Annotated in this window: 41 protein-coding genes; 26 read left to right on the top strand and 15 right to left on the bottom strand. The window is 70.8% G+C overall.

What is annotated here, in order from left to right:
• The first annotated feature begins 252 nt into the window (after positions 1 to 252).
• Complete coding sequence (locus ACFW01_RS09105; RefSeq protein ID WP_234954900.1) at positions 253 to 540, top strand: hypothetical protein; 288 nt, start codon at positions 253 to 255, stop codon at positions 538 to 540.
• 35 nt (positions 541 to 575) lie between these two features.
• Entirely contained in the window at positions 576 to 2309 is a 1734-nt protein-coding gene (locus ACFW01_RS09110) for an ABC transporter ATP-binding protein (RefSeq protein ID WP_384502739.1), read from the top strand.
• A gap of 136 nt (positions 2310 to 2445) precedes the next feature.
• On the opposite strand, the gene ACFW01_RS09115 is transcribed toward ACFW01_RS09110, so the two are convergent.
• Positions 2446 to 5850, bottom strand: a complete 3405-nt coding sequence (locus ACFW01_RS09115) for a BTAD domain-containing putative transcriptional regulator (RefSeq protein WP_384502740.1) — start codon at positions 5848 to 5850, stop codon at positions 2446 to 2448.
• Positions 5851 to 6442: 592 nt separating this feature from the next.
• Between ACFW01_RS09115 and ACFW01_RS09120 the strand changes: the two genes are divergently transcribed.
• The gene (locus ACFW01_RS09120) at positions 6443 to 7300 is read left to right on the top strand and encodes a DUF692 domain-containing protein (protein ID WP_384502741.1); all 858 of its coding nucleotides are present in this window, start codon (positions 6443 to 6445) and stop codon (positions 7298 to 7300) included.
• On the top strand, positions 7297 to 8133 hold the full coding sequence (locus ACFW01_RS09125; protein WP_384502742.1) for a hypothetical protein: 837 nt from the start codon (positions 7297 to 7299) through the stop codon (positions 8131 to 8133). Before ACFW01_RS09120 ends, ACFW01_RS09125 begins: the two co-directional genes overlap by 4 nt.
• Positions 8134 to 8217: 84 nt before the next feature.
• Here the strand turns inward: ACFW01_RS09125 and ACFW01_RS09130 are convergent, their stop codons facing one another.
• Positions 8218 to 8985 (bottom strand): BTAD domain-containing putative transcriptional regulator, encoded by a 768-nt coding sequence (locus tag ACFW01_RS09130; RefSeq protein WP_384502743.1) that lies wholly within the window; start codon positions 8983 to 8985, stop codon positions 8218 to 8220.
• Between the two features lie 444 nt (positions 8986 to 9429).
• Between ACFW01_RS09130 and ACFW01_RS09135 the strand changes: the two genes are divergently transcribed.
• The 5 genes from ACFW01_RS09135 to ACFW01_RS09155 are packed head-to-tail and all read left to right on the top strand — an operon-like array spanning position 9430 to position 15017.
• Entirely contained in the window at positions 9430 to 11061 is a 1632-nt protein-coding gene (locus ACFW01_RS09135) for an ABC transporter substrate-binding protein (RefSeq protein ID WP_384502744.1), read from the top strand.
• 9 nt (positions 11062 to 11070) lie between these two features.
• A complete protein-coding gene (locus tag ACFW01_RS09140; protein WP_234954886.1) occupies positions 11071 to 11994 on the top strand; it encodes an ABC transporter permease in 924 nt (307 codons plus the stop codon).
• The gene (locus ACFW01_RS09145; protein ID WP_234954884.1) at positions 11987 to 12967 is read left to right on the top strand and encodes an ABC transporter permease; all 981 of its coding nucleotides are present in this window, start codon (positions 11987 to 11989) and stop codon (positions 12965 to 12967) included. The genes ACFW01_RS09140 and ACFW01_RS09145 overlap by 8 nt, the downstream gene beginning before the upstream one ends.
• A 9-nt stretch (positions 12968 to 12976) precedes the next feature.
• Positions 12977 to 13960, top strand: coding sequence for an ABC transporter ATP-binding protein (locus ACFW01_RS09150; RefSeq protein ID WP_234954882.1), 984 nt, complete (start codon positions 12977 to 12979; stop codon positions 13958 to 13960).
• The gene (locus ACFW01_RS09155) at positions 13953 to 15017 is read left to right on the top strand and encodes an ABC transporter ATP-binding protein (RefSeq protein ID WP_384502745.1); all 1065 of its coding nucleotides are present in this window, start codon (positions 13953 to 13955) and stop codon (positions 15015 to 15017) included. Before ACFW01_RS09150 ends, ACFW01_RS09155 begins: the two co-directional genes overlap by 8 nt.
• A gap of 130 nt (positions 15018 to 15147) precedes the next feature.
• On the opposite strand, the gene ACFW01_RS09160 is transcribed toward ACFW01_RS09155, so the two are convergent.
• Complete coding sequence (locus tag ACFW01_RS09160; protein ID WP_384502746.1) at positions 15148 to 17271, bottom strand: prolyl oligopeptidase family serine peptidase; 2124 nt, start codon at positions 17269 to 17271, stop codon at positions 15148 to 15150.
• 195 nt (positions 17272 to 17466) lie between these two features.
• Here ACFW01_RS09160 and ACFW01_RS09165 point away from each other — a divergent pair, with 195 nt between their 5' ends.
• Positions 17467 to 17661, top strand: a complete 195-nt coding sequence (locus ACFW01_RS09165; RefSeq protein WP_029393692.1) for a hypothetical protein — start codon at positions 17467 to 17469, stop codon at positions 17659 to 17661.
• Here the strand turns inward: ACFW01_RS09165 and ACFW01_RS09170 are convergent.
• Both ACFW01_RS09170 and ACFW01_RS09175 read right to left on the bottom strand, forming a co-directional pair.
• A complete protein-coding gene (locus ACFW01_RS09170) occupies positions 17651 to 17845 on the bottom strand; it encodes a DUF397 domain-containing protein (protein WP_307014968.1) in 195 nt (64 codons plus the stop codon). The genes ACFW01_RS09165 and ACFW01_RS09170 overlap by 11 nt on opposite strands.
• Positions 17842 to 18705: a helix-turn-helix domain-containing protein gene (locus ACFW01_RS09175; RefSeq protein ID WP_384502747.1), complete on the bottom strand. Its 864-nt coding sequence runs from the start codon at positions 18703 to 18705 to the stop codon at positions 17842 to 17844. Before ACFW01_RS09175 ends, ACFW01_RS09170 begins: the two co-directional genes overlap by 4 nt.
• A 131-nt stretch (positions 18706 to 18836) precedes the next feature.
• Here ACFW01_RS09175 and mshB point away from each other — a divergent pair, with 131 nt between their 5' ends.
• The 3 genes from mshB (at position 18837) to ACFW01_RS09190 (ending at position 22595) form a co-directional block, all read left to right on the top strand.
• Positions 18837 to 19730, top strand: a complete 894-nt coding sequence (gene mshB / locus ACFW01_RS09180; RefSeq protein WP_384502748.1) for an N-acetyl-1-D-myo-inositol-2-amino-2-deoxy-alpha-D-glucopyranoside deacetylase — start codon at positions 18837 to 18839, stop codon at positions 19728 to 19730.
• The gene (locus ACFW01_RS09185; protein ID WP_234954876.1) at positions 19727 to 20149 is read left to right on the top strand and encodes a DUF6113 family protein; all 423 of its coding nucleotides are present in this window, start codon (positions 19727 to 19729) and stop codon (positions 20147 to 20149) included. Before mshB ends, ACFW01_RS09185 begins: the two co-directional genes overlap by 4 nt.
• 157 nt (positions 20150 to 20306) lie before the next feature.
• Entirely contained in the window at positions 20307 to 22595 is a 2289-nt protein-coding gene (locus tag ACFW01_RS09190; protein ID WP_384502749.1) for a hypothetical protein, read from the top strand.
• Positions 22596 to 22715: 120 nt separating this feature from the next.
• Here ACFW01_RS09190 and ACFW01_RS09195 read toward each other — a convergent pair whose 3' ends face one another.
• Positions 22716 to 23582, bottom strand: a complete 867-nt coding sequence (locus ACFW01_RS09195; protein WP_384502750.1) for a transglutaminase-like domain-containing protein — start codon at positions 23580 to 23582, stop codon at positions 22716 to 22718.
• The gene (locus ACFW01_RS09200) at positions 23579 to 24589 is read right to left on the bottom strand and encodes a GNAT family N-acetyltransferase (protein WP_384502751.1); all 1011 of its coding nucleotides are present in this window, start codon (positions 24587 to 24589) and stop codon (positions 23579 to 23581) included. The genes ACFW01_RS09195 and ACFW01_RS09200 overlap by 4 nt, the downstream gene beginning before the upstream one ends.
• Before the next feature lie 140 nt (positions 24590 to 24729).
• On the opposite strand from ACFW01_RS09200, the gene fdxA reads away from it, so the two are divergent.
• Positions 24730 to 25050: a ferredoxin gene (gene fdxA / locus ACFW01_RS09205; RefSeq protein ID WP_003973842.1), complete on the top strand. Its 321-nt coding sequence runs from the start codon at positions 24730 to 24732 to the stop codon at positions 25048 to 25050.
• A gap of 111 nt (positions 25051 to 25161) precedes the next feature.
• A complete protein-coding gene (locus ACFW01_RS09210; protein WP_384502752.1) occupies positions 25162 to 26259 on the top strand; it encodes a bifunctional succinyldiaminopimelate transaminase/glutamate-prephenate aminotransferase in 1098 nt (365 codons plus the stop codon).
• Between the two features lie 211 nt (positions 26260 to 26470).
• On the opposite strand, the gene ACFW01_RS09215 is transcribed toward ACFW01_RS09210, so the two are convergent.
• A complete protein-coding gene (locus ACFW01_RS09215; protein WP_234954870.1) occupies positions 26471 to 26902 on the bottom strand; it encodes an ATP-binding protein in 432 nt (143 codons plus the stop codon).
• Between the two features lie 323 nt (positions 26903 to 27225).
• Positions 27226 to 28206, bottom strand: coding sequence for a heavy metal transporter (locus ACFW01_RS09220; RefSeq protein ID WP_384502753.1), 981 nt, complete (start codon positions 28204 to 28206; stop codon positions 27226 to 27228).
• An 84-nt stretch (positions 28207 to 28290) separates the two neighbouring features.
• Between ACFW01_RS09220 and dapE the strand changes: the two genes are divergently transcribed.
• Complete coding sequence (gene dapE, locus ACFW01_RS09225) at positions 28291 to 29370, top strand: succinyl-diaminopimelate desuccinylase (RefSeq protein ID WP_125494855.1); 1080 nt, start codon at positions 28291 to 28293, stop codon at positions 29368 to 29370.
• Positions 29371 to 29488: 118 nt separating this feature from the next.
• Positions 29489 to 30247 carry a TIGR00730 family Rossman fold protein gene (locus ACFW01_RS09230; RefSeq protein WP_234954867.1) on the top strand — a complete coding sequence of 253 codons (759 nt, stop codon included), beginning with the start codon at positions 29489 to 29491 and terminating at the stop codon, positions 30245 to 30247.
• A gap of 49 nt (positions 30248 to 30296) precedes the next feature.
• On the opposite strand, the gene folP is transcribed toward ACFW01_RS09230, so the two are convergent.
• Positions 30297 to 31157, bottom strand: a complete 861-nt coding sequence (gene folP / locus ACFW01_RS09235; protein ID WP_234955416.1) for a dihydropteroate synthase — start codon at positions 31155 to 31157, stop codon at positions 30297 to 30299.
• Between the two features lie 124 nt (positions 31158 to 31281).
• Between folP and ACFW01_RS09240 the strand changes: the two genes are divergently transcribed.
• On the top strand, positions 31282 to 31641 hold the full coding sequence (locus ACFW01_RS09240; RefSeq protein WP_384502754.1) for a DivIVA domain-containing protein: 360 nt from the start codon (positions 31282 to 31284) through the stop codon (positions 31639 to 31641).
• Positions 31638 to 32225, top strand: coding sequence for a DNA-3-methyladenine glycosylase I (locus ACFW01_RS09245; protein ID WP_234954864.1), 588 nt, complete (start codon positions 31638 to 31640; stop codon positions 32223 to 32225). The genes ACFW01_RS09240 and ACFW01_RS09245 overlap by 4 nt, the downstream gene beginning before the upstream one ends.
• Positions 32226 to 32294: 69 nt before the next feature.
• Here the strand turns inward: ACFW01_RS09245 and ACFW01_RS09250 are convergent, their stop codons facing one another.
• The gene (locus ACFW01_RS09250) at positions 32295 to 33098 is read right to left on the bottom strand and encodes an enoyl-CoA hydratase-related protein (protein WP_234954863.1); all 804 of its coding nucleotides are present in this window, start codon (positions 33096 to 33098) and stop codon (positions 32295 to 32297) included.
• A 349-nt stretch (positions 33099 to 33447) separates the two neighbouring features.
• Between ACFW01_RS09250 and ACFW01_RS09255 the strand changes: the two genes are divergently transcribed.
• Entirely contained in the window at positions 33448 to 33615 is a 168-nt protein-coding gene (locus tag ACFW01_RS09255) for a DUF3117 domain-containing protein (RefSeq protein WP_003966491.1), read from the top strand.
• A gap of 91 nt (positions 33616 to 33706) precedes the next feature.
• Here the strand turns inward: ACFW01_RS09255 and ACFW01_RS09260 are convergent, their stop codons facing one another.
• Complete coding sequence (locus tag ACFW01_RS09260; RefSeq protein ID WP_161331096.1) at positions 33707 to 34405, bottom strand: O-methyltransferase; 699 nt, start codon at positions 34403 to 34405, stop codon at positions 33707 to 33709.
• 289 nt (positions 34406 to 34694) lie between these two features.
• Here ACFW01_RS09260 and sigE point away from each other — a divergent pair, with 289 nt between their 5' ends.
• The 5 genes from sigE (at position 34695) to ACFW01_RS09285 (ending at position 39823) form a co-directional block, all read left to right on the top strand.
• Complete coding sequence (gene sigE, locus ACFW01_RS09265; protein ID WP_234954862.1) at positions 34695 to 35366, top strand: RNA polymerase sigma factor SigE; 672 nt, start codon at positions 34695 to 34697, stop codon at positions 35364 to 35366.
• On the top strand, positions 35363 to 36373 hold the full coding sequence (locus ACFW01_RS09270) for a zf-HC2 domain-containing protein (RefSeq protein WP_234954861.1): 1011 nt from the start codon (positions 35363 to 35365) through the stop codon (positions 36371 to 36373). The genes sigE and ACFW01_RS09270 overlap by 4 nt, the downstream gene beginning before the upstream one ends.
• Positions 36374 to 36467: 94 nt before the next feature.
• Positions 36468 to 38345: a trypsin-like peptidase domain-containing protein gene (locus tag ACFW01_RS09275; protein WP_234954860.1), complete on the top strand. Its 1878-nt coding sequence runs from the start codon at positions 36468 to 36470 to the stop codon at positions 38343 to 38345.
• A gap of 121 nt (positions 38346 to 38466) precedes the next feature.
• The gene (locus tag ACFW01_RS09280) at positions 38467 to 38934 is read left to right on the top strand and encodes a sec-independent translocase (protein WP_384502755.1); all 468 of its coding nucleotides are present in this window, start codon (positions 38467 to 38469) and stop codon (positions 38932 to 38934) included.
• A gap of 217 nt (positions 38935 to 39151) precedes the next feature.
• On the top strand, positions 39152 to 39823 hold the full coding sequence (locus ACFW01_RS09285; RefSeq protein ID WP_161331888.1) for a hypothetical protein: 672 nt from the start codon (positions 39152 to 39154) through the stop codon (positions 39821 to 39823).
• A 74-nt stretch (positions 39824 to 39897) separates the two neighbouring features.
• Here ACFW01_RS09285 and ACFW01_RS09290 read toward each other — a convergent pair whose 3' ends face one another.
• From ACFW01_RS09290 to ACFW01_RS09300, 3 genes are read right to left on the bottom strand one after another with little or no spacing between them, the layout of a single operon-like run.
• Positions 39898 to 41031, bottom strand: coding sequence for an Mrp/NBP35 family ATP-binding protein (locus tag ACFW01_RS09290; protein ID WP_234954858.1), 1134 nt, complete (start codon positions 41029 to 41031; stop codon positions 39898 to 39900).
• Positions 41032 to 41075: 44 nt separating this feature from the next.
• The gene (locus tag ACFW01_RS09295) at positions 41076 to 41672 is read right to left on the bottom strand and encodes a DUF1003 domain-containing protein (protein WP_234954857.1); all 597 of its coding nucleotides are present in this window, start codon (positions 41670 to 41672) and stop codon (positions 41076 to 41078) included.
• Positions 41656 to 42963 (bottom strand): magnesium transporter MgtE N-terminal domain-containing protein, encoded by a 1308-nt coding sequence (locus ACFW01_RS09300; RefSeq protein WP_384502756.1) that lies wholly within the window; start codon positions 42961 to 42963, stop codon positions 41656 to 41658. Before ACFW01_RS09300 ends, ACFW01_RS09295 begins: the two co-directional genes overlap by 17 nt.
• Before the next feature lie 287 nt (positions 42964 to 43250).
• Here ACFW01_RS09300 and ACFW01_RS09305 point away from each other — a divergent pair, with 287 nt between their 5' ends.
• A complete protein-coding gene (locus tag ACFW01_RS09305; RefSeq protein ID WP_234954854.1) occupies positions 43251 to 43991 on the top strand; it encodes a hypothetical protein in 741 nt (246 codons plus the stop codon).
• The last annotated feature ends 155 nt before the right edge of the window (positions 43992 to 44146 follow it).

Below are 44146 nucleotides of genomic sequence, written 5' to 3' on the forward strand. Positions count from 1 at the left end.
ACCGTCTCGCTGGAGACGGTCCTCGCCGGGCGCAGGTCCGTGCGCCACTTCTCGGCGGCCCCCATTGGTGCCGAGCTGCTTTCACGGGTGTGTGTCCGAGCCATGGCCGCCCAGCAACAACAGTGGCCCTACCCGGTCCACAGCGACCCGGGGTGGCGGATCCTGCTGGCAGTACGGGAGGCTGATGGGCTGTCCCATGGGCTGTACCGATGGACCCCGGACGGCGTATGCGAGGTTGAAGGACGGCCGATCTTGACCGGCCTCGTGGCCGACTACGTCGACGCGCCGGTGTTGGTCCTGCTCTGCGCCCCCACGCAGCATGTCGCATCGAAGGCGATCGGGGACCTGTTGGTGCGAGCCGGCTCGCTGGGGTATGCCCTCTGGCTTGCGGCACGTACTCACGGGCTGGAGGCCACGGTGTTCGGCGGTGCGCATACACCGCTGCGTCTCGTGCCTGGCATGGCCGAAGGGCACGGCCGCCATCTGTTCACGGTCGCGCTCGGATATCCGGAGCAACACCCGGCGTCGGGTCGGGAATAACGGTGCGCCGGCCACAAGAAGTCACTACGTGGACCGTGCTGCGGCGTATCGGCGTCCGCTTCAGGCCCTACCGATGGCAGATCGCATGCTCGGCCCTGATGGTCACGGTTACCGCTGTGCTCAACACATTGGCACCCCTGATGCTGCAACGCATCATTGATCACGCTCTACCGCGCCACGACGTCAGGTTGCTCGTTGTGCTCTGTGGACTGATGATGGGCGCAGGAGTGCTGGCCAGCGTCATCATGATCGGCCAGTCCGCGCTGATCTACCGGATCGCCCAAGGGGTCAGCGCACGCTTGCGTATCGATGTCTACGACAGAGTCCGTGCTCAGCCGCTTCACTTCTACAGCGAGCGTGGACAGGCCCAGATTCAAACTCGTCTGATCAGTGACATCGACGGAGTTGATCAGTTCCTCAGTGGGACCGTGCAACAGATCCTGGCAGCACTGACCACCCTTGCGGCAGTCGGGACCGCCATGGTGATCCTGAGCTGGCAGTTGGCGGTGGCGTGCCTGCTCATGGCCAGCATCCTCAGCCTGCTGAACAATCGGTTCGCGCGCCGTCGACGAGCCCTCGCGCGAGTAAGGCAGGGCCTGCTGACCAAGGTGCTCCGATACGTGGCTGAAGACCTGTCATGGTCCGGAGTGTTGCTTGGCCGCACCATGCGGCGAACGGGCAAGCAGCGCGAGCGTTTCGCGAAGACCGCCGAACACATCCGTGATGTGACGTTCCGGCAGCGGATGGCCGGCATCTCGGCCTACGCGTTGATCGGAACGTCGTTCGCCTGCGTACCGCCCTTGATCTTCTTGGCCAGCGGGACGATCGGATCAGGGATTTCGGTCGGTGCGGTGGTGGTACTGGTCATGCTTCAGACACGACTGGCACGGCCGATACAGGGCTTGCTGCGGCTGAGCGGCAGTATCCAGACTTCGGTCGCCATGTTCGAGAGGGTACTGGAGTACCTGGACCTGGATACCGATGACCATCTGTTGCTGCCGAACTCCGCACCCGTACCTACGGGTCCAGCGCACATTAGGCTCCGCGGTGTTTCCTACTGCTACCCAGAGGCCGCCGAACCCGCTCTCACACATGTGGACGCGGACTTCACTCCGGGGTCGGTCACCGTCGTCACCGGCCGCACCGGGTCGGGGAAGAGCACGCTCGCCCTGGTCCTCGCAGGACTCATCGCCCCCGATATCGGCAGCGTCCAGCTCAACGACGACAGCGGTCCGGCTGGGCTGCGTGCCGTAGTCACGCTTGTCGCACAGCACACGGCTCTGCAGCACGGAACAGTCCGTGACAACGTGGCATTCGCCTGCGACGACCTGACGCAGGACGACCTTGACCGAGTGCTGGCCGCGGCTCAGCTGGAGACGGTCGTTGCCAGGCTGCCCGAGGCCGCGGACACATCGATCGGTGCGGAGGGTTTTCGGTTGTCAGGAGGGGAACGCCAACGGCTGGGAGTTGCAAGAGCGCTGCTCACCCGCTGTCAGGTGATGATCGCAGACGAGGCGACCAGTTCCCTGGACCACGCTACGGCCGACCACATCCACGCTGTGCTGCGCCGGCACTGCCGTGACAAGACGTTGGTCATCATCGCGCACCGGCTTCCTCGCATGGAGCCGGACGATCGTGTGATCGTCCTCGACCATGGCCGAGTCGTGGAGGCAGGCACTCACGCCGTACTGCGCGACGCTGAGGGCCCCTACTCAGGCTTGCTCAAGGCGCAGTACCGCGAGATGCCAGGGGTCTCGGCGACTTCGTGAACGGCACTGACCACTCCTCACCCGGCTTGTCATGGAACTCGGCTTCGAGCCAGGGACAAGACGCAACCTGCACGAGCGGATGCTACGCAGAGGCGAGGCCGTTCACGTCGGTCGCCTGCTATGGAGGGCCAACCTGTCATTGAAGCCGGGAGGCTGTGCTGCCGGCCCTTGTGAGATCGTCGAAGTGATCGGTGAGGTAACGAGAGAAGCGAGCCACCGTACTGTCGGGTAGTGGGGCGCGCGCCCTGTGGACCCTGAGGCCGCCAGGCAGAGGGGCGGATCCCGGACAGCCGGCAGCCTTGCGCAGCGGAGGTGGTATGCCGATCCTGTTGAACAGGGACTCGGCCTCCTCCAGATGCTCCGCGACGGGCGCCGTGGCGTCGACGGACTCGGTGACAGTTGTGAGCACGCTCAGCGCGCGGGCCAGCACCAAGCGCTGCCCCGACTCGCGGGCCTGATCGACTGCTTGGTGCGCCGCCTCCAGCGCGTCGACGGCTTCGCCCGCCTCAAGGAGAGCCACAGCGCTGAGTGTGCGGATCCGAGGTACCGTCAGAGGGCTGCCGTTCACCGCGAGGCCGTCGGCCGTGCTCAGGATCGCTGCTGCCTCTCCGTATCGCGTCTGCGTGCAGTACAGGGCGCCGCGCACAAGCAGGATTTCGATCAGACCGGTCTGGTGCCCGGTCTCCTCGGCGATGCTGCGGGCGACCTTGAGATGCCCGTCGGCCTCCGTGGTCAGCCCTGCTGTCAGCTTGACGGAAGCCAGGCCCACCAGGGAGTCGACCTGGCAGTTGCGGTTCCCGACGCGCTCGGCGAGTCCGAGTGCGTCTTGATAGGCGATCAGGGCACGGGCGGTCTGACCGGCGTCGTAACGCACGCGCCCGAGGGTCTCCAGCATGACCGCCTCCGCGTAGAGAGACGCGGCTTCGCGGGAAACCTCCAGTCCCTTCCACAGCGTGGCGGCAGCTTCCTGCAACCTGGCCTGCTTCTGCTGTATCAGCGCGTGGTTCACCAGAGTCATGGAATGGATGTGTCCTTGGGGTCCGCTGCTGAGAGCGAGCGCCCCCGTCACGGCCTTCTCCGCCTCGGCGAGTTGCCCCAGCGCGAGATGCAGGGAAGCCGTGTTGGTCAACATGATCTTTTCGGCCTCCACCAAGCCGAGCGAGCGGTAGAGGGAGAGGGCGCGATCATAGGAAGGCAGTGCCTTGCGCGGCTCACCGAGTAGCTTCAGTGTCACCCCCTTCCCTTGCGCGCTACGGGCCTCCCCCGAGAGCCAGCCGACCTTGTGAGCCGCAGCCTGCGCGTGCTCGTAGGCGCTGAGTGCGCCTCGGAAATCCCCGCTTCTCCATCTGGCATGCCCTGATGACAGGTGCATGCTTGCCTGGCCCTGCTGGTCGCCGCGGCGTTCGGCCGCCCTGTGGGCGAGCGCCACCAGTCGAAGCCAGTCGGAGAGAGGGCGACGGTGGTGGAACAGGTCCTGCAACGCGTCGACTGTCTGCCACGCAAAGCGGTCCGGACCGTGTTCTGCTGCGTATCCGATCGCCGCGGCGATGTCCTCCCACTCCGTGTCGAACCAGGCGAAGGCATCGTCCACTGTGTGGAAGGTCCTCGGGGCCGACCCGTCGACCGGTTCGGGACGTGGCTGGGGGCAGTAGAGACCACACGTGGCGGCGACGTTGGAGACGCTCTGCAGGTAGTGATCGAGTAGACGGTGCACCGCCAGCTGGCGCTGCGCCTCTGTACTCTCCGCGGCCACCCTTTCCCCAGCGTATTCGTGCACGAGGTCGTGCCAGACCGTACGACTGGTCTGGTTGTCGCGGAGTAGATGCACCTGCTGCGCCAGCCTCAGCAGATCCCCCGTCAGGGTCTCGTCCAGTCCGGCACCGGCGGCGATGGCGGCCGTTGAGCGACCAGTGCCCGGAAGCAGCCCCAGGGTTCGAAAAACCCACTTCGCGTCGTCGGGCAGTGTTTCGTACGACAGATCGAGCGCGGCTCTCACCGCGACGCTTTCTTCACCCTCGACGTGCAGTCGGGCAAGACGACCGCGTTCGGCGAGGCTGGTGACATAGGCCCGGATGCTGCCTTCCCGCGTGCCGATCCAGGACCCGGCGACGCACAGCGCGAGAGGTAGATGATCACAGAGCTTGACGAGGTGGGCTGCCGCCTGCGGGTCGGCTGCGACAGCGTCGGCTCCGAGCGCCGCGCGGAAAAGCTCCAGTGCCTCCTCGTGGGACAGCACGTCGCAGTTGATCCGGCGGGCGCCGTCCAGGGTGGTGAGGCCGTTGAGCTCCCTCCGACTCGTCACCAGAGCAAGGGAACCGTCGGTGGCGGGAAGAAGCCGGCGGACGAACGAAGCCTCGGACACGTCATCGAGCAGGACCAGAACCCTCCGGCCCGCCAGAAGTGTGCGATAGAGAGCGGTCTGTGCCTCCAGGCCCAGGGGGATGTCGCGTGGTGGGCAACCGAGGCCCTGCAGAAGAAGGGGCAGTGCCTCATCCAAGGACATGGGTTCGGCGTTGTCGAAACCGCGCATGTCCAGGAAGAGCTGCCCGTCGGGATAGTCATCTGCTATCCGGTGCGCCCAGTGCAGCGCCAACGCGGTCTTCCCGGCGCCTGCGGGCCCTACGATCACAGCTGGAGTTCCCGTTTCACTCCGGCAGGCCTCGAGTTGAAGCAATTCATTGTGCCTACCGATGAAATGGTGCGGGGCACGCGGCAGTTGGCGGGGCACCAACCGGTGTTGAGAGGGACCGGGGGAACTGGGCTCAGCCGCTTGCGGGATGTCTCCCGAGAGCAGCTTCCGGTGAAGGGCTGTGAGTTCGTCAGAGGGATCGACACCAAGTTCCCTCACCATGCGATTGCGCAGGTCCGTATAGACGTTCAGGGCATCGGGAGAGCGGCCGTCCCGGGCCAGCGCGATCATCAGCAGAGCATGCGGGCGTTCCCGCAGCGGGTGTGTCGACGTGAGCCTGACGAGGTCAGCGACGGCTGAGCGCGGTCGTTCCAGCTCCAGTTCCGCCTCAGCCTTGTTCTCCTCGGCCGCGATCCGCAGTTCCGTCAGGCGCTGGCGCTCCGCTTCCATGGTCGGCAGATCGGGGAGCGGGTCGCCCCGCCACAGCGCCAGGGCCTCGTCGTTGTGGCGGTAGGCCTCAGTCCACTCCTGACGGCCAAGCGCCCTCATGCCGTCCCTGACCAGCGACTCGAAGAGGAAAGCGTCAATGTCAGCGGGCGCAGCACGCATGACATACCCGGGCTTGTGGGTTATCAGGAGATCGGCGCCGACGGGGCCGAAGGCATGTCGAATCTCGGAGACCAGCGCGCGGATCCGAGCTGCCGCTGCGGTAGGCATCCGGTCCTTCCACATGTCCTGCGCCAGCCGGTCCACGGACACCACGCGATCGGCGTGCAGCAGTAGCACCGAGCAGAGGGCTCGCTGGCGTCCGGTGAGGACAACCGCGCCTTCGTCGAGTCGAATCTCAAGGGGGCCGAGCAGACGGAATCGAGGTTCGCGACCATGCATCCAGGAACGGTATACCAACATCATCCGTGCAGGCTGTGATACGCCGCTCGGTTCCCTGCCGCTTGCTCGGCGACCGCCTCGTGTGCCGAATCCGTCTGCCATGTTGCCTTTTCACAGCTTTCCCACGGCCTCTGGTGTGTTCAGCCGGTCCGACAGCGTGTTTCCAATGAAGGGGTGGGTCGCCGGCGCAGAGAGAGGCTACCTGGGGTCAAGGAGCGCCCGACCGCGTTCGTGGACTTCCAACCAGCCGGAAAGGCAAACGCCGCGCTGGCATCGCAGTCGTGCCGGCCTCGACCGCCGTCCTCCGTCTGGATAGGCAAAGGAGAATCCCGCCAAACGCCGCTGCAGCGGAAATAGGCACTGCTGACGCGCGAGAAGAGAAGCATCAACTGCGATTACCGGCCTCGGCCCTGGTGACCGCTCCGGCCATGGCGGCAGCGGCGGTTTGATCCGCACCCACAAGTCGTCATCCACGATCCACGGCAGAGTCGTCCCACGACACGAGCGGCCAGGTCACACATCGGTCGCCTTCAGGTCGCCCGGCGACCGGAAGGCGACCGATGTGTGACCGTCGACTTGGTGAGGCTGTTGCCACCGGCCAGACAAGGAGAAGCGGATGTCGCTCGATCCTCTGAAATCGCTGCCCGAGCTGGGTGTTGGACTCGGATATCGTGATGAGCTTCACGATGACATCGTTACTCATCGGGACGAGATCGATTGGCTGGAAATCGTGACCGATCGATACCTTCTGGATCCAGAGCAGGAGGTGCTGCGTCGTCTGCGGGAGGACTTCGTCCTGGTGGCTCATGGGCTGGACATGTCCATCGGTTCTGATGCCCCACTCGACCTGGACTACCTTGAGGGGGTTGCTGCGGTCGCCGATTCGGTGGACGCGCCCTGGGTCAGCGATCATCTCTGCTTTACTCGTGAGCACGGTGTGGAACTTCATACTCTGGCGCCGGTGTTCCGGACCCCGGAGCGGGCGAGAACGATAGCGGCGCGCGCGCAGGCGGTGCAGGACAGGCTGGCACGACCGTTCCTGCTGGAGAACATCACTTACTACCTTGACCCGCCGGGAGCGATGTCGGAACCCGATTTCATCAGCGCCATCATGGACCGCTGTGATTGCGGCCTCTTGCTGGACTTGAACAACGTAGCCGTGAACTCCGCCAATCATGGATTCGATCCCTATGCATACGTTGATGCCCTGCCGTTGGATCGCGTCGTGCAGGTGCATCTGGCCGGTGCCGCACCCGTTGCACATGACGGGATGCCCGTGATCGACGGTCATGACTGGGCTGTGACGGACCAGGTGTTCAACCTGCTCGAACATGTCGCGCGTCGTCACCAGCTCAAGGGCGCGATGATCGAGAGAGATCAGAACTTCCCGTCCGACTTCGGTGAACTGTCGGATGAGCTGCGCAGGACTCGGACTGCGTTGGCGACAGGCGTTGAGGCTCGGTCGGTGTCATGACAGTGCAGCAGATGCTGGCCGAAATTCTGGCGTCGGAACCGCTGCTTGCGGAGGCACGAGCCGATCCGGAGGCTTTTGCGCGAGCACACGATGTTGACGCGGATACGGTGCGCCGACTGGTGGCCTCCCCCGGCCTGTACACGAGCGCCTCGATCGTCAGGGCAGCGCGGGCCGGGCGGATCCTGGCGGCCTACCCGGGCACCTTCGCCGTAGTCGGTTCTGCGGCGGGTCGCGCTGCTCTGATGTCAGCGGCGATCACAGCGGGTTGCGTAAGCACTCTGTCCGGGCTGGGCGAAGTTGGGGAGAGGCTGGCGCATTCGGTGAGTGCCGACGCCCCGCGGCAGGTTCCGGTTGCCGACCTCGGCCTGCTGCGAGAGATGATCCGGTACGAGACCGCCTGCCACCGGCTGCGTCTGTCAGCGCGGTCAACGGCCGATGTCCCTGAGATGCCGGCATTGGCCCCGGGTGTCCTGCTCACCTCCTTCGACCGCCCCATCGCTGCCATCCGGCGGCATGTGCTGGAGGGCGATCAGGGCTCGGAGGGCGCGGGTCCGGTGGGCCCCTCTCACTATCTGCTGCGGTCGGTGGGAGATCCGGTACGTGTACTTGCTCACCGGCTGGCTCCGCTGCTTGCTGCGTTGCTCAGTGCTTGCGACGGCCGGAGAGAGGCCGGCCTCGTCGCGGCCGAGGCGGGGGTTCCCGCGGAGACGGGCTTCCGCAGTCTCTGCAGGTTGGAGGAGCAAGGGGTCATCACCTGGCCGGGTGCCGCACACCAAACCGTGAAGCCTGCGTCGGCCTTGACGCGTGACCCCGGTGACCGGAAGGGGGCGTGATTGTGCCGAGCGACGGAACTTCTCCCTAGCCGCGGCTTTCTTGCCACCACGACCGCTCCGTGACGAGGCCATGGAGGATGCCGATCACGGCCGAGAAATGGCTCGCAGGGGCAGAGCAGCAGTACTTTCGATGAGGAGCTGCTGGTACACCGTTCGCAACGCAGGACCTGGCACGACGCCGAGCTGTTCGCTGAGACCTGCCTGGATTCGCTGGTAGATCGCCACTGTCTCGGCCGGTCGTCCGCTGCGGTACAGAGCTTGCATCAGCAGTGCGGCGACGGTCTCGTCCAATGGATGTCGGACCGACAGTTGTGCCAGCTCGGGAATCAGTTCTTCGTGGCGGCCGTTACTGAGCCACGCAGCGGCCGAGGCCAACTGGGCCGACAAGAGTTCCTGCTCCAGGGCGTGGCGGGTGCGTCGAGCCCAAGGCGAGTCGACGTCGGCAAGGGGGGGCCCGCTGGGAACGCGCAACGCCCGTTCGTAGAGGAAGGCGGCGGTCGGTTCGTCGTCACAGCGTCGAGCGTCCCGGATCAGCTGTCGAAAGCGGCAGATGTCGACTGATCCTGGTGCAGTTGCCAGGCGGTATCCACCCCGCTGGCGTATGAGCGAGCGTGAGTCGACGCCGTTGGCCGTCATTGCCCGGCGCAGTCTCTTGGCGCACGTGTACAGGGCGTCCCGCGGATCCTCCGGAAGGTCGTCGCCCCATATCCGGTCCACGACAGCGTCGTCAGGGATGAACTCGCCCGGTTGACAGGCCAGGCAGGCGAGCAGATGCCTGGCACGCGGCGACGAAGGCTGCCAATGCTTTCCGCCAGCGGTCACTGAAACGGTTCCCCACAGCCGGACTTCCACGACGCCTCCCCATGTCTACGTTCCTCGGCCGCTTGGAAGCCTTCCAACGGCGCGCACGTTTTCTGCATGGGCAGCGCATGGGCTGGTCGCAGTGCCGTCAGGATGGCCGCCCGGTCAGCGGGACCCTCGGTGATCGGATCCACCGGCCCGTCCTCCGGTCTTGAACCCGTGCGCGAGGTCGTCGAGGGGCTGTTGCAGAACTGATCTACATCGAGGCACCAGTGATCACGCCCTGCGCATCTGTCTCTCCGGCGTCGCGCTTCCCCGCCGCTCTGACTGCCTTCGATCGGATACTGACCTGCTGTTCACCCGAACAGCAGACGTGTCCGGCGTGCTGTGCCCCGTGGACATCCGGATGGAGGCGCTGAACATGCGCAATGTGCCTTGCCCCATGAGATTGGAGGCGGTGGCGCAAAGTGTAGTCAGGGCACGAGGAGGCACTCCATGCGCGGAGCGACGCACGCCAAATGGGCCGCATGCGCGGCGGCGGCAGCCCTCGCGGCGACGGCCTGCGGCGGCGGGGGCGGGGACAGCGGCGGGGACAGCGGCGCCGTGCTCAGCTCCTCGTGGGGCGACCCGCAGAACCCGCTGGAGCCGGCCAACACCAACGAGGTGCAGGGCGGCAAGGTCCTGGACATGATCTTCCGGAATCTGAAGAAGTACGACCCCAAGACCGGCGAGGCGAAGGACATGCTCGCCGAGAAGATCGAGACCTCCGACTCGCAGACCTACGACATCACGGTCAAGGACGGCTGGACCTTCAGCAACGGCGAGAAGGTCACCGCCCAGTCCTTCGTCGACGCCTGGAACTACGGCGCGAGCCTGAGGAACAACCAGCGCAACGCGTACTTCTTCGCCTACATCGACGGCTACGACGAGGTGCACCCCGAGGACGGCGGCGAGCAGAGCGCCGACACGCTCTCCGGGCTGGAGGTGACGGGAGAACGCACCTTCACCGTCAAGCTCAACCAGAAGTTCTCCAGCTTCCCCGACACCCTCGGCTACAACGCCTTCGCACCGCTGCCGAAGGCGTTCTTCGACGACCACGACGCCTGGCTCCAGAAGCCCGTCGGCAACGGCCCCTACCAGGTCGACAACTACACCCGCGGCTCCCAGATGTCCCTGCGCACCTGGGAGCAGTACCCGGGCCCCGACAAGGCCCAGAACGGCGGCGTCGACCTCAAGGTCTACACCGACAACAACACGGCCTACACCGACCTGATGGCCGGCAACCTCGACCTCGTCGACGACGTCCCGGCCGCCCAGCTCAGGAACGTCGAGAACGACCTCGGCGACCGGTACATCAACACCCCGGCCGGCATCATCCAGACCCTTGCCTTCCCGTACTACGACGACGACTGGAACAAGTCCGGGTCGGAGAAGGTGCGCAAGGGCCTGTCCATGGCGATCGACCGGAAGCAGATCACCGACACGATCTTCCAGCAGACCCGCACCCCGGCCACCGACTGGACCTCACCGGTCCTCGGCGAGGACGGCGGCTACCAGGCCGGCCTCTGCGGCGACGCCTGCGACTACAACCCCGAAGAGGCGAAGAAGCTGGTCAAGGACGGTGGCGGCCTCCCCGGCGGCCAGGTCAAGATCACCTACAACGCCGACACCGGCTCCCACAAGCAGTGGGTCGACGCGGTCTGCAACTCCATCAACAACGCCCTGGACAACGACCGCGCCTGCGTCGGCAACCCGGTCGGCACCTTCGCCGACTTCCGCAGCCAGATCACCGACCGGAAGATGAGCGGCCCCTTCCGCGCCGGCTGGCAGATGGACTACCCGCTCATCCAGAACTTCCTCCAGCCGCTCTACTACACCAACGCCTCCTCCAACGACGGCAAGTGGTCCAACCAGGAGTTCGACGACCTGGTCGACAAGGCCAACGGCCAGACGGACGAGGCCGAGGCCGTCAAGACCTTCCAGCAGGCCGAGGAGGTCGTCCGCGACAACATGGCCGCCATCCCGCTCTGGTACCAGAACGGCAGCGCCGGCTACTCGGACCGCCTCTCCGACGTGGAACTCAACCCGTTCAGCGTCCCGGTGTACAACGAGATCAAGGTGAGCTGAGGGGGCGCCATGGGACGCTACGTCGTCCGGCGGCTGCTCCAGATGATCCCGGTCTTCATCGGGGCCACGCTGCTGATCTTCCTGATGGTCAACGTGATGGGCGACCCCATCGCGGGGCTCTGCGGCGACCGGGAGTGCGACCCGGCCACCGCGGCCCAGCTGCGCAAGGAGTTCGGCCTCGACAAGCCCGTCTGGCAGCAGTACCTGACCTACATGGGCAACGTCTTCACCGGCGACTTCGGCACCGCCTTCAACGGTCAGCCGGTCACCGAGCTGATGGGGACGGCGTTCCCGGTCACCATCCGGCTCACGGTCATCGCGATCCTCTTCGAGATCGTCGTCGGCATCGTCCTCGGCGTCGTCACCGGCCTGCGCCGCGGCCGCCCCGTCGACACCGGGGTGCTGCTGCTCACCCTGGTCGTCATCTCCGTGCCCACCTTCGTCACCGGCCTGCTGCTCCAGCTCCTCCTCGGCGTCAAGTGGGGCTGGATCGACCCGGCTGTCTCCTCCGAGGCGCCCTTCGACGAGCTGATCGTCCCGGGCCTGGTCCTCGCCTCGGTGTCCCTGGCCTACGTCACCCGGCTGACCCGCACCTCCATCGCGGAGAACCGGCGCTCCGACTACGTCCGCACCGCCATCGCCAAGGGCCTGCCGCGCCACCGGGTCATCACCCGGCACCTGCTGCGCAACTCCCTCATCCCCGTCGTCACCTTCATCGGCACCGACATCGGCGCCCTGATGGGCGGCGCCATCGTCACCGAGCGGATCTTCAACATCCACGGCGTCGGCTACCAGCTCTACCAGGGCATCCTGCGCCAGAACACGCAGACCGTGGTCGGCTTCGTCACCGTCCTGGTCCTCGTCTTCCTCGTCGCCAACCTCGTCGTCGACCTCCTGTACGCCGTACTCGACCCGAGGATCCGCTATGCCTGACCAGGAGCCCTACGAGCCCGAGCGCGCCATCGCCGGCACCGGCATGGGCGGCACGATGGACCTCGGCGCCAGCGAGGCCGTGACCCTGGAGAAGACGCCGGGCCCCGACGGCGGCAGCCCGCAGGACAAGCCCCGCAGCCTCTGGTCCGACGCCTGGCACGACCTGCGCCGCAACCCCGTCTTCATCATCTCCGCGCTGGTGATCCTCTTCCTGATCGTCATCTCCCTCTGGCCGTCGCTGATCGCCTCCGGCAGCCCCCTCAAGTGCGACTTGGCCAAGGCCCAGGAGGGCTCCCAGTCCGGCCACCCCTTCGGTTTCAACGGCCAGGGCTGCGACGTCTACACCCGCACCGTCTACGGCGCCCGTACGTCGGTGGCGGTCGGCGTCCTCGCCACCCTCGGGGTCGCCGTCCTCGGCAGCGTGCTCGGCGGGCTCGCCGGGTTCTTCGGCGGCGGCGGGGACGCCGTGCTCTCCCGCATCACCGACATCTTCTTCGCGATCCCGGTCGTCCTCGGCGGCCTGGTGCTGCTCTCCGTGATCACCAGCAACACCGTCTGGCCCGTCATCGGCTTCATCGTGCTGCTCGGCTGGCCGCAGATCTCCCGCATCGCCCGCGGCTCCGTCATCACCGCCAAGCAGAACGACTACGTCCAGGCCGCCCGCGCCCTCGGCGCCTCCAACTCCCGGCTGCTGCTGCGGCACATCGCGCCGAACGCCGTCGCCCCCGTCATCGTCGTGGCGACCATCGCGCTCGGCACCTACATCTCCCTGGAGGCGACCCTGTCCTTCCTCGGCGTCGGCCTGAAGCCGCCCAGCGTCTCCTGGGGCATCGACATCTCCGCCGCCGCCCCCTACGTCCGCAACGCCCCGCACGCCCTGCTGTGGCCGTCGGGTGCACTGGCCATCACCGTCCTCGCGTTCATCATGCTCGGCGACGCGGTGCGCGACGCCCTCGACCCGAAGCTGAGGTGAGCCGGCGCCATGCTGCTCGAAGTGCGCGACCTGCACGTGGAGTTCCACACCCGGGACGGTGTCGCCAGGGCCGTCAACGGCGTCAGCTACGGCGTGGACGCGGGCGAGACGCTGGCCGTCCTCGGCGAGTCCGGCTCCGGCAAGTCCGTCACCGCCCAGACGATCATGGGCATCCTCGACATCCCGCCGGGCCGGATCACCTCGGGCGAGATCCTCTTCGAGGGCCGGGACCTGCTGAAGCTGAAGGAGGAGGAGCGCAGGAAGGTCCGCGGCGCCGAGATGGCGATGATCTTCCAGGACGCGCTGTCCTCGCTGAACCCGGTCCTGACCGTCGGCGACCAGCTCGGCGAGATGTTCACCGTGCACCGGGGCATGTCCCGCAAGGACGCCCGCGCCAAGGCCGTCGAACTGATGGACCGGGTCCGCATCCCGGCCGCCAAGGAGCGGGTGCGGCAGTACCCCCACCAGTTCTCCGGCGGCATGCGCCAGCGCATCATGATCGCCATGGCGATGGCCCTGGAGCCCAAGCTGATCATCGCCGACGAACCGACCACCGCCCTCGACGTCACCGTCCAGGCCCAGGTCATGGACCTGCTCGCGGAACTTCAGCGCGAACTGCACATGGGCCTCATCCTCATCACCCACGACCTGGGCGTGGTCGCCGACGTCGCCGACAAGATCGCCGTCATGTACGCGGGCCGCATCGTCGAGACCGCCCCGGTCCACGACATCTACAAGAACCCCGCCCACCCCTACACCCGCGGCCTGCTGGAGTCGATCCCGCGCCTGGACCAGAAGGGTCAGGAGCTGTACGCCATCAAGGGCCTGCCGCCCAACCTCACCCGCATCCCGCCCGGCTGCGCCTTCCACCCGCGCTGCCCGATGGCCCAGGACGTCTGCCGCACCGACGTACCGCCGCTCTACGACGTCACCGACTCCGACGCGGAGCGGGGCAGCGCCTGCCACTTCTGGAGGGAGTGCCTGCATGGCTGAGCCGATCCTTCAGGTCACCGGCCTCGTCAAGCACTACCCGCTGACGACCGGCATCCTCTTCAAGAAGCAGGTCGGCGCGGTGAAGGCGGTCGACGGCGTCGACTTCCACCTCGACCGCGGCGAGACCCTCGGCATCGTCGGCGAGTCCGGCTGCGGCAAGTCCACGGTCGCCAAGATGCTGGTCAACCTGGAGCGCCCGACGGCCGGCGAGATCCGCTACAAGGGCGAGGACATCACCAAGCTGTCCGGGAAGGCCCTCAAGGCGGTCCGCCGGAACATCCAGATGGTCTTCCAGGACCCCTACACCTCCCTCAACCCCCGCATGACGGTCGGCGACATCATCGGGGAGGCGTACGACATCCACCCGGAGGTGGCGCCGAAGGGCGACCGGCGGGCCCGGGTCCAGCACCTCCTTGACGTGGTCGGCCTCAACCCGGAGTACATCAACCGCTATCCCCACCAGTTCTCCGGCGGCCAGCGCCAGCGCATCGGCATCGCGCGCGGCCTCGCCCTGCGCCCGGAGATCATCGTCGCCGACGAACCCGTCTCGGCCCTCGACGTCTCCGTGCAGGCCCAGGTGATCAACCTGATGGGCCGCCTCCAGAACGAGTTCGACCTGTCCTACATCTTCATCGCGCACGACCTGTCGATCGTCCGGCACATCTCCGACCGGGTCGGCGTGATGTACCTCGGCCGCATCGTGGAGACCGGCCGGGACGCCGAGATCTACGACCACCCGACCCACCCCTACACCCAGGCCCTGCTGTCCGCCGTGCCGGTTCCCGACCCGGAGGCCCGGGAGCACCGGGAGCGGATCATCCTGGCCGGCGACGTCCCGTCCCCGACGAACATCCCCTCCGGCTGCCGCTTCCGCACCCGCTGCTGGAAGGCGAAGGAGCGCTGCGCGCTGGAGGTGCCGGCCCTCGCCGTCCCCGCGGAGTTCCGCTCGGTCTCCGGACCCGCGGCCCACGACTCGGCGTGTCACTTCGCGGAGGAGAAACAGGTGGTGCCGCCCGAGGCGGACGGCGACACCGGGCACGGCAGCGGGCCGGGGTGACATGGCGCTCCCCGGCCCGCTTACGGCACCCGCACGGCCGTACGCTGAACAGCCTCGCGCGTCCGTATATCGGAGCCGCTTCGGCGAAGTTGCCTGTGTGTTAAGCCGGTTGGCGTACGGGTGACGGGTTCTACGACGGTGCGGGCAGCGACCGCTTGAGGAAGTCGACCTGGAGCCGCAGCAGGTTCTCCGCGACCGACTCCTGCGGGGTCATGTGTGTGACGCCGGACAGCGGCAGCACCTCGTGCGGGCGGCCGGCGGCCAGCAGGGCCGAGGACAGCCGCAGGGAGTGCGCGACCACCACGTTGTCGTCCGCGAGCCCGTGGATGACCATCATCGGGCGGTGCGGTTCGGCCGCGTCCACCAGCCCGGCGTCGTCGATCACCGAGTTGCGCCGGTAGACCTCCGGCTGCTCGCGGGGGTCGCCGAGATACCGCTCCTCGTAGTGGGTGTCGTAGAGCCGCAGGTCGGTGACCGGCGCCCCGACCACCGCCGCGTGGAAGACGTCCGGCCGGCGCAGGGCCGCCAGCGCGGCGAGGTAGCCGCCGAAGGACCAGCCGCGCACGGCCACCCGGTTCAGGTCCAGCGGGAAGTCCGCGGCGAGCGCCTGCAGCGCGTCGACCTGGTCCTGGAGCACGACCGCGGCCACGTCGTCCTTGATGGACTTCTCCCAGGCGGGGGAGTGCCCGGGCGTGCCCCGCCCGTCGGCGACGATCACCGCGAACCCCTGGTCGGCGAACCACTGCGAGGTGAGGTGGGCGTTGTGCGCCGCGACCACCCGCTGGCCGTGCGGGCCACCGTACGGGTCCAGGAGCACCGGGAGGAGGGTGTCACCGTGGTAGTCCGTTGGCATAAGCACGGCGCACGGGACAGCGCGTGCGCCCCCTCGGGTGAGCGTCACGCGCGGGGACAAACCGGGGTCTTCGGCATACGAGGCGACGGTGGCCGCCGTCTTGCCGTCCCGCAGAACGGCCACCCGGGCCCCCGGCCGGTCGAGCGTCGCGGAGACGAGAACGGACACGTCCCCGGAGCGCACCGCGGTGTGCACGCCGGGCTCCTGCGAGACGCGCTCCACGCCGAGTTCGTTCACCCGGTAGACGTGCACCTCGCCCGTCTCCGGATCGGCCGCCTCCGCGCCCGCCGACGCCGAGACCAGCACGTCGTCGTCCCCGACGTCCAGCACCGCCCGTAGGTGCAACTGGCCTCCTGTCAGCAGCCGTTCACCGACCGCCAGCACGCGCGCACCGCCCTCGTCGGCGATCCGCACCAACTGCCCGGACGGGCTCCAGCAGGGCACACCGGGGGAGAGTTCAAGCCAAACTGGATCTTCGTCGGCGTGCACCATCCGGGTCGTCCCGGACACGGTGTCCACGGCCAGGAACAACTGGCTGCGCTGGTCGCGCGCCTGTACGAGAAGGAGCGGCGCACCCGACGCTGACCAGTGCACTCGCGCCAAATACGGGTACCGCGCCCGGTCCCACAGCACCTCCGTGCGCCCCCCGTCGAGGCCGAGGACGAACAGCCGTACGTCCGCGTTGGGGGTGCCGGCCGCCGGGTACGGCACGTGTTGTGGATCACGTTCGGGGCGGGCCGGGTCGGAGATCCACCAGCGCTGCACGGGCGTGTCGTCCACCCGTGCCACCAGCAGCCGGTCCGAGTCCGGGCCCCACCAGAAGCCCCGGCTGCGGCCCATCTCCTCGGCGGCGATGAACTCGGCGAGCCCGTACGTGACGCCCTCGCCGTCCGCCTCGGCCAGGGCCCTGTCCCCGTCCCCCTCGGCGCCCACGACCCGCAGGCCGCCCCGCGCGGCATACGCGATGTGCCGTCCGTCGGGGGAGGGGCGGGGGTCGACCACCGGCCCGGGCGTGGACAGTTCGCGGGCGGTGCCGGCCCGCAGTTCGGCCGCGAAGAGCCGCCCGGAGAGGGCGAAGGAGGCCACCTCGACCGCCGAGTCGGTGGCGTAGCCGACGATGCCCGCGCCTCCCTCACGGCTGCGCTCGCGCCGTGCCCGTTCCTCGGGCGACAGGGCCTCCTCGGCGCCGCCGAGCAGGGCTCGCGGGTCGGCGGCGACGCGCTCCGTGCCCTCGTCGACGTCGAGAACCCAGAGGGAGTTGGCCCGGTCCGTGCCGGTGCCGGAGCGCAGGAAGGCGACCCGTGAACCGTCGGGCGCCACGGTGAAAGAACGCGGCGCGCCGAGCGTGAACCGCTGGGTGCGGGCGTGCCGTTTGGGGAAGGAGTCGGACTCGGTCGTCATACCTCGACCATATTGGCCATGCGCCCCCTTGTGCGGCCGTGCGCCGAGAGATGCGCGCGCACGGATAGTTATGATCACTAGCGCATAGTGGGTATCAACCAGGTGCCCGCAGCGTGGATTTATCTGCGTGCACTGTCCCAAGCTCCGACTGCGACCGACCCCCCATGTCCCTGGGCCCATTGGAGGTGAGCCGCCGTGGCACTCTCGATTTCGGCGGTTGTGCTGCTGGCGATCATCGTCTTCCTGCTGGTCAAGAAGTCCGGTCTGAAGGCGGGGCACGCGGTGGTGTGCATGCTTCTCGGCTTCTACCTGGCTTCCTCGACCGTCGCACCCACGATCAGTGAGCTGACGACGAACATCGCGGGGATGATCGGCAGCATCAACTTCTGACGGCGGCCACGAAGTCGGCCCAGGCCCCCGGAGCCAGCGCGAGCCGGGGGCCGGCGTCCGGGCGGTTCTTGGAGTCGCGGACGTGGACGGCACGGGGTTCGAGGGCGACCTCCACGCAGGAGTCGCCCTCGCTGCCACTGCTGTAGCTGCTCTTGAACCATGCCAGACCGGTGTCGCGGTTCATGTCTCCCCCAGCAGTTGCTCGATGAAGGCTGTCGACTGACGCGGTGAGAGGGCCTGAGCCCGGATGATCCCGTACCGCAGTTCCAGGATACGGAGTTGCCTGGGGGCCGACACAGGCCGCCCACCGGCGACGGCAGGCGAGCGCCCGACCGCCGACCCGTCCGCGAACTTCAGTACCTCGATGCCGCCGTCCACCCCCGCGTGTTCTTCGCGGTCCGTCGGCATCACCTGAAGCTCGATGCTGGGCAAGCCGCTGACTTCCAGCAGATGCGCGAGCTGGTCGCGCAGCGTCTGCCTCCCGCCCAGTGGGCGCCTGAGCGTCCACTCCTCCAGAATGAACCCGAGTTCGGGCGCGGGCTCCCGATCGAAGATCGCCTTGCGTGCGACCCGCGCCGCGATGAAGCGCTCGATCTCGTCGGCCGCATAGGTGGGACGCCGCATCGACAGAAGGGCACGCGAGTACTCGGGGGTCTGCAGGAGGCCGTGGATGTGCAACGGGTCGTACAGCTGAAGCTCCACCGCCCGCGCCTCCATCTGCGCGAGATCCCGCACCTTCTTCGGATACCGGACCCTCCGTACGTCCTCCTTCATCGCGGCGATGAGCCCACCCGCGTCCAGCACGCGGTCCGCCGTGTCGAGGTACTCCAGCCGGGGGATCCGCTTCCCGCCCTCGACCTTGTAGACGAGGTCCTCTCCGTACCCGACCGCCACCGCGAAGTCCGCGGCCCGCATCCCCACCGCCTCGCGCCGCAGTTTCAGCTGCCGCCCCACCGTGGCGATCACGGCGAGCGCCCAGTCGTCGTTGGGGTCCACCTCCCACCCCGGCTCGTCCACCTGTTCCGTCTCGACGTCCACCGACATGTCGCGCCCCTCCGTACTCCCGTGCCGTACCGCCACGCCTTACCCGGGGCAACGCACCGGCAGCCCGGACGGCACTGGACAAGCCCTGGACAGTTACGAGAACGGGGGCGCGGCCTCATAGGGTGGCCCCCATGAAGGCACTCCCCGCCCGGCGTCTGCTGCTGGTGCACGCGCACCCGGACGACGAGTCGATCAACAACGGCGTCACCATGGCCAGGTACGCCGCCGAAGGCGCCCACGTGACGCTGGTGACCTGCACCCTCGGTGAGCGGGGGGAGGTCATCCCGCCCGAGCTGGCGCACCTGTCCGGTGCCGCTCTGGGCGGCCACCGCAGGGGTGAGCTGGCGGACGCCATGCGCGCGCTCGGCGTCGAGGACTTCCGGCTGCTCGGCGGGCCGGGCCGGTTCGCGGACTCCGGGATGATGGGCCTGCCCGACAACGACGACCCCGGCTGCCTGTGGCAGGCGGACCTGGACGAGGCCGCGGCGCTCCTCGTCGACGTGATCCGCGAGGTACGCCCCCAGGTGCTCGTCACCTACGACCCCGACGGCGGCTACGGCCACCCCGACCACATCCAGGCCCACCGCATCGCCATGCGGGCGGTGGAGCTGGCGGCCGAGGCGGGCTGCCCGGTGCGGAAGGTGTACTGGAACCGCGTCCCGCGCTCCCGCGTCGAGGACGACTTCGCACGCCTCCGTGCCGACCTGCCGGGCACGCCGTTCGACCGTGCGGCCGGCGTCGAGGACGTACCGGGCGTCGTCGACGACGGGAGGATCACCACCGAGATCCGCGGCGAGGGCACCGCGTACGCCGCCGCCAAGGCCGCCGCGATGCGCGCCCACGCCACCCAGATCACGGTCGCCGAACCGTACTTCGTCCTCTCCAACGACCTGGCCCAGCCGGTCTTCACCACCGAGTACTACGAACTCGTGCGGGGCGAGCGGGCCGGTGAGGGGCGCGAGAGCGACCTCTTCGCCGGGATCGGGACCGGAACCGCGACCCACGAGACAGAGGAGGCGTCGTGAGCGGACGCACCCCGCCGGCCACCTCCGCGTTGACCCAGCCCCTGCGCCCGCCCTCGCTCGGCCGCGCCGCCCTCTATGCCGGGCTCTTCGTACTCGGCGCCGTGATCGGCGTCGCCGGGGCGCTGCTCCAGCCGGCCTGGTTCCCCGGAGGGCTGCTGCTGGCCCTGGCCGCCGAGGCCGGGCTGTGTCTCGGGGCGGGCCGTGCCGTGGGACGCCGGGGCGGCGCCGTCGCGCCGGCCGCGGGCTGGGCGCTCGCCGTGGTCCTCCTCACCACCAGCCGACCCGAGGGCGACTTCGTGTTCGCCGCGGGGATCGGCTCCTACCTCTTCCTGCTGGGCGGAATCGCGGTTGCTGTGATGTGCGCCACCCTCGCGCCGGTGAGGCAACCGGACGGCGACGCCGCCCGACTTCGCAAGTGACGTACTACTTCGCCATACCGTGCTCGTGCGAGTCCCGTGTGGGTTTCCCCGGCGGTCACGGGATACGCGTGAGAAGTGGCCAGTATGGTGGTGCGCGCCGCCGAGCCGCCCGCTCCGAAGGGGTGACGGGCGGCGGAGCCAACCGGGAGAACCTGCCTTGAGTCGTGAAACTGACAGTTCGTCCTCCGGGCCCCACGGGCGCGGCGGAGCCGCGTACCCGTCGGGCACCCCGCCCTACGGGACACCCACGGCTTCCGACGCCGGTGCGGACGCGGGCCGTTCGGCCGCGCGACCGGAGGAGCGCAAGACCGAGACGACGCTGACGACCCGTATCCGGATCAACATCCCCGGGTCGCGGCCCATCCCGCCGGTCGTCGTGCGCAAGCCCGTCACGGAGGCGGAGAGCGGCGCGGGCGACGCGGAGACGACGGCCGAGCAGCCCGCGCCCGGCGCGGCCGCGCCCACGAGCGCGCCCGAGGCTCCCGCCGCGCCCGCCGGGCCTGCCGCGCCCGCCGGGCCTGCCGCGCCCACCGGGCCTGCCGAGGAGAAGCCGACCAGCGACTGGTTCGCGCCCCGCAAGTCCGGTCCCGGCAAGGGCGCTCAGGGCAGTGGCTCCACCAACGGCGCCGGTCAGCCCGGCGGTTCGGGCCCGGCACCCGGTGCCCCGGCCGGTACACCCGGCGCGGGCGCGTCCGGTGCCGGTGCGCGTCCGGGAGGCGGCAGCAGCGGGCGTCCCGGGGGCGTCGTCGGCTCCATGAACGTGCCCGGCGGTTCCCGGCCCGGCTCCACGAACGGCGCCGGTCTCCCCGGCGCGACCGGCGGTCCCGTCGCGCCCGGCCACGGCGGAGGCACCGGTTCCTTCGACGTGACCGAGGCGCTGGCGGCCGGACCGCTCGGCGGCAACGGCGCCCGCCCCGGGACCGGCCCCGGCGGCGAGCCGCGCCGCGACGACCTGCCGTACTTCTCCGGCGACGGGCCGGGCGCGCAGGGCGCCACCGGTCCCGACGGGCAGTCCCCCTTCGGTGGCGGCCCGGGCCCCGCGGGACCGACCGGCGGTCCGGTCACCGGAGAGGGCAGGCTCTCGCCGCCTCCGGTGGGCGACCTCGGCGACCTCGGCGACTTCAACGCCCCCGGGGCGGCCGCGGGGCCCGGAGCACCCCCGGCCCAGCGCGGGCCCGCGCCGACCGGCGTACGCGGCCCGGGAGGTCCCGCCGCCCCCGGCAGGACGCAGGGCCCCGGCACCGGCCCCGGCGGTGGGCTCAGCGACGACACCGCGATCCTCACCCCGCAGAAGCCGGCCCCCGAGCCGGGCACGCCGGGCTACGGCAACCCGGACAACATCTCCGGCAACACCGTCACCAGCGGCATCCCCGTCGTACCGGGCGAGCGCACCACGCCGTTCCAGGGCCAGGGCCCCGGCGGCGACGGACCCCTGCCGCACACGCCCCCCAAGCTGCCCGAACCGGTCTCCACGCCCCCGGCCGGCTCCGCCAAGCCCGCGAAGAAGAAGGGGCGCGGCAAGCTGCCGCTGCTCGTCGGCGGCCTGGTCGTGGTCGCCGGTGTCACCTACGGCGCCGGGCTGCTGATGAACCGCTCCGACGTGCCCAAGGGCACCACCGTGCTCGGCGTCGACATCGGCGGCGGCACCCGCGACGACGCCGTCGAGAAGCTGGACGACACGCTCGGCGCCCGCGCGGACAAGCCGCTGAAGCTCACGGTGGGCGGCGAGACCGTCTCCCTCAAGCCGGACCAGGCCGGGCTCCAGCTCGATTCGCAGGCCACCGCCAGCGCGGCGGCCACGAGCGACTACAACCCGGTCTCCGTGATCGGCTCGCTCTTCGGCCAGAAGCGGGTCGTCGAACCGGAGATGCCCGTCGACGAGGAGAAGCTGCACGCCGCCCTTCAGGACGCGGCGGGCGGCGCCGGATCCGTGACCGAGGGCACGATCAAGTTCGAGTCCGGCAGGGCCGTGCCGGTCTACGGCAAGGCGGGCAAGGGCATAGACGTCGCCAAGTCGACCGAGTCCGTGCAGGCGGCGTACCGCACCCAGATGGAGACCGGGAACGCCGCCGCGGTGAGCGTGCCGACGACCACCCAGCAGCCGACGGTCTCCAAGGCCGAGGTCGACCGGATGCTGAAGGAGTTCGCCGAGCCGGCCATGTCGGGCATAGTGACGGTCCGGGCGAGCGGCGCCGAGGTCAAGTTCAGCCCCGAGAAGTCGCTCTGGAAGTTCCTCGGTGTCACGGCTGTCGGCGGCAAGCTGGTGGACAAGCCCGACCTGAACGCTCTCGAGGGCCTCTACGGCCAGACGTTCGACGGCGTGCTCATCACCCGCGCCAACGGCAAGAAAACGCCCGTCACCCCCGAGGACGTCTACGGTGCCCTGCGCCAGGCCCTGAAGAGCAAGACCGACCGGGTGGCCGTCATCGAGACCAACCCGAGCTGACGCCGGGCGCCGGGCACGCGCCCGGCGCCCCGAAGGGGCGCGGGGAACTGCGCGACCAGCCACGTCGCACGCGGCAGTCGCACGACAACAGACGCTCCACGGCGCGTAGGCGAAGCGAACTCAGTTCAGCATCGCCCGCGCCGCCCGCGCCTCCCCCCGAACCTCCTCCGCGACCCCCTCGTCCACCGCCCCCACAACCTCCGCATACGCCTCCAGCTCCCTGGCCCCCGCCGAGAACTCCCCCCGCCCCACCAACAACCGCGCCCGCTCGTACCGCAACCGCGCCGCATGCGCCGGCAGCAGCAGCGCCAGCTCGATCGCCCACAGCCCGACCGCGGACTCCTCGGGCCGGCCCGCCGCCCACGCCCGGATGTTGTTGAGCACCCGCGCCACCACCTCCAACGGCGCCGCCGGCTCCAGCATCGACGGCCGCAGCCCCGCCCCCGTCGCCCCGGCGACCAGCACCTCCGCGTCCCCGCCGCCGAGCACCCGGCCGCCGTCGAACGGATCGGCGAGCACCCGCTCCTCCTCCGGCCCGTACTCCGGCCCGAACCCGACCACGAAGTGCCCCGGCAAGGCGACCCCGTACACCGGCGCCCCTGCCCGCCGGGCGACCTCCAGCCACACCACCGAGAGCATGATCGGCAGCCCGCGCCGCCGCCGCAGCACCTCGTGCAGCAGGGACGACTCCAGCCGCTGGTAGTCCGCGGCGGCTCCGTGGAACCCGTACCGCTCGCCGAGCAGATCCCGCAGCGCCACCGCCCAGGCCCGCGGCGAGCCCGGCCGGAAGGGCACCTCCCCGGCCAGCCGGTCCAGCTCCACCTGCGCGGCGTCGAGACCCGCCTCGTCCAGCGCCCCGTCCGCCTCCGCGCCCAGCAGCAGGCACAGCGTGGCCAGGTCGGGCCGCTCGGACCGCGCCTCCTCGGCGAACCGCCGGCGCACCTCGGCGGAGCGCTCCGGCGAGGGCGGCCGCACGTGCCCCGTCACGGCGTCGCCGTCCCGGCGCCCGCGGGCTCCCGGTAGTGGTGGTACGCGTGGTGCGCCGAGAAGCCCATCCCGGCGTACAGCGCCCGCGCCCCCGCGTTCTCGGTCTCCACCTGGAGCCACGCCGCCGACGCGCCCTCGTCCAGCGCCCGCCGGGCCAGCGCGGCCATCACGGCGGTCGCGAGCCCCCGGCGCCGCTGCGCGGGGTCGACCTCGACGGCCGCGAAGGAGGCCCACCGCCCGTCCACCACACACCGCCCGATGGCGGCCGGGGCGTCCGCGCCGGGCACCGTGGCGAACCACACCGAGGGACCGCCGCCCAGCACCCGCAGGGCCACCTCGCTGACACCCTTGCGCTGGTAGCGGGCCAGCCACGCGTCGTCCGCGTCCCGGGACAGGACCACGCCGGCGCCCTCGGCCAGGTCGGCCACCGGAGCCAGGGCGCCCGTCCACACCTCGGCCGACACCTCACGCACCCAGCCCCGCCGCTCCAGCTCCGCGCACAGCCGCTCCTGGGTGCCCTCCGCACCGGTGGCGGTCTGCACGAACGCGGGCAGCCCGCGAGCGCCGTACCAGCGTCGTACGGCGCTCAGCGCGTCGTCGAGCGGCAGCCCCGGATCGCCGAGCGGGAGCACGGAGTTGGCCCGCCGCGTGAACCCGGCGGCCGCCCGCAGCCGCCACTCGCCGAGCCACTCGCTCTCGACGGGCGGCCAGGCCCGCGCCGCGATCCGCGCCAGCTCCTCGTACGACGCGGCGGGACCGCGCCGGCGCGCGGGCGCCGACGGCACGACCTTCCCGGCGACCAGCGTCGACTCCGCGATCCGTACCGACTCGCCACTCTTCCGTGTGATCAGCAGCACACCGTCGGTCCACGATGTGAGAACACCAACCGTGTCGGTGAACTTCTCACCCGCGCCACCCGGTTCGCTCAAGCGCCGCACGCAGACTCGTTTGCCCACGTCAGCAGCGGTGATACGAACCTCAAGACGCCCGGCGGCAGAGATTTCCACGGGTCTGTCCACCCCTCCTGTTCGGATCATGCCCAAGAACGGAGATACTAGGGGCGGGCATCGACGACGCCGCGCTCCCGCGCGCCAGGCGGCGGAGCCTGAGGAGGCCCGCCAGCGCCCTATCGAGGAGGAACGACAGCGTGACCTACGTCATCGCGCAGCCTTGTGTCGACGTGAAGGACAAGGCGTGCATCGAGGAGTGCCCGGTCGACTGCATCTACGAGGGCCAGCGGTCCTTGTACATCCACCCGGACGAATGCGTCGACTGTGGTGCCTGTGAGCCGGTCTGCCCGGTCGAGGCGATCTTCTACGAAGACGACACTCCGGAGGAGTGGAAGGACTACTACAAGGCGAACGTCGAGTTCTTCGACGAGCTCGGTTCGCCGGGCGGCGCCAGCAAGCTGGGTCTGATCGAGCGCGATCACCCCTTCGTCGCCGCGCTGCCGCCGCAGAACCAGTAAGAGCGGCCTGCACCAGCGCCGCCTCGGTCCCGTACGGCCTGATCGTCCCGATCGGCGCGGTACGGGACCGAGGCGTTTGCCGCAGGACGAAGACGAAAGAGAGCCAGCATCGTGTCCGCAGTCTCCGACCGGCTTCCCACCTTCCCCTGGGACAAGCTGGAGCCGTACAAGAAGACGGCCGCGGCCCACCCCGACGGCATCGTCGACCTCTCCGTCGGCACGCCGGTCGACCCGGTCCCCGAGCTGATCCAGAAGGCCCTGACCGACGCGGCGGACTCTCCCGGCTACCCGACCGTCTGGGGCACCCCGGCGCTGCGCGACGCGATCACCGGCTGGGTGGAGCGCCGTCTCGGCGCCCGCGACGTCACCCACCGCCACGTGCTCCCCATCGTCGGCTCCAAGGAACTCGTCGCCTGGCTCCCGACCCAGCTGGGCCTCGGCCCCGGCGACCGGGTGGCCTTCCCCCGCCTGGCCTACCCGACCTACGAGGTCGGCGCGCGCCTGGCCCGCGCGGAGTACGAGGCCTACGACGACCCGACCGACCTGGAACCGGCGGGGCTCAGGCTGCTGTGGCTCAACTCGCCGTCGAACCCGACCGGCAGGGTCCTGCCGAAGGCGGAGCTGGCCCGGATCGTGGCCTGGGCCCGCGAGCACGGCGTCCTCGTCGTCTCCGACGAGTGCTACCTGGAACTGGGCTGGGAGGCCGACCCGGTCTCCGTCCTGCACCCGGACGTCAACGGCGGTTCGTACGACGGCCTGGTGGCCGTGCACTCGCTCTCCAAGCGCTCCAACCTCGCCGGCTACCGCGCGGCCTTCCTGGCCGGCGACCCGGCCGTCCTGGGCCCGCTGCTGGAGATCCGCAAGCACGGCGGCATGATGACGTCGGCGCCGACACAGGCGGCCGTGGCGGCGGCCCTCGGCGACGACGAGCACGTGCGCGTCCAGCGCGAGCGGTACGCGGCCCGCCGCACGGCGCTGCGCGAGGCACTGCTCGGCCACGGCTTCCGCATCGAGCACAGCGAGGCCAGCCTCTACCTCTGGGCCACCCGCGACGAGTCCTGCTGGGACACGGTCGCCCACCTGGCCGACCGCGGCATCCTGGTGGCCCCCGGCGACTTCTACGGCCCCGCGGGCGACCACTTCGTCCGGGTGGCCCTGACGGCCACGGACGAACGCGTCCAGGCAGCGACGGACCGCCTGAAGTCCTGACCATCCGGCCCGCCGGCCTGTCGGCCTGGCCGTGGGCAGTCGTTCCGCAGGGCGATGGGGGTACCTCCCATGCCCTTTAGCAATGGGGGAGGGTGGGCACAGCCATCAACGCCGGGCCACGGCCAACCAACGCCCACCGCACAGACGTAGGCAAGCAAAACGCCGGGGCCCAGGAAGAACACCCTGGGCCCCGGCGCCGTACAGCCCGGCGCTAGCCGATCGGCAGGCCCTGCACCGGCAGCCCACCCTTGCCCAGCGCGTCCGTCGGCAGCCCGCCCTCCGTGGCGGTCTGCGCCGTGTCACCGACGATGTCCCCGGCGAGACCCGCCGCCTGCCCGGCGGCGCTCTGCGCGGCCGGGGTGGCCTTCTTGACGACCGAGCCACCGGTCTTGCCGGCCTTGGGCACGGCCTTCTTGACGGCCTTGCCGCCGCTGTCGCCCGCGGCCGCGGTCAGGCTCTGGGCGGCGGAGTCCACGGTGTTGCCGACGTTCGCGCCGTCCAGGGCGGTCAGTCCCCCGAGGTTCGGGGTGGCGGGCAGTTCGGGAGCCGCGCTGGCGGAGCCGGCCGCACCGACCCCGGCGGCCGCTCCCGCAGCGACGAGCAGCGCGGCACGGGCGATCCGGCGGGTCAGGGGGAGGGACATGATGCTCCTTCGACGGAAGTCAACTGATGAGGTACCGAACCGATCCCGGCGGGTGATCCACCGGGCTCGGACGCAGTGACTACCGCTCGAAGGCGGCGAAGGTTGCGGCGACGCAGTGTAAAGAGTTGGCAATGTGTCGCATTATCGGGTGCACAGAAAAACGGGCAAAAGGGCTCCGGTCGGAAAGTCTGCCGAATCCTTACAGCCCTTGATTTTCCCGAGCTGCGGAGCGCTTGGGGGTGACCACGCGAAAAGGCGTGTTCCGCGTCGACCCGAGGCCCCCGCGCGTCACCCGCTGGAGTGACGGATCGTACGGGTGACCACTACCGCATGGACGTGATGCGCACCGAGCCCGCCGCCCGCTCCGCGCCCTGGGCACCGCGGGTGCCCGACGGGGCCCACGTGCTGTCGGTGTTGCCCGCGGTCCACACCCGGCCCGCGTACGAGACTCGCTCGACGTGCAGCGAGGAGGCGTTGGCCACCGCCCAGTGCGCCAACTGCCAGCCGCGCTGGAGCGGGTCCTCACCGGCTTCCCGGGCGGCGTCGGCGGTCACGGGCAGCGTCACGGTCCGCTCGTCGGGGCCGTCACCGCCGCCGGAAGCCCCGGCCGGCTCCGCCGACGCGTCGCCCACCGTCGCACCGGCCGGCTGGAACACCGCGCGCCCGAAGTCCCGCACCAGCGCCGCGCGTACCGCGTCCGGTCCCTTCTCCCGCGTCGCGCCGGGGCGTCCGTCGCAGGTCAGGGTCGCCGCGGACCGTCCGGTCAGGGCGGCCGCGAGCAGTGCGGCGTCCGGCTCGTGCTTGGCGTACGCGTCGGGGAAGGCGCTGCGCTGCACGCGCTGGGCGGCGTCGGTCAGTTCGAGGTCCTGGTAGCCGGGGATCTCGACCAGGTGGTCGTAGAACAGGCCCGCCGAGTACGCCGGGTCCATGATCTCCTCCGGCGTTCCCCAGCCCTGCGAGGGGCGCTGCTGGAACAGGCCGAGCGAGTCCCGGTCGCCGTGGTCGAGGTTGCGCAGCGTGGACTCCTGCAGCGCGGTCGCCAGCGCTATCGTCACCGCCCGCTCCGGCAGCTTGCGCGCGGTGCCCACGGCGGTGATCGTCGCCGCGTTCACCGCCTGCTCCGGCGTGAACTCGTACGTCGTCCCCCCGCTCCCGCCGGAGACCACCTTGCAGCCGGGAGCGCCCGCGCCCCCGCTGACGTACTGCACCGCCAGATATCCGGCGACGGCGAACAGGGCCATGGCGGCCGCGCCGGAACGGACGAGGCGGCCACGGCGCTTGGGCGACGGGGAGGGCTGAAGCACGCGTACAAGGTACTGGAGGGTAGGGTCCGGTGTACGCCCGGTACGCACAGTGCCCGAACGGGCAGGGGCGTTAGGGTCGGAGCCATGGCCGATACCCCGCTTGACCTCACGCTGGACGCCGCCGAGCTTACCGCGCGGCTCGTCGACTTCCCCTCCGAGAGCGGCACCGAGAAGCCGCTGGCGGACGCGGTAGAGAGCGCCCTGCGCAGCCTCCCGCACCTGACGGTCGAGCGGTACGGCAACAACGTCGTCGCGCGGACGGACCTGGGCCGCGCGGAGCGCGTGATCCTGGCCGGCCACATCGACACGGTCCCCATCGCGGACAACGTGCCCTCCCGGCTCGACGAGGACGGCGTCCTGTGGGGCTGCGGCACCTGCGACATGAAGGCGGGCGTCGCCGTGCAGCTGCGCATCGCGGCCACCGTCCCGGCCCCCAACCGCGACCTGACCTTCGTCTTCTACGACAACGAAGAGGTCGCCGCCGACCTGAACGGCCTCAAGCACGTCGCCGAGGCGCACCCGGAATGGCTGGAGGGCGACTTCGCGGTGCTCCTCGAACCGTCGGACGGGCAGGTGGAGGGCGGCTGCCAGGGCACCCTGCGGGTGCTGCTCAGGACGTCGGGGGAGCGGGCGCACTCGGCGCGGAGCTGGATGGGCTCCAACGCGATCCACGCGGCTGCCCCGATCCTCGCCCGCCTGGCCGCCTACGAGCCCCGCTACCCGGTGATCGACGGCCTGGAGTACCGCGAGGGACTGAACGCGGTCGGCATCACCGGCGGAGTCGCCGGCAACGTCATCCCCGACGAGTGCGTGGTCACGGTCAACTTCCGCTACGCCCCCGACCGCAGCCCCGAGGACGCCCTCGCGCACGTGCGCGAGGTCTTCGCGGACTGCGGGGTGGCCGAGTTCGTGGTCGACGACCACAGCGGCGCGGCCCTGCCCGGCCTCTCCCACCCGGCCGCGGCCGCCTTCATCGAGGCGGTGGGCGGCACCCCGCAGCCCAAGTACGGCTGGACCGACGTGTCCCGCTTCTCGGCGCTCGGCGTACCGGCGGTGAACTACGGCCCGGGCAACCCGCACCTGGCGCACAAGCGGGACGAGCGGGTCGAGGTCGCGAAGGTCCTCGCGGGCGAGGAGCGCCTGCGGTCCTGGCTGACGGCTTGATCCACGCGCGCCGGAAACGGGTTTATCCCGGCGCGTGGCGGACATGCTGAGGTCCCTCGTACGTAACCCGCGTAGATCTACGCTGAGGTGGAAGAACCTGCAACTGGAGGGAGCGCGCATGGCTACCGGCAACCCCGAGGGCAAGAAGCGGCCACCGGAGGAGCAGCGCCTGGGCCCTGTCCTCCGGCGGCGGGGTCAGGTCCAGAAGAGCACCACGGACCAGCGCCTGCTGGACGAGCGCGCTCCGACGGACTGGGTGCACACCGACCCCTGGCGGGTCCTGCGCATCCAGTCGGAGTTCATCGAGGGCTTCGGCACGCTCGCCGAACTGCCCCCCGCGATCAGCGTCTTCGGCTCCGCCCGCACGCCGGTCGACTCGACGGAGTACGACGCCGGTGTCCGGCTGGGCCGCGGCCTGGTCGAGGCGGGCTTCGCGGTCATCACCGGCGGCGGGCCCGGCGCCATGGAGGCGGCCAACAAGGGCGCGCTGGAGGCGGAGGGCACCTCGGTCGGCCTCGGCATCGAGCTGCCCTTCGAGCAGGGGCTCAACCCCTACGTCGACATCGGCCTGAACTTCCGTTACTTCTTCGTCCGCAAGATGATGTTCGTGAAGTACGCGCAGGGCTTCGTGGTCCTGCCCGGCGGTCTCGGCACCCTCGACGAACTCTTCGAGGCCCTCACGCTGGTGCAGACCCAGAAGGTCACCCGCTTCCCCATCGTCCTCTTCGGCTCCGAGTACTGGGGCGGCCTGATCGACTGGCTCCGGGGCACCCTGGTGGCCCAGGGCAAGGCCGCCGAGAAGGACCTCCTGCTCTTCCACGTCACGGACGACGTGGACGAGGCGGTCGCCCTGGTCTCCAAGGAGGCGGGCCGCTAGGACCCGGCCCTCCGGCGGGGGGGCGGGCAGCGCCGGGAGCGCCCCGCCCCTACGCCAGACCCCGCCGGGCTACGGCCGGCTCCCGGTGTCCCGCGATCGTCGCCACCATGTCCAGGACCTGCCGGGTCTCCTCCACCTCGTGCACCCGGTACACCCGCGCGCCCAGCCACGCCGAGACCGCCGTGGTCGCCAGCGTCCCGAGCACCCGCTCCTTCACCGGCCGGTCCAGGGTCTCCCCGACGAAGTCCTTGTTCGACAGGGACACCAGCACCGGCCACCCCGTCTCCACCATCTCCCCGAGCCGCCGCGTCGCCTCCAGGCTGTGCCGGGTGTTCTTCCCGAAGTCGTGCCCGGGATCGATCAGCACCGACTCCCGCGGCACCCCCAGCGCCACCGCCCGCTCGGCCAGCCCCAGCGTCACCCGCAGGATGTCGGCCACGACGTCGTCGTACGTCACCCGGTGCGGCCGCGTCCGTGGCTGGGCGCCCCCGGCGTGCGTGCACACCAGCCCCACCCCGTACCGCGCGGCGACCTCCGCCAGCTTCGGGTCGACCCCGCCCCACGCGTCGTTCAGCAGGTCCGCCCCCACCTCGCACACGGCCTCGCCGACCTCGTGCCGCCAGGTGTCCACGCTGATCACGACGTCCGGGAACCGCCGCCGCACCTCCGCGACGAACCCCACCGTCCGCCGCGCCTCCTCCTCGGCCGACACCTCGTCACCCGGCCCGGCCTTCACCCCGCCGATGTCGATGATCGCGGCCCCCTCCGCCACCGCCCGCTCCACGCGCGCGAGGGCGGGCTCGTCGAGGAACGTGGCTCCCTGGTCGTAGAAGGAGTCCGGGGTCCGGTTCACGATCGCCATGATCACCGGCTCGTGTGCCGCGAATTCACGCCTGCCCAGCCTGAGCATCCCCTGTGACATCTCCTCGTCCATACCGTTCTCTCGTACCGGTGCCGCTGGCTGTCAGACTCGCATGGCACGATCGGACCCGACACAACCGACCCGACCCGATCCGACCGTGGGGGCCCCAGCGATGGTCATGTTCCTGTTCCTCGTCATCGCGCTGGTCGTCGTGGTGGCCGGAGTGACGCTGGCCGTGGTGAGCGGCGGCGACAGCGGGCCGCTGCCCGACGCCGACCCCGAACGGCTCCGGGACTCCCTGCCCCCCGACCGCCCGGTGGGCAGCCCGGACGTGGAACGGCTCCGCTTCCCGCTCGTCCTCCGCGGCTACCGCATGACGGACGTGGACGACGCCCTCGCCCGCCTCGGCGCCGAGCTGGCCGAGCGCGACTCCCGCATCGCCGACCTGGAGTCCGCCCTGGCCGGTGCCCGGGCCGCCGCCGCCCATCAGCACATGGTGACGGACAGGCCGGCACCGGAGGAGCAGCAGTGAGCACCGGCGAGGCCGTCGCCGGCCCGGACGGCGCGCTGCGCTGCCCCTGGGCCCTGTCCACCGCGGACTACGTGACGTACCACGACGAGGAGTGGGGCAGGGCGGTCCACGGGGACGACGCCCTGTACGAGCGGCTCAGCCTGGAGGCCTTCCAGTCCGGCCTGTCCTGGATCACCATCCTGCGCCGCCGCGCCGGCTTCCGCGCCGCCTTCGCCGGCTTCGCGATCGCCGACGTGGCCGCCTTCACCGACGAGGACCGGGAGCGGCTCCTCGCCGACGCGGGCATCATCCGCAACCGCGCCAAGATCGACGCGACCCTCGCCAACGCGCGCGTGCTCGCCGAGTGGGCGCCGGGCGACCTGGACGAGCTGATCTGGTCCCACGCCCCCGACCCTGCGTCCCGCCCCGCCCCGAAGACCCTCGCCGACGTCCCCGCCGTCACCCCCGAGTCCACGGCTCTGTCCAAGGCACTGAAGAAGCGGGGCCTGCGCTTCGTCGGCCCGACGACGGCTTATGCCCTGATGCAGGCATGCGGCCTGGTCAACGACCACCTCTCGAGGTGCGTGGCAAGAAGCGCCCCTTAGGGGCGCGGGGAACTGCGCGACCAGCCACGACGAACCCGCACTCAGCGACGGCGCTCAGACCCCCCGATCTCACCGCCCCAAATACTCGGGCTTCCGCTTCTCGACAAACGCCCGCACCGCGATCGCATGGTCCTCCGAGGACCCCGCCCGCGACTGCAGCTCGTCCTCCTTCTCCAGCGTCTCGGAGAGCGAGTGCGTCAGCCCGTACGCCATCGCCTCCTTCAGCGCCGCGTACGCCACCGTCGGCCCCTCGGCCAGCGCCCGCGCCGTCCGTTCGGCCTCGGCGCGCAGCTCGGCGGCGGGCACGACCCGGGTGGCGATGCCCAGCTCGTACGCCTCCTGGGCGGGGATGCTGCGCGGGAAGAGCAGCAGGTCGGCGGCGCGTCCGGGGCCGACGACCCGCGGCAGCGTCCAGGAGATGCCCGAGTCCGCGGTGAGCGCCACCCCGGCGAAGGACGTGTTGAAGGAGGCGGTGTCCGCGACGATCCGGTAGTCCGCCGCGAGCGCGAAGCCGAGGCCCGCCCCGGCCGCCACGCCGTTCACGGCGGCGACCACCGGCTTCTCGGCGTCCGCGAGCGCCCGCACGATCGGGTTGTAGTGCTCGCGCACCGTGCTCATGGTCTCGCCCGAGCCCGCCTCCCGGTCGGCGGCCAGCAGCCCGATGTGCTCCTTGAGGTCCTGGCCGACGCAGAACGCCCGGTCGCCGGCGGCCGTCAGCAGCACCGCCCGTACCCCGCCGTCCGCCGCCGCGGAGCGCACCGCGTCCCGGAGCGCGACCTTGGTCTCGATGTTCAGCGCGTTCATCGCCTCGGGGCGGTTCAGCGTGATCGTCGCGAGCCCGTCGCTCACCTCGTAGAGCACGGTGTCGGCCATGGAATTCCCCTCCGCTTCGTCGCGTGTGTCGGGCAACAGCATGACGGAGATCGACGTCGGCGCGGGGCTGCGGAGATGTGACCTGCGTCAAAGAATTCCGGTCCGCATCCATTCGGTGGAAGTGGGTGAGGGCGCGCAGTATCGCAGTCACATCCCCGAATTGAGTGGTTTTGCTCGCGCGCGTTGCCCAAGCGATGCCGACCGATGTTGGTCATCGGGTCCTGGGATGCGGGATAATGGCCGGGAAGCAATGTGTTCGATGCCGGTGTCGCGCGTCCGGGCCGGACTGCGCGTGCCCTCACGGGCCGTCGGCGGTGACGGTGAGCTGGTATCAGGAAGGGGAACGAGCATGGCGGCCATGAAGCCGCGGACGGGCGATGGCCCGCTCGAGGTGACCAAGGAGGGGCGGGGCATCGTCATGCGCGTTCCGCTCGAAGGCGGCGGGCGGCTCGTCGTCGAGCTGACCCCCGATGAGGCCGACGCGCTCGGCGACGCCCTCAAGAAGGTCGTCGGCTGACGCGCGAGCGACCATACCCGTTCAGTCGCCCCGGTGCCGCACGCGGTGCCGGGGCGACTGTTTGTCTCAGGCGTCGCCCCAGGTGTCCGGCTCAGCGCTTCACGGCGCAGAGCAGCCCGTCGCCCACCGGCAGCAGCGACGGCACCAGCTCCTGGCTCTCGCGCACCGCGCGCAGGACCTCCCGCAGCCGCAGCACCTCGGTGGGCTGCGGTCCGGAGTCGATCGTCCGGCCGGCGCCGAAGACGCCCTCGAACGCGACGAGCCCCCCGGGGCGCAGCAGGCGCAACGATTCAGCGAGGTAGTCCAGGTACTCCAGGCGGTCGCCGTCGCAGAAGACGAGGTCGTAGCCGGAGTCCGCGAGCCGGGGCAGCACGTCCAGGGCGCGCCCGGGGATGAACCGGGCCCGGTTGCTGGCGAAGCCCGCCGCGCGGAAGGCCTGGCGGGCGAACTGCTGGTGCTCCGGCTCCGGGTCGACCGTGGTCAGCACGCCGTCCGGTCGCATTCCGTGCAGCAGGTGGATCCCGGAGACGCCGCAGCCGGTGCCGATCTCCGCGACGGCCTTCGCGTCCACGGCAGCGGCGAGCAGGCCCAGGGCCGAACCCGTGCCCGGGGTCACCGAGCGCAGACCCGCCTCGCGGGCCCGGTCACGTGCCCAGAGCAGCGCGTCGTCCTCGGCGACATAGGCGTCGGAGAACGCCCAGCTCGTCTGCCGGTTGCCGGTAATGACCCTCTCCTGTCCCCGTTGTTGCCTCGGCGTGACTGTATCCGTTGGCGTCGGGAACCCGCAGATGGGACCGGTCGTTCAAAGGGGAGAGCAAAGAGACGAACGAGCGGTCGGGGGGCTGGGAAGGGGGCGGCGCATGGACCAGGGCGTCGAGCAACTGCTGACGCAGCCGTACGAGCCGTGCCAGCCCAGATCAAATTCTCGTAAAACCGCTTATCCGGAGCTAACGGGCGAGGTGGCTATGGTAGGGGCTCCACTGGACACCACCAGAGCCGACAGGGGAGGTGCGGCCGCACCCGCGGATCGGGGCGGAGTGCTGCGGCGCTTCCTCGGATCGGCAGGCAGGCCGAAATCCGTGAACGACACCGCTGCTGACCCCAGCCACGCCGCCGGTCCCGCCACGGGACCCGCCCAGACCGCGACCTTCACCAGCGACGCGGACGGGCAGGCGTGGACTCCGCCCACATGGGAGGAGATCGTCAGCACCCACAGCGGCCGGGTCTACCGCCTCGCCTACCGCCTCACCGGCAACCAGCACGACGCCGAGGACCTCACCCAGGAGGTCTTCGTCCGCGTCTTCAGGTCCCTGTCGACGTACACGCCGGGCACCTTCGAGGGCTGGCTGCACCGCATCACGACCAACCTCTTCCTGGACATGGTGCGCCGCAAGCAGCGCATCCGCTTCGACGCGCTCGGTGACGACGCGGCCGAGCGGCTGCCCAGCAAGGAGCCCACCCCGCAGCAGGTCTTCCACGACGCCCACTTCGACGCGGACGTCCAACAGGCGCTGGACACCCTCGCGCCCGAGTTCCGTGCCGCCGTCGTCCTGTGCGACATCGAGGGGCTGTCGTACGAGGAGATCGCCGCGACCCTCGGCGTCAAGCTCGGCACCGTCCGCTCCCGCATCCACCGCGGCCGCTCCCAGCTCCGCAAGGCGCTCGCCCACCGTTCACCCAAGGCGCGCGCCGAGCGTCGCTCCTTCGTGGCCGGCGTTCCCGCGCTGGGAGGAGGGGGCACGAGCGCGTGAGTGGGTCACGGCCTGAATCCGAGGGGCACCTCGCAGAGCAGCATCTGGGAGACCGACTCTCCGCCCTGGTGGACGGAGAGCTCGGTCACGACGCGCGTGAGCGCGTACTGGCGCACGTGGCGACCTGCCCGAAATGCAAGACGGAGGTCGACGCGCAGCGCCGGTTGAAGAACGTCTTCGCGGAAGCCGCCCCGCCGGCCCCCTCCGAGAGCTTCCTGGCCCGTCTCCAGGGGCTGCCCGCGGGCGGCGACGGGGACGGTGGCGGCCTGCCGCCGTTCGGCGGCGGGTTCGCCGACGACCTGACGGGGCTGCCCGGAAGGCTCGGCGGCCCCGGCGCCCTCGGCCCGAAGCGGGGCGAGCGGTTCGAGTTCGACTACGCGCCGCTGCGGCCGCACGCCTCCGTCCTGCCGCCCTCCGCACCGGGGCGGGGCTTCCGGATCCACGACGTGGGCCGCCAGGAGTCCGAGCGGTCGGCCTCGCGCGGACTGCGGTTCGCCTTCGCCGCGGCCGGCGCGGTCTCGCTGGCCGCCATCGCCCTGGGCGGCGTCACCGTCGGCACGCCTGACACCACCACCGACGCCCGCGGCTCGGGGAACGGCAGCAATGTGACGCCGACCCGGACCCAGGGCGCGGGAGCGGCCGCCACGTCCGAGAGCCAGCGCCGCCGCACGGCCGGTCCGCTGCTCGGGCAGGCCCAGGGGCAGCGGTCGCTCGGTGACGTCCCCGTCGCGCCCACCAGCGCCTCCGCGCCGCTGGTGCCGGGGCTGCCCGCGGCCGACGCCCGCCGGCAGGCCGTACACGCGCTGACCGCTCCGGTGACGGCCGGTGCCGCGGCCATGTCCCCGTTGATACGTCCGCTGGAAGCGGTGCCGCCGCTCTCGCTCGCGTCCTGGTCGACGGCGCCCGAGGTCCGGCCGCCCGGCCTGTTCGCCGCACCCGCCCCCGACCCGGCCGTGTCGCCGGCCCCGAAGGCGTCCTCGGCGCCCTCGCACCGGCCGGTCCGCTGACGGGCTCTGCGCGCCGGGCCCGGAACCTGATTGAATCCGGGGTGGCGCCAGAGCCCTTGGAGCCGACGATCTGCGGCCAGCTGCGGGGGAGAACATGAACGAGGCGAAGCCCACGAAGGCGAAGTGGTGGACTCGTCCCCGCTCGTCCGAGGACGCGACGGACGGCGACTTCGAGCTGGAACGGCCTCGCGGTACGGGTCCCGAGGGCACCGACGGCGGCGACTTCGAGCTCGAACGCCCGCTGCCGCCCCGCGCGGCCGACGAGGGGGACTACGAGCTGGACCGCCCGGCACCCGGCGGTGAGGCGCGCCCGAAGCCCCTCCACGAACCCGACCCGTACAGCACCCCGCCGTACGGCGAACCGGGCCCCTGGGCACCCGCCCCACCCGTCCAGCACCCGGCGACAACCCCGGCCCACGGCACGACACCGCCGCCCGCGCCCGCCGTCCCCACGCCCCCGCCCGGCGCGACCCCCGACCCGGCGCCGGCGGACGTCCCGTCCCCGGTCCCGCCGACCGGACACACGGCGCCGCCAGTACCTCACAGCACGCCGCCGCCCGCGCCCGCCGTCCCCACGGCCCCGCCCGGCGCGAGCCCGGACCCGGCGCTGACCGACGCCCCGCCCCCGGTCCCTCCGGCCCGGGAGCCCGCGGGGATGCGTGACGCGGCGTCCCTCGGCGTCCCCGCGCACGCGGCCGCCCCGGCAGGAGAGCCCGGGGGAGCGGCCGGCCCCGCTCCCGAGCCGACGGCGGTGCAGGGTGCCGAGCCCCCGCTCGACCCCTGGGGCCGTTACGACCCCTGGGCCGCGTCGTCCGCCCCGGAGCCCCTCCAGCACAGTGGCAGGCCCCCCGGGACGCCGGACGAGCGGCGCAGGGGGCTCAGGAAGGCGCTGATCGGCGGAGCGCTGCTCATCGCGCTGATCTCCGGCACCGTGGGCGGCGCCATCGGCGTCTACCTGGAGCGCAACGGCGGCGTGGGCACCGTAGAGCTGCCGCAGGCCGGTGCCGAGTCCGCCGAGCGGGCGCCCGGCAGTGTCGCGGCGCTGGCCGGCCGCGCCCTGCCCAGCGTGGTGACCCTGCACGTCAGCGGCAGCGACGCCGCGGGCACCGGCACCGGCTTCGTCCTCGACGACCGCGGCCACATCCTGACCAACAACCACGTCGTGGACCCCGCCGGAGACGGCGGCGGGATAACGGTGACCTTCAACAGCGGCGACACCGCCGAGGCCACCGTCGTCGGCCGCGACAGCGGGTACGACCTCGCCGTGGTGAAGGTGAAGGGCGTCAGCGGCCTCACCCCCATGCCCCTCGGCAACTCCGACAACGTCCGGGTCGGGGACCCCGTCGTGGCCATCGGCGCCCCCTTCGACCTGGCGGGCACGGTCACCTCCGGCATCATCAGTGCCAAGGAGCGCCCCATCACCGCCGGCGGCGAGGAGGGCGACGCCAGCGACGTGTCGTACGTCGACGCCCTCCAGACCGACGCGCCCATCAACCCGGGCAACTCCGGCGGCCCCCTCCTGGACTCCCAGGGCCGGGCCATCGGCATCAACTCCGCCATCCGCTCCGCGGGCGGCGGCAGCGCCGAGTCGGACGGCGGCCAGTCCGGTTCCATAGGGCTCGGCTTCGCCATCCCCATCAACCAGGGCAAGCGCGTCGCCGAGGAACTGATCAACACCGGCAAGGCGAGCCACCCGGTCATCGGCATCACCCTCGACATGAACTACACGGGCGACGGCGCCCGGGTCGGCGCCGACGGATCCGCGGTCACCAAGGGCGGTGCGGGCGCCAAGGCCGGCATCAAGCCGGGGGACGTGATCACCGCGGTGGACGGACAACGCGTCCACTCCGGCGAGGAACTGATCGTCAAGACCCGCGCCCACCGCCCCGGCGACCGCCTCGAACTCACCCTTGAACGCGGCGGCAAGGAAACAAAGGTCTCCCTGGTCCTCGGCTCCTCCGACGGCGACTGAGCGGAAGGCAAACAATTCGGAAAGCGCTCGCATACACGCACTCGGGACTCACGGGACGGTACCGGTCACGCGGGGTCGGCGGGTACCGTGGTGGCGGCCCGGACATCCCAAGGAGCTTCAGGTGTTCAATGACATAGGACCACTCGAGCTGGTCGCGCTCGTTGTTCTCGCCGTGCTCGTCTTCGGTCCGGACAAGCTCCCCAAGGTCATCCAGGACGTGACGCGCACCATCCGGAAGATCCGGGAGTTCTCGGACAGCGCCAAGCAGGACATCCGCCAGGAGCTGGGCCCCGAGTTCAAGGACTTCGAGTTCGAGGACCTCAACCCCAAGACGTTCATCCGCAAGCAGATGGAGAACGACGAGCTGGGGCTCAAGGAACTCCGCAACGGCTTCGACCTGAAGAAGGAGATGGCCGAGGTCACCGACGCGGTGCACGGCCGCGACACGGAGTCCTCGTCGTCCGGGTCCGCGTCCTCGTCCGGTTCGGGCGGCGGCCGTATCGACATGTCGAAGAAGCCCGACATGGCGAAGAAGCCCGAGAAGCCCGCCGCCGAGGACCGCCCGCCCTTCGACGCCGACGCCACCTGAGCCCACCCGCCACCTCACCGCGGGTGACGCGTCTCATACTCCGGACGGGGGCGTACCGGGCCCGATGACGGCCTCCGGGCGACCACGCGCCGGGCGCTTTCCCGGCTGCCGCCAGTGGTGTGGCTATGCTTCCCGAGTTGTTGTGCGGACCGGACGAGTGCGCCCGAAGGGGGGCGGGCCGTTCCGGCCCGACGAGCGCGAGGAGGCGTCCGGGCACATGGAGACGACGAGTCAGGCGGTCGCACAGGCGCCGGCCGCGGAGGGCGGACCCCAGTCCCCGTCCGGCCGGCAGACGGTCGACGGCTACCTGAGTGCGCCCTTCCCGTGGTACGGCCTCGATGAGGCGTTCACGGGACCGCGCAGGCTGATGCAGCTCGGTACGGCGGCCGACGGCACCGTCGAGCACGGCTCGATCGGGCACGGCGACGAACCGTCGGTCCGCAACGAGCACGTCGCGGGCGACGAACAGGACGCCAAGGAGAAGTTCGCGGTCGTCGTGACCGTGGCGGCCAACCCGGACCGGCGCAGCGCCGACGGCACGGGCCTGCTGGAGGCGACCTCGGTCTCCTCGGCGGCCTGGCTCGCCGGCGTGGGCCTGCTGTCCTTCACCTGGCCCGGCCAGATGGACCACTCGCTGCGCGACGACTGGCTGGAGCAGCAGACGGAGACGGCCTGGGTCCTCGCGGACGACCTGGACGGCGAGGACTGGACGACCCTGTCCCTCCCCGTGGACGGCGTGCCGACGCCGTTCCACTACCGGGAGTCCGAGTTCGGCTGGGTCCTCGCGGGCTCCACCGAGCAGGGCGTGCACCTCGGCGCCTACGGCCGGGGCATGAGCGCGTACGGCCTGGCCTTCTCCGTGGTCAAGGACATCGCCGCCTACGTCTGACGCCCGGCGGCCGTCCGTACACGACGAGGGGCGCCGTCCCGCCGGACAGCGCCCCGGTCACCTCGCGGCGAGGGTCAGAACTTGTTCTTCGGCGTGATCCCCAGCGACAGGCCCGAGAGGCCGCGCTGACGGCCGCCCAGCTTGCCCGCGATCGAGCGCAGGGCCGCGCCCGCCGGGGACTCCGGGTCGGACAAAACGACGGGCCTGCCCTCGTCGCCGCCCTCGCGGAGCCGGACGTCGATCGGGATGGCGCCGAGCACCGGCACGGAGGCGCCGGTGGTGCGGGTGAGGCCGTCGGCGACCGACTGGCCGCCGCCCGTGCCGAACACGTCGACCATCTCGCCGCAGTGCGGGCAGGGCAGGCCGGACATGTTCTCGACCACGCCGACGATCTTCTGGTGGGTCTGCACGGCGATGGCCCCGGCCCGCTCCGCCACCTCGGCGGCGGCCTGCTGAGGGGTCGTCACGACCAGGATCTCGGCGTTCGGCACCAGCTGGGCCACCGAGATCGCGATGTCACCGGTGCCGGGCGGCAGGTCGAGCAGCAGGACGTCCAGGTCGCCCCAGTACACGTCGGCCAGGAACTGCTGGAGCGCGCGGTGCAGCATCGGGCCGCGCCAGACGACCGGCGCGTTGCCCGGGGTGAACATGCCGATGGAGATGACCTTCACGCCGTTCGCCGACGGCGGCATGATCATGTTCTCGACCTGGGTGGGGCGTCCGTCGGCGCCCAGCATGCGCGGCACCGAGTGGCCGTAGATGTCGGCGTCGACGACCCCGACCTTGAGGCCGTCCGCCGCCATCGCCGCCGCCAGGTTCACCGTCACCGACGACTTGCCGACGCCGCCCTTGCCGGACGCGACCGCGTAGACCCGGGTGAGGCTGCCGGGCTTGGCGAAGGGGACCTCGCGCTCGGTCTGGCCGCCGCGCAAGGCGCTCGCCAGCTCCTTGCGCTGCTCGTCGCTCATCACGTCCAGCTCGACGTCGACGCGCGTGACCCCCTCGACCGCCGCGACGGCGTCCGTCACGCGCTGCGTGATGGTGTCCCGCATGGGGCAGCCGGAGACCGTCAGGTACACGGCGACCGCGACCGCTCCGTCCGCGCCGATCTCCACCGACTTGACCATCCCCAGCTCGGTGATGGGCCGGTTGATCTCGGGGTCGTTCACCGTCGCCAGTGCCTCGCGCACCGCGTCTTCCGTAGCCATAGTCACGATGGTACGGCGCCGCACACCGGGCACGGAAAGCCCCGTCAGCGGTCGTGTACGTCACGCCCCGGCGGGCGATCCGCCGGGAATACCCCGCGGTCGGGGTGGTGGCCGTTCTGCCGCTCCTCCAGGTCCCGGAGCACGTCCTGCAGCTCGGAGCGGATCCAGTCCCTGGTGGCGACCTCGCCCAGGCCGATGCGGAGTGCCGCGATCTCCCGGGTCAGGTACTCGGTGTCGGCGATCGACCGCTCGTTCTGCTTGCGGTCCTGCTCGAGATTGACCCGGTCCCGGTCGTCCTGCCGGTTCTGCGCGAGCAGGATGAGAGGGGCCGCGTAGGAAGCCTGCAGCGAGAGCATCAGCGTCAGGAAGATGAACGGGTACTCGTCGAACCGCAGCCCGCTCGGCGCGGACACGTTCCACACCACCCACAGGATGATGACGAACGTCATCCAGACGATGAACCGCCCGGTGCCCAGGAACCGCGCGACCCGTTCCGAGAGCCGGCCGAAGGACTCCGGGTCCCACTCGGGCAGGATGCGGCGGCGTGGCGCGCGGGGCTGGTCCAGCCGGGCACGGGAACGGGAGGCCGTGGCTCCCGACGCGGCCCGCTCCCGGGTCGCCGTCTCACGGTCGGGCACCATCGGCGCTCCCCTCCTTCGCCGCCCCGGCCGGCTCGTCGAGGTGGTACTCGGTCTCCCGCCAGTCGTCGGGCAGCATGTGATCCAGTACGTCGTCCACGGTGACCGCGCCGAGGAGCGACCCGGAGTCGTCCACGACCGGCGCCGCGACCATGTCGTACGCGGCGAAGAACCCGGCGACGACGGGCAGCGCGGCGTCCGGGTCCAGGGGCCGCAGATCGTCGTCGAGGATCGACCCGACCAGGGTGTACGGGGGGTCGCGCAGCAGGCGCTGGAAGTGGACGGTGCCCAGGTACTTGCCGGTCGGCGTCTCCTCCGGCGGTCGGCACACGTAGATCTGGGCGGCGTGCGCCGGGGACAGGTCGGGGTTGCGGATCCGGGCCAGGGCGTCGGCGACGGTCGCGTCGGGCCGCAGCACGATCGGCTCGGTGGTCATCAGACCGCCGGCCGTGTGCTCCTCGTACGCCATCAGGCGCCGCATGTCGGCCGCGTCGTCCGGCTGCATCAGGCTCAGCAGCCGTTCCTTGTCCGCCTCGGGCAGCTCGCCGAGCAGGTCGGCCGCGTCGTCGGGGTCCATCGCCTCCAGCACGTCCGCGGCGCGCTCCTCCTTGAGCTTGCCGAGGATCTCGATCTGGTCGTCCTCCGGCAGCTCCTCCAGTACGTCGGCCAGGCGGTCGTCGTCGAGGGCGGCGGCGACCTCCGCGCGGCGCTTGGCGGACAGGTGGTGCAGGACGTTGGCGAGGTCGGCGGGGCGCAGCTGCTCGAAGGTGGCGAGGAGGTTCTCGGCGCCCTGCCCGTGCTCCTCCACGGAGAAGCCGGTGACGCCGGACCACTCGACGGTGAGGGTCTCGCCCTTGGCCCGCCGGAAGGCGCCGCCCTTCCTGCCCTTGCGCACGAAGACCTTGTCGATCTCCCAGTCCCGGCGGGCCGGCAGCTGCTGCACCGACAGGTCGAGGACGGTCACCTCCTCGCCCGTCTCGGTGAGCGAGACCCGCCGGTCGAGCAGTTCGCCGAAGACGAGGCGCTCGGTGGGCCGCTGCTCGAAGCGCCGGACGTTGACCACCCCGGTGGTGATGACCTGGCCGGACTCGATGCCGGTGACCCGGGTCATGGGCAGGAAGATGCGGCGGCGGGTGGTGAGTTCGACGACCAGCCCGAGCACCCGCGGGGGTTTGCGGCCCACCCGGAGCATGACGACCAGGTCGCGCACCCGGCCCACCTGGTCGCCGGCCGGGTCGAACACGGCGATGCCGGAGAGATGGGAGACGAAGATCCGGGGGGCGCCCGCTGCCATGGCCGCGGCTCCTTTTCGTAAGCGTGCCTCAGAGTGCGTGGCTCAGAGTGCGTGACGGCTGATGCGTGACGGCTGATTCGTACGGTGTCTCTTTTCCGAATTGCCCGCTCGGACGGGCTTCAGGCTAGCCCGTCCCGATCGGCCGCGCCCTGGCGGCCGGTCCGGACGGACTGGCTCCGTTCGCCCTCCGGGGCCCCGGTACGCTGCGGTACGCCGCCCCGCGGTCAGCCCGCCGGCGGCGTCCCGTCCGCGTCGTGTCAGCCCCTGTCAGAAAGGCAGTTCCACCTGTGTCTGTGACTCCCCGGCGCCGTGTCCGCAGGGCCGCTCTCAAGGGCGTGGTGTGTGCCCTGGCCGCGGTGACGGGCGCGGGGCTGACGGGCTGCGGCGGCGAGGACCCGGACGCGGGGACCAACGGCCTCGGGAAGCTTCCGGCCGACACGATCCAGACCAAGTCCCGCGCGGTCGCCCAGTCCGCCGAGGCGGTACGCCTGCACGGCACCGTGGCCGCCGGCGGGAGCACATACCGCCTCGACATGCGGCTGAAGGCCGACGGAGGCACCGGCTCGGTCGCCGCCGAGGGGGCGACGTTCGGGCTGCTGCGCGTCGGGGAGCAGCTCTTCCTCAAGGCCGACGCCGGGTTCTGGAGCCACGACGGCGGTGACGCCAAGGCCGCCGAGAAGCTGGCCGGCAAGTACGTGAAGGTGCCGCAGGGCGACCCCGTGTACAAGAAGTTCAGCGGCTTCACGGACAAGGACGTCCTCCTCGGAGGTCTGCTGACGCTGCACGGAGAGGTCAAGACCGACGGTCGGCACGAGCAGGCGGGGGTCCGCACCATCCGGATCACCGGCGACGACGGCGCCGGCGGCTCGCTCGACGTCTCCCTGGAGGGCTCGCCGTACCCGCTGCGGCTGGTGCGGGCGGGCAGCGCGGGCACGCTGAGCTTCTCGGACTGGAACACGGACTTCGCACTCGAGGAGCCACCGAAGGACGACACCCTGGACTACGGCAAACAGCTGCCGTCGTCCTAGGTCGTGTCCGCAAAGTCCTGCCTGCCCCGCGACGCGCGGCACGCACTCTCGCCGCACCGGGCGAAGCCCCGAGTACGCCCAGTACGAGGGGCTGCGCCCGGCACTCCCCCAGCCTCCGGCCGGGGGGACCCCCAGAGCACGCACCGGACGCCGCG

Source organism: Streptomyces sp. NPDC058985 (assembly GCF_042740985.1).
GTDB lineage: Bacteria > Actinomycetota > Actinomycetes > Streptomycetales > Streptomycetaceae > Streptomyces.

Coding starts and splice junctions, on each gene's coding strand:
- dapE (WP_125494855.1), top strand. CDS start 28,291: ATGGCCGATACCCCGCTTGACCTCACGCTGGACGCCGCCGAGCTTACC.
- ACFW01_RS09115 (WP_384502740.1), bottom strand. CDS start 5,850: ATGATGTTGGTATACCGTTCCTGGATGCATGGTCGCGAACCTCGATTC.
- ACFW01_RS09215 (WP_234954870.1), bottom strand. CDS start 26,902: ATGTCCCTCCCCCTGACCCGCCGGATCGCCCGTGCCGCGCTGCTCGTC.
- ACFW01_RS09125 (WP_384502742.1), top strand. CDS start 7,297: ATGACAGTGCAGCAGATGCTGGCCGAAATTCTGGCGTCGGAACCGCTG.
- ACFW01_RS09295 (WP_234954857.1), bottom strand. CDS start 41,672: ATGGTGCCCGACCGTGAGACGGCGACCCGGGAGCGGGCCGCGTCGGGA.
- ACFW01_RS09240 (WP_384502754.1), top strand. CDS start 31,282: ATGGTCATGTTCCTGTTCCTCGTCATCGCGCTGGTCGTCGTGGTGGCC.
- ACFW01_RS09135 (WP_384502744.1), top strand. CDS start 9,430: ATGCGCGGAGCGACGCACGCCAAATGGGCCGCATGCGCGGCGGCGGCA.
- ACFW01_RS09230 (WP_234954867.1), top strand. CDS start 29,489: ATGGCTACCGGCAACCCCGAGGGCAAGAAGCGGCCACCGGAGGAGCAG.
- ACFW01_RS09250 (WP_234954863.1), bottom strand. CDS start 33,098: ATGGCCGACACCGTGCTCTACGAGGTGAGCGACGGGCTCGCGACGATC.
- mshB (WP_384502748.1), top strand. CDS start 18,837: ATGAAGGCACTCCCCGCCCGGCGTCTGCTGCTGGTGCACGCGCACCCG.
- folP (WP_234955416.1), bottom strand. CDS start 31,157: ATGCTCAGGCTGGGCAGGCGTGAATTCGCGGCACACGAGCCGGTGATC.
- ACFW01_RS09150 (WP_234954882.1), top strand. CDS start 12,977: ATGCTGCTCGAAGTGCGCGACCTGCACGTGGAGTTCCACACCCGGGAC.
- ACFW01_RS09155 (WP_384502745.1), top strand. CDS start 13,953: ATGGCTGAGCCGATCCTTCAGGTCACCGGCCTCGTCAAGCACTACCCG.
- ACFW01_RS09275 (WP_234954860.1), top strand. CDS start 36,468: ATGAACGAGGCGAAGCCCACGAAGGCGAAGTGGTGGACTCGTCCCCGC.
- ACFW01_RS09300 (WP_384502756.1), bottom strand. CDS start 42,963: ATGGCAGCGGGCGCCCCCCGGATCTTCGTCTCCCATCTCTCCGGCATC.
- ACFW01_RS09170 (WP_307014968.1), bottom strand. CDS start 17,845: ATGAACCGCGACACCGGTCTGGCATGGTTCAAGAGCAGCTACAGCAGT.
- ACFW01_RS09160 (WP_384502746.1), bottom strand. CDS start 17,271: ATGACGACCGAGTCCGACTCCTTCCCCAAACGGCACGCCCGCACCCAG.
- ACFW01_RS09140 (WP_234954886.1), top strand. CDS start 11,071: ATGGGACGCTACGTCGTCCGGCGGCTGCTCCAGATGATCCCGGTCTTC.
- ACFW01_RS09175 (WP_384502747.1), bottom strand. CDS start 18,705: ATGTCGGTGGACGTCGAGACGGAACAGGTGGACGAGCCGGGGTGGGAG.
- ACFW01_RS09285 (WP_161331888.1), top strand. CDS start 39,152: ATGGAGACGACGAGTCAGGCGGTCGCACAGGCGCCGGCCGCGGAGGGC.
- ACFW01_RS09120 (WP_384502741.1), top strand. CDS start 6,443: ATGTCGCTCGATCCTCTGAAATCGCTGCCCGAGCTGGGTGTTGGACTC.
- ACFW01_RS09255 (WP_003966491.1), top strand. CDS start 33,448: ATGGCGGCCATGAAGCCGCGGACGGGCGATGGCCCGCTCGAGGTGACC.
- ACFW01_RS09145 (WP_234954884.1), top strand. CDS start 11,987: ATGCCTGACCAGGAGCCCTACGAGCCCGAGCGCGCCATCGCCGGCACC.
- ACFW01_RS09290 (WP_234954858.1), bottom strand. CDS start 41,031: ATGGCTACGGAAGACGCGGTGCGCGAGGCACTGGCGACGGTGAACGAC.